The following is a 57,671-nucleotide window of genomic DNA, read 5'->3' as shown; positions in this document are numbered from 1 at the left end:
AGCATAGAGGAAATATCAAAGTTTTAGTTCATCCAGAGTGCAATCCCCAGGTAGTGAAAAAAGCAGATTTCGTGGGCAGTATATCTGAAATAACTGAATATGTTAAGGGCAGTAATGAAAAGAAATTTATAATAGGTATAGAAATGGGAATACTTCATAGTCTCAGAAAGCAGAATCCCCACAAGAAATTTTATTTACTGTCCCCCTCATTAGTATGCTATAACATGAAGAAAACATCCTTAGAGGATGTATATAAAGCATTGAGGGATGGAAAAAATGAAATAAATATTGATAAGAAAGCTATGGATAAAGCACGTGAGTCCCTTGAAAGGATGTTGAGGGTTTCCTAAGGAAGCTAATACTATGATAAAGAGATATTTATTAGATATAAGAGGAATAATAAAGTAAATAAAGAGGTGATTAAAATGAAGGAGAAGGGTTTTAGGGAGTATATAACAAAGGCTTTAAATGGAATGGCATTAGGGTTATTTGCTTCTTTAATTATAGGACTCATTCTTAAACAAATCGGTGACTTTACAGGTATAGATCAGCTTATAACCTTTGGTAAGGTGGCACAATTTATGATGGGGCCAGCCATTGGAGCTGCTGTTGCTTATAGTGTAGGAGCTTCTCCATTAGGAATATTTGCATCGGTGGTTGCTGGAGCTATAGGGGCAGGAACTATAGCTGTAGGTGAAGGTGGAATATTTATAGCTAAAATAGGAGAACCCGTGGGTTCATTTATAGCAGCATTAACCTCAGCAGAGTTCTCAAAGCTGATATCAGGAAAGACCAAAGTAGATATAGTCTTGGTTCCCGCAGCAACTATCATTGTAGGTGGTTTAGTTGGAATATTTGTAAGTCCAGCTATAGCACAGCTTATGAAGGGATTAGGAGGAATAATAAACAGAGCAACTGAGCTTCAGCCAATTCCTATGGGAATAGTTATAGCTGTCTTAATGGGTATGATACTTACCCTTCCAATAAGTAGTGCGGCCTTAGCTATATCTCTACAATTAAGTGGATTGGCTGCAGGTGCATCGGTTGTTGGTTGTTCGGCTCAAATGATAGGCTTTGCCATAGCAAGCTACAGGGAAAATGGGTTTGGAGGTTTCATAGCCCAAGGACTTGGTACATCAATGCTGCAAGTACCTAATATAATAAAAAATCCACTCATCTGGATACCTCCAACCTTAGCCAGTGCTATTATTGGACCATTATCTACTTATGTATTTGGCATGGAAAATAACAGCATAGGGGCAGGTATGGGAACTAGCGGCTTGGTAGGTCAATTTGGAACTATAGCTGTAATGTCGGATAAGATGTCTATGGGTAAAATAATTATGAATATGGGATTACTTCACTTTATATTACCCGCCATACTTACCCTAGTTATTTCTGAATATATGAGAAAAAAAGGGTTCATAAAGCTTGGGGATATGAAGATAAATCAGTAAACTATTAAGAATATATTTTATTATTATCAAGGGCTGTCTATTTTTTAAGACAGCCCTATTTTATTTATAAATGTTAAATAGTTAGAATATTAATAATTTTATGGCAAATTACATCTTAGAATGATAAAATTAAATTGTAAAATAAAGCTGTCTTTATTTTTGATACTAGGTAGGGGGATAGATATGGAAGATTATTTGAAGTTAGCTAATAGCAGCATAGTTTTTATATTAGCAATATTATTGATCTCATTTGTCTTGATTCAATCAATAATATTTCTGATAGTCGCATGGAGGAGGGGGAAAGAAATAGGCATATCTAGGCATAAGATGATGAATACTGTAAAATCCAGTGCCATATTTTCTATAGTTCCTTCAATTCCAATAGTTATTTCTTTAATAGCTATAATACCCATTTTGGGAATACCCTTTTCGTGGCTAAGACTATCCATTATTGGATCTGCACCCTATGAGCTTATTTCTGCCGATATTGGAGCTAAAAGTATGGGAATAGAAAGACTGGGGGCAGAGGGATATACCTCTGAGGTATTTATAAATTCTATGTGGGTAATGTCCATAGGAATAATATGGGGACTTCTGATGTGTATTTTTTTCTTGAGAAAATATGAGTCTAAGATGAAAAGTATAAAAAATAAGGATTCTAAATGGATGACCATACTTATTAATTCATTATTCTTCGGAATGCTATCGGTTTTCTTAGGATCACCAATAGTAAAGGGAGGAGTATCCCTTTTGGTATTAGTAAGTAGTGGTATTATTATGTGGTTTATAACATATATAGGTAAAAGGATAAAAAAAGAATGGATAAATAACTTTTCTCTGGCCATCAGTATGGTAGGTGGAATGACTTTAGCTATTTTATTTACAAGAATTATATAGTATATAGGAGGTTAAATCGGTGGAAAAGATAATTAATTATAATGATAAAATCCATAGAATGGGAAGAATATCGGGAAGTATTGTACTTTTTCTAATTGTTTTAGCCCCTGCTTCGGTATGTATATACTTTAATATTTTTCCACCTATAGCAGGCTTGTTAAAGGGTACAGCAATGGTTTGTATAATATATATACCTATATGTATAGCAGAATTTGCTACATATACACCTATGTTAGGAAGTAATGCATCCTATTTAGTATTTGTTACGGGAAATTTAACAAATCTTAAAATACCCTGTGCTTTAATGGCAATGGATAATGCAGATGTGAAGCCTCAATCCGATGAAGGAGAAGTTATTGCGGCAATAGCAGTGGCGGTTTCTTCCATTGTAACGATAATTATAGTATTTATAGGTATGCTATTAGTAGTACCACTCAGACCCTTGTTAAATTCACCTGAATTAAAACCTGCCTTTGATAATATTCTACCTGCATTATTTGGTGCTTTAGGAGTCTACTGGATTCAAAAGCAATGGAAATTGGCCATAGTACCTATAATAATTGTTATACTGATTTATTTAATCTTCAATCTTCCATCGGGAGTTGAAGGTGTATTGATACCTATTATGGGCGTAATATCTGTAATTTCAGCTAGGATAATGTATAAAAAAGGGTTTGTTAAGGATATTGATTGATGTATGCATCGAAAGCTATATTAAAGAAACATCATTCCGACAAGAATTTTGAGAAAATCAAATTTCGATCTTTCTAAAAAATCTCTCAATAGAGCAAATTGCATAATTACTTTCTATAAAAACCATCTACTATATGTAGTTTTAAAATCCTTAAATCTATACCATCAAATATGCTTATATCTTAAGTAATTAAATTAAGGATGATATTCGCATATGCAATTGTGCCAAGTAAGAGTTATGCAATTTCCTCAATAGATTTTCTCACAAAATTCTTGTAAGTCGTTCTTTATTCTTTAATATATCTTTCTGGTATAGTGTTTCTAGTTACGTATAGTCATCATTAAAGTGAAAAGGCTTAATAAATAACTTGTAGGGAGGGGATAATGTGTGTTTATTAATAATAATTATACTGTTTTTAGCTATTATTATATTTAGGACTATTAGTTTCAAAAACAATGATAATGACAATTTAAAAGAATTAAATTATGACGGTGTAGATTTTACTGAGCTTGAGGTACATAAGAAACTGTCAGAAGCAGTTAAAGTTAAGACCATATCTAATAGCGATTATTCAAAGACAGATTGGAATGAATTTGTAAGATACCATGAATTATTAGAGAAGTTATTTCCCCGTGTACATTCAAATTTAGATAAAAATATAGTTAATGATTATAGTTTAGTATATCATTGGAGGGGAAAAAATACTGATAGAAAACCAATATTGATAACTGCCCATATGGACGTCGTACCTATTGAAGTAGGAACTGAAGGGGACTGGGATCATGAACCCTTCAGCGGAGATATAGCCGATGGATATGTATGGGGAAGGGGAACTATCGATACTAAGGAACACATGATAGCGTCATTGGAGGCGGCTGAAAGACTTCTTGAGGAAGACTATGTTCCCAATAGAGATATATACTTTGCCTTTGGTCATGACGAAGAAGTAGGTGGAAGGAAGGGTGCAGCTAAAATAGTAGAATATTTTATAGAAAATAATATAGAATTTGAATATTTAGTAGATGAAGGGGGCTGTGTTACAGAGGAGACCATAAAGGAAGTATCTAAACCCATAGCTTTAATTGGGATAGGAGAAAAAGGATATGCAAATATAAAGGTCAGTGTCTCAGATGATGGCGGCCATGGGTCAATGCCCCCTAAACATACTGCTTTAGGAAAGGTGGCTAAGGCTATAAATAATTTGGAAGAGAATCAGTGTCCCTTAAAGCTCACCAAGCCCGTTAAAGAATTTTTATTGAAAATTGGTCCAGAAATGGGTTTTACAAATAAATTGATTTTATCAAACCTATGGTTGTTTAAGAATATATTCCTGAGGATTTTTTCAAAAACAAAAACAGGAAATGCAATGCTTAGAACCACTACAGCTGCTACAATGGCTGAGGCAAGCATGGAACCAAATGTATTACCCCAAAGGTCCTTTGCCATATTTAATTTTAGAATTAGGCCTGAAGAGAACGGCAAAGATTTGTTAAAGCATATAAAAAGGGTAAATAAGGATATTCCTATAGAGGTGGATGTGTTGAGGTTAGAGGAACCATCTATGATATCTGATTCCAATTCCCAAGGCTTTAAAAATATTGAAGCCATAACAAAGTATTTATATAAGGACGTCATAGTTGCACCCTATTTAGTCATGGCAGGGACCGATGCTAGAAAATATGAGCCAGTTTGTAAAAATATATATAGATTTACTCCATTTAAGATTCATAATGATGAAATGAGTAAGATACATGGTACAAATGAAAATCTATCAATAGAAAATATAAATAACTGTTTAAAGTTTTTTTACATATTATTTAGAGAATGTTAAAAAATAAGTTTTGAAAAGATAGTTTAAAAGTAAAAGATAGGGGAATAATTCCCTATCTTTCTAACTATAGAGCAAATTGCATAATTACTTTCTATAAAAACCATCTACTGCATGTAGTTTTAAAATCCTAAAAGATATACCATCAAATATGCTTATATCTTAAGCAATTAAATCAAGGATGATATTCCCATATGCAATTGTGCCAAGTAAGAGTTATACAGTTTGCTTTATATAGAAACTCTACATTTTGATTTTTTTGAAGGTTTTTTCTATTTAGTATAGAAATATATGGGTAATGAAAAAAATAATTAATATGGCAAGCCCTATTGAAATTGCACTGATGTACCCTTTTAAGGCTAAGCTTACTAAAAAATTTTTTCTTAACCTCTATTGAATACATTTATAGGTGAGTTTCTGATAATCCGTTGAAGGAGAGAAGAAAAAGTGGAGAAAGTTTTTAAGCGGGTAATACAAATAATGAAATTAAGGGTTAAGGATTTGGATACAGTTCCAGAATCCTATAGCTCTAAGGTATGCAGTTTGGTTTTAGAGAATGATAAAAAGGTTATACTAAAGATACCATATAATAAGGATAAATTGATTAAGGAATATAAAATGCTTCAACTCCTGCAAGGAAAACTTCCTACGCCTAAAGTATTGGATTTTTGGGAAGGAAATGATGAGATACCGGGAGCTTTACTTTTATCCTATATTGAGGGAAAACCCATTATATATAATATAAATGATACTATAGCCTATCAGATGGGTGAGCTTTTAGCGAGGCTTCACAATATTACCATAGAAAGAGATATGCTTGGAAGTGCATACCCATTAATATATACAGAAAAAAATGAATGGTGGCAGCTTATTAGACGATGGTTCAAAAATTGTGCAAAGGATTGCAAATATATTTTAGATGTAGAGCTGCTTAATAAATGTATTACATTATTTGATTTTTATTATGATGATTTACCTAAGCCCGATTATCCATCTATAGTTCATATGGATTATAGACCTGGAAATATACTCATAAAGGATTCAAAAATCACGGGGCTTTTGGATTTTGAAACTACAAGAATAGGCTCAGCCGATATAGACTTCTCAAAAATGAAGCTTTTCGTTTGGGATATATATCCTAATACTAGAGAAGAATTTTTAAGGGGATATAGCACAATAAGGAAGATACCACAGATTGAAAAAACCTTGCCATTTTATGTGTTGTTCAATACATTTACAGGCATCGGATGGTGTGTGAAGAGGGGAAAGACAGATAATAAATTTTTTGTTGAAAATATAGACAAGCTTAAGAAAATAGTTGAGAAAAGTAAGATATAATATAAGAAGGAGATTAAATAATGATAACAGATAGGGTTATTACAAAGAAAAAAAGATTGTATTTTGATAATGATTTTACAGCAGATAAATGGGAATATGTTGAGAAGGAATTAAAAGAAATAGAGAGTCAAGAAATAACTTCTAAAGAGGATCTACAAATACTGATAGAAAAGTATAGTGAGCTTACATATATAATTGAAGAGACCTATGCATGGAAGTATATTAAGATGACATGTAATGCTGATGACCCTCAGTATTCCAAAGCATTTAATGAATTTTTTTCCCAGGTTATATCTAAAAGTCAGCCCTACGACTTTAGATTTAAAAAGAAGATTTATGAAAGTCCATATAAATCAGAGCTGTGTAAGGAAAAATATGGGCACTTCATAAGGATAATATCAAAGGATATAGAAATTTTTAGGGAAGAGAATGTGCCACTTATGGTAAAGGAAAACGAGCTTGGAAATAAATATGGAGAAATCATATCAAAAATCACAATAGAGTTTGATGGAGAAGATAAAACTTTAAAACAAATGAGAAAATATTTAAAAGATCCCAATAGAGATAAAAGGGAGCAAGCATGGAAATTGATTTCTGAAAAAATGCTTGAGAAAAGTGATGAATTAAATAAGTTGTTTGATGAATTAAAGGAGATAAGAATACAGATTGCTAAAAATGCGGGCTTCGATAATTATAGAGATTATATGCATAGGGCAAAGGGAAGATTTGATTATACACCCGAGGATATATTTAGATTTCATAAATCCGTAGAAAAAATTGTAATACCCTATCTTAAAGAGCTGAGTGAAGAAAGAAAGCAAAAACTTAAGATCCAAAATTTAAGGCCGTGGGATACTGAAGTGGATATAGATGGTAAAGTATTAAAGCCCTTTGATGATATAGAGGAATTTGTAGATAAAGCCATAAGAATTTTAAATAGGGTTAAGCCACAGTTTGGTAAAAAGTTAGAAATGATGAAGGATAGTAAATTCCTTGATTTAGAAAATAGGAAGGGTAAAGCACCGGGGGGTTATAATTTTCCCCTTGCGGAACATGGAGCAGCTTTCATTTTTATGAATTCAGTAGGACTCAACTCCGATGTTAAAACCTTACTCCATGAGTCAGGCCATGCAATTCATTCCTTTGCTAAGGCAAATGAAAAAATAAGTCAATATAAAGATACACCTAGTGAACTTGCAGAGCTTGCTTCCATGGCAATGGAGCTGCTTACCCTAGAATATCTTGATGAATACTATGAAGACGAAGAGGATTTGAAAAAAGCTAAAAGGGAGCAGCTTGAAGGAACTATACAGTTTTTACCTTGGGCCATGATTGTAGACGCATTCCAACAGTGGATATATACAAACCCTAATCATACTGTAGAAGAGAGAACCGAATACTTTAAAACACTTATGGATAGATTTAATATCTCAGTAGATTGGTCGGGCTTTGATGCAGAAAAGGGAGCAAGATGGCTAAGGCAGCTGCATATCTTTGAAGTCCCTTTTTACTATATTGAATATGCTATATCCCAGCTTGGTGCCATAGCCATATATAAAAACTATAATGAAAATGGAGCTAAAGCCATTAAAGAATATGAAAATTTCTTGGAGCTTGGATACTCTAAATCCGTTAGGGAAATATATGCTGCTGCAGGTATTAAGTTCGACTTTTCCGAGGAGTACTTAAAGGAGATAGTAGAATTTATAAAAAATGAGCTGAAGGAAATTTAAAATTTGACAATAGACCCATGTGGGTATATATAATAATACTAATGGTTGCATTAAGTAAAATCAGTATATAAGTAGTAAATTTGAGAGGGTGGTGATTTATTTGGCAAATGCACGTAGATTTATCATCGGTATAGTAGTAGTACTTTTTATCATGATATCTACTTCCTTTAATGCCATAATAAACTTTATTACAGAGTACAAGTGGTTCGGGGAGCTTGGATTTGAAAAAGTATTTTTAACAAAACTAATGACACAGCTTAAAATAGGGATTCCTGTATTTATTATATTAACAATCCTTATTTACCTTTATTTATTATCTATAAAGAAGGATTATTATAAGAAAGTGAATGTGGTACATAGCGGTATATCTGAAAAGAGAGTGAATCAAATAGCTTTAGTTGGGGGGGCGTTCATTTCCTTTATAGCAAGTACTACTTTGGCCAGTAATCTTTGGTTCGATATTTTAAGATTTTTCAACTCAACTGACTTCAAAATATCTGAACCAATATTCAATAAGGATGTATCCTTTTACATATTTAAATATCCTGTATTCACAAAAATATACTATATGCTGATAAGCTTTATAGTGTTGTTAGCTATTGTTACTGTGATATTCTATGTAATAATGATGATGCTTAGAAGACCTACTCTTATTGAGGTGAATTCTGGAGAGGAATTTGGTCCCAGACAACTTAATCTAGACAATGGTAAAAAGATATTTGAAATTGCATTAAGGCAATTAGTAATCCTAGGAGTGGTGTTCTTTCTAGTATTAGGTTTAGGATATTATCTAAGGTCCTATGATCTTCTTTATTCCTTAAGGGGTGTAGTGTATGGTGCAAGCTATACCGATATAAAGATCACGCTTTTTAAATTTAGAGCTATTATGATCATAGCCTTTATTTCAGCCCTGCTTTTAGCTATTGGGGTTAAAAGAAAAAAATTAAGACTTGCCATAACGGGCCCCGTTATTATGATAATAATAAGCATAGTAGGCAACCTAATAGCACTAGGAGTACAAAACTATGTTGTATCTCCCGATGAAATATCTAAGGAAAGAGAATTTATTGAGTATAATATTAAGTATACTCAGAAGGCCTATGGACTTGAAAATGTAGAAGAGAAGGATTTTCAGGCAGAAAGGGCTTTGACACTTGAGGATTTAAATAAAAATGAAGAGACCATAACAAATATAAGGATAAACGACTATAGACCTACTAAGTTAGTCTATAACCAGAAACAAGGTATAAGACACTATTATAAATTTAATAATGTCGATGTAGATAGGTATTATATAGATGGAAAATACAGACAGGTATTTTTATCACCAAGAGAGCTTGACCAAGGAGAGATAAAAGAAGAAAGACAAACATTTATTAATAAGCATTTGATATATACCCATGGATACGGTATAGTAATGTCCCCTGTAAATAAAATAACATCTGAAGGACTTCCAGAAATGCTTATAAAAAATATACCTCCCACCACGGGAACTGAGGGATTCGAGGTGGAAAGACCGGAAATTTACTTTGGTGAATTGACTAACGATTATATCATAGTGAATACAAAGGAAAAGGAGTTTGATTATCCAAAGGGAAACTCCAATGTGGAAAGTACTTATGGAGGAAATGCAGGAATTAAATTGAGTGGTATAAATAAGCTTTTATATGCTTACAAGCAAGGAAGTTTAAAGATGCTTCTATCCGGTAATATTGATTCAGAAAGTAAGATAGTCTTAAATAGAAATATTCATGATAGAGTCAGAAAAATAATGCCCTATATAGAATATGATTCTGATCCATATATAGTAATGGATGAAGGAAAGCTTTACTGGATTATTGATGGTTATACAGTGAGCAGTAACTATCCATATTCAGAACCAATTTCCGATTCAAAAATGAATTATATTAGAAACTCTGTTAAGGTTGTTATTGATGCATATAATGGAGATACGACCTATTATTTAGCTGATGAAAATGATCCAATAGTAAAAACTTATTCTAAAATATTCCCACAGCTTTTTACTTCTATGGACAATATGCCAGCTGGACTTAAATCCCATATAAGGTATCCACAAATGCTATTTGATATACAGTCTGATGTATATAGAATATATCATATGGAAGATCCAAGGGTTTTCTATAATCAAGAGGATGAATGGTATATAGCGAATGAAAAATATCAGAATGAAAATCAACTTATAGAGTCAAATTACCTTATGATGAAGCTTCCAGATGAGGAAAAAGAAGAGTTTATATTATCTATTCCCTATACACCTAAGGAAAAACCAAATATGACAGCTCTTCTAATAGGTAGAAATGATGGAGAACACTATGGTAAATTGATAGTATATAAGCTTCCAAAAAGTAAGAATGTTTATGGACCTATGCAAATAGAAAATAGAATTGACTCTGAACCTACGATATCTAAAGAATTTACATTTTGGAATCAGCAGGGTTCCAGCGTTATTAGAGGAAATTTACTTACAATACCTATAGAAAATTCACTGCTTTATGTTGAACCTATATATTTGCAAGCAGATGCTAAGGATAGTCTACCAGAGGTTAAAAGAGTTATAGTAGCATATGGAGAAAAAATAGTTATGGAACCAACCTTGGAAGCGGCTTTAGAAAAGATATTTGGGAAGGAAGAGGAAAAGCCAAAACCAGATATACCTAAGCCTACTGAGCCTACACGACCAATTATACCCGATGATGATACTACGGATGTAAATGAATTGATAATAAGGGCCAACGATGTATTTGAAAGATCCACTGAGGCACAAAGACAAGGTGATTGGGCTGAATATGGAAGACTTATAGAGGAGCTAAAGGCTATACTTAATAGGTTAAATGAACTTAAGGATGTTCAAGGTACAGAATATTAAAGTGAAGAAGGATGGTATTTTATAGGGATTCCAGTCAAAAATCAACTTCATTTGTTGTCAAATACCTTGGGGCTGAACTCATGGGTTGTCCTTTGAGTCAGCCCTCAAATTATAATTTATGACTTTTGTAATTTGAGATGTGATATAATAGATAATAATTAATAGGCAGATTATTTTAAATCGGTGGTGTTTAAAAATGAGAGATGGCAAGGATCTTGCTATAGGGATATTTGATTCCGGTATGGGTGGTATAAGTGTCTTGGCAGATATTATTAGATATTTGCCAAATGAGAAGTATATATACTACGGCGACTCAGGAAATGCTCCCTACGGTATCAAGACTCCTGAAGAAGTAAAAAAGTTTTGTATAGACATATGTGATTTCTTTATTGATAAAGGAGTAAAGGCTATTGTTGTGGCGTGTAACACTGCAACTAGTGCTGCGATAAAGGAGCTTAGAGAAAAATATAGTATACCTGTTATAGGAATGGAGCCAGCTTTAAAGCCCGCAGTTACATTGCAGTCCAAGGGTAAGATAGTTGTTATGGCTACCTCTATGACATTAAAAGAAGAGAAATTTAAGGCTTTGATGAACAAATATGGTCAGGAAAGAGCTATTGTTAAGCTCCCATGTCCAAAGCTTGTGGAGCTTATTGAAAAGGGTAGCTTACAAAATGAAGAGGTTGAGGTCAGTATAAAAGAATGCTTTAATGGTATAAAAATAGATGAAGTTTCTTCAATTGTTTTAGGTTGTACCCACTATGTATTTTTAAAGGATGATATAAAGAAATTTGTTGGAGACAATATTAACATAATTGATGGAAATGAAGGAACTGCTAGACATCTTAGAAATGTATTGAAACAAAAGGAGCTATTGAAGGATACTGTGGAGGAAGAGATTGTACTTGATATATATAATTCTAAGGATGATCAAGGGATACTAGATCTCTCAAAACAACTGCTTTCCTTTAGTTTGAAAAAGCTAGAGTTGTAAATCTAAAAAATTACATTTTCTCAGATAATATTCATTGTACTAATCATAATAATATATATAGAAAGGTGCGTACCATGAAAAAAATATTATCATTTATTAAATCATTATTCTTCATAAAAAAAGTGAGGGAGCATAATTTGTCTTCTTATCTTATTCAATCCCATATTATGAAGACTACGTCAAAGAGGTACGGTAGATTAAGATAAGTATATGTTACTAAAAATCCAGTACATAAAGTCCATAAATCAGAGGTGTTTTTTCTTAAAAAAATGCCAAGTGAAGATACTTTGGGAGGTGAAATAATGGCAAGGATAAAACCTTTAGAGCCTAATGAAGTGGATAATGAAGCGAAGGAAATTTTTGAAGACTTCTTAAGGGACAGAGGAAATATTCCAAATATGTTTAGAACACTTGCATATAGACCCAAGCTTTTAAAAACTGCATTTGATCATTTTATGGCAGTGTTAAAAACTGGAACTGTAGATTTTAAGCTGAAGGAAATGATTGCTGTTAGAGTTTCTCAAATGAACGAATGTGGTTACTGACTTTCATCCCATACTGCCATTGCAAAAGGGGCAGGGGTATCGGACGATACTATAGAAGAAATGGCAAACAAGCTAAAAAATCCTGAGCTGTTTACAGAAAAAGAGCTTATTGCCTTAGAATTTGCAGAGGTAATGACCACGGATTCAAATAATATTTCAGATGAATTGTACAACGATATGAAAAAATATTTTGATGATGGACAAATAATAGAAATAGCCTGTGTAATAGGAACCTTTAATTATTTTAATAAATTTAATAATGCATTGAAAACTGACATTACAAAGTAAACTAAGAGGAGAAGAGTTATGGAAGGTATTACTCCAGAAGCCTTGGAGGCTATCAAAGAAAAAATTAACGAAATAATAAATAAAAGCTCAGACATAGATGAAAGAGAAGAAGAGATAATTAGACTCAGATTTGGTTTAGATGAAAAAGGACCAATAAAAATAAAGGACTTATCAAAAAAGTTTGATATTCCTCCTAGAAAAATGAAAAAAGAAATTGATGCTATAGAAAAGAAAATATTTAACAAACTAAAAAGAACAATATAAGTTATATGGAATCCTGATTTTATCAGGGTTTTATTTTTTATCTGAGCAAATTGCATAATTACTTTCTACAAAAACTATCTACCACATATAGTTTTAAAATCCTTAAGGCTGTACCATCAAATATGTTTATATCCTAAGTAATCAAATTAAGGATGATATTCGCATATTAGGTTTAGCCAAGTAAAAATTATGCAATTTCCTCATCTATTCAATGACCTTAGATCTTTCAGTTCAGCCGTGGACATGTTATCAAGAACATAGGATTTACGATAAAATTCTTGTCTAGTTATTATTCCTTTTTCAACTAAAAGTTCAATAAGAGTTGCTATGGCTAGGGTATTCCTATAATCTATATCCTTTAAATCTCCGATTTTTGCATAAATATCAATTTTGTCAAAGCTGTTCATATCATCGACTCCTTTATTATACCGGATTATAAATATCTTAAAATTTCTATGGATAATCTGGATTATCTATTTATATTTTAAGTATAGCCTAGAAATAAAAATGTATACGGATATTATGGAGGGGGCAATAAAAAACACAAAAAATTTTTGAAAATTTTTATATATTTCCCTTGAAAAATATGATTAATTATGCTAAAATTACGAAAACTATATTATTAATAATATATAAAAGACTATGAAGGGAAATAGTAAATAGAATAGTTTTTTTAGAGAGTCGGCGGTGGGTGAAAGTCGATATAACTATCTATTGAATCCGTCCTGGAGTTACTAAGCTGAATATATATAGATTTCCCAAAGTTAAACTTAATTTATATATATAAAAATATCCGATGTTTCTAGGGATTTTTGATGTGTATAAATTAACTGTTTAACTGGAATATCTATAAAGATAAAACAACTTTAAAGATTAATAAATTTCAGTGTTTTTTATCCATATTAGGCTTAATCGGTTAGCAACCGTTAATATGCTAAGAGCTGGACTATTTTAGTCAATCAGGGTGGCAACGCGGGAATATACCTCTCGTCCCTATATAAGGGATGAGGGGTTTTTAATTTTTTTGTAAGGAATACCTATAAGACAAGAAGGAGGTTTTAAAAATGTTAGATATTAAAAGAATTAGAAGTGATTTTGACGAGGTAAAAGAGCTTGTTGAGAAGAGAACAAAGGGTGATTTTGGACTAGGACAAATAATAAAGCTTGATGAAGACAGAAGAGGGATAATAGCAGAAGTTGAGCAAATGAAAAATAGACAAAAAACCGTTTCTAAGGAAATACCTAAACTAAAAAAGGAAGGCAAGGATGCATCAGAGATATTAAATGAAATGAAGGAGCTTTCAGGAAAAATAAAGGAGCTAGATGGTAAACTAAAGGATGTAGATGATGAAATTAAACAAACACTACTTGGTATACCAAACACACCACGTTATGATACACCTATGGGTAATAGTGATGATGATAATGAATTAGTTAGAACCCATGGAGAACCATCAAAATTTGATTTTGATAAAAAAGCACATTGGGATATAGGTTCTGACCTAGGAATACTTGACTTTGAAAGGGCATCAAAGATTACTGGGTCAAGATTTACAGTATATAAGGGATTAGGAGCAAGGCTAGAAAGGGCACTTATTAACTTTATGCTGGACCTTCATACAGAAAACCATGGATTTGAAGAAGTATTGCCGCCATTTATGGTAAATAGAGATAGTATGACAGGAACTGGTCAGCTTCCTAAATTTGAAGATGATATGTTCCATTTACCAAGTAAGGACTTTTTCTTAATACCTACAGCAGAGGTTCCCGTAACCAATCTATATATGAATGAAATATTAGATGTAGACAGACTTCCTATCTATCATACGGCTTATACACCATGCTTTAGAAAAGAAGCAGGGTCTGCCGGTAGAGATACAAGGGGACTTATACGTCAGCATCAATTTAACAAGGTGGAATTAGTTAAATTTGCTAAACCAGAGGATTCATACAAGGAATTGGAAAGCTTAGTTGCAGCGGCAGAGGAAGTTTTGAAAAGATTAGAACTTCCCTATAGAGTCGTAAGACTATGTGGTGGAGATTTAGGTTTTAGTGCAGCCATGACCTATGATATAGAAGTGTGGATGCCTAGCTACGATAGATACCTAGAGATCTCTTCTTGTAGTAACTTTGAGGACTATCAAGCAAGAAGAGCAAACATTAGATTTAGACCAGAGCCAAAGGGAAAGGCTCAGTTTGTCCATACATTAAATGGTTCAGGCTTGGCAGTGGGAAGAGCTTTTGCAGCCATACTTGAAAACTATCAGCAAGAAGACGGTTCATTAGTAATTCCAAAGGCCCTTAGACCATATATGGGTGGATTAGAGAAGATTACTAAATAGTATGAAAATAGAAAGGGATTGTAGCCTTTGTCTACAATCCCTTTAAATCTATTTAATATAATTATCAAAAACAATCTGAGACCAGCCCTCAAGGTATTCATAATATGCAGTCAATTCCTCTTGGGTTACCCATTCTCCCGTCATTTTCTCCTTCTCTAGGACTTCAAAATCCAAGGAGCTTGCTTCCAATATATATAGGAAGCCTACGTGAACCTTACCTACATCGCTTGTTTGATTATTTATTACACCTGCAAAAGTCAGCTCAAAGGGTTCTTTAATGGATATTTCCTCATTAAGCTCCCTATAAAGACCACTCATAATAACATTTTCATATTTATTCGATGGGTCAGGATTTATATGTCCACCCACACCCAAGGAGTATTTACCATGAAGTCTTTTTTCAGTTTGCTTGTTTAGTCTCTTTAAAAGTAAATAGGAATCTTCATTTTTGACTATGATATAGGGGATAATTTGTCTATAATCATAATCATATTCAGCTATATCTCTATCCAAGAAAGAGTGATTTTTTAAAGCTTTATCAAATATCAAGTCGGTATTATCCACTATCAGTCCATAGGATATATCTTTAAAATATTCTTTTAACAAGTCTTTATGAACAACTAACACCTTTTCTGCCATTTGATTTACTCCTTTATCAATAATTTATAAAGAAACTTCTCTTAATATAGCATTTGGATTACGTTCTGCTACACTTCTAACGGACCATTCATTTTGGAATAAAAGTACAGGTTCCTTCTTTTCATTTTCAACGATCATTGTATCCATTGTTATAGAGAATTTATTAGGATCAAAATTATCCATTTCAACCCAGCGAATATATCGATATGGTAATTTTTCATTTAGAATATCCACGCCATATTCATTTTTAAGACGATATTCTAGTACTTCAAATTGAAGTACTCCAACTACGCCAATGATTAATTCCTCAATACCAATGTTAGGGCGTTTATATACCTGTATAGTACCTTCTTCAGCTAACTGAGTAATGCCCTTTAAAAATTGTTTTCTCTTCAAGGAATTCTTTGTAGTTATTTTTGCAAAATGCTCAGGGGCAAATTGTGGTATACCATCGTACCTTAAATCCGATTGGTTTTGAGATAGGGTATCTCCAATATTAAAGATACCAGGATCATGGATTCCAATGATATCACCAGGGTAAGCATCATCTACTATGACACGATCTTGGGCTAAAAACTGCTGTGGCTGTGCTAATCGCACCTTTTTATTTTTCTGAACATGATTAACCGTCATTCCCTTTTCAAATTTACCGGAGCAAATCCTTAGAAACGCTATCCTATCCCTATGGGCAGGATTCATATTCGCTTGTATTTTAAAGATAAATCCAGAAAAATTATCGGATTCGGGATTTATTTCACCTAAATTACTGGTACGAGGCCTTGGAGGCATAGTGATATCTAAAAAGGATTCTAAAAATGGTTCTACACCAAAGTTAGTAAGGGCACTTCCAAAAAATACAGGGGTTAACTCACCAGCTAATATTTGATTTAAGTCAAAATCATCCCCTGCGATATCTAAAAGCTCGATTTCACTAAGGAGTTCCTGGTGTATATCTTCACCCAATAGATCACTGAATTTTTCATCGGATACATTGCCTCTTATTGCCTTAGCAATAGATTGTCCATGGTTACCATCATCAAAAAGCTCGATTTGTTTTTTCTGACGATTATAAACTCCTTTGAAGCTATTATCAGAACGGATTGGCCAATTCATGGGATAAGATCTAATACCCAATACCTTCTCAATATCTTCTAATAGATCAAAGGGATCTCTACCTGCACGGTCTAGCTTGTTGATAAAAGTGAAAATTGGAATTCCTCTCATTTTACAGACATGAAAAAGCTTCCTTGTCTGATCTTCAACACCCTTGGAGCAGTCAATAACCATCACAGCACTATCGGCTGCCATAAGGGTTCTGTAGGTATCTTCACTGAAGTCCTGATGACCCGGTGTATCAAGGATATTAATACAAAAATCGTTGTATTCAAACTGAAGTACACTTGAGGTAACGGAAATACCCCTTTGTTTTTCAATTTCCATCCAGTCAGACACTGCATGTTTATTTGATCTTCTTGATTTAACTGAACCAGCTGAACGAATGGCACCACCATATAGGAGAAACTTTTCTGTCAATGTGGTTTTTCCAGCATCGGGATGGGAAATGATTGCAAAGGTTCTTCTTCTTCTAACCTCATCAATAAAGCTTAAATTTTCTACCGCCATTTTAATCTTCCTTTATTTTAAATTTTATTAAAGATAAACAACTTCAAGGTTTAATACATTTCAAAGAAAAAATTTAGAAACGTTCATTATTTTCTTTGAAATATAGATTTCCCAAAGTTAAACTTAATTTATACATATCAAAATATCCGATGTTTCTAGGGATTTTTGATGTGTATAAATTAACTGTTTAACTGGAATATCTATATTTTAAGTCTTAATGTTGTTTATCTATATTTGAATTCCATATATAAAGTAGTATAACCTTTTTGATGTTATACTTTTATTACTAAATTGTCAATCATTATTGAGTTAAATTTAAAATTTAGTTGAAATTGGCAGTTATATAGGGTTTTCATAGTATAGGTTATATGAATGAAAGAAATAGGTCAGTTTATGAAGGGATTTGGATTGTTTTCTAGGTATAAAAAAATGAAAGGACTTTTGGCCCCTTCATTTCAGGCTGCCTAAAAACCCGAATTTCTTCGTTGTTGCTTCACCCAAGAACCCTTACGTATGTCTGTATACGCTACGGCCTCTCGGTTTCAGCACGCCTCGAACTTCGAATTGTTAGGCAGCCTGCCATCTTGTTGACTTTGTCAACAATCTGAAATGAAAGGACTTTTAGCCCTTTCATTTTTTATAGATCATTATAATACTGTTAAATCCCTTGGAAACTTATTTAAAATTTCATAGGAATCTTCTGTAATCAGTACGGTATCTTCAATCCTTAAGCCACCCCAACCGGGTATATAGATACCAGGTTCCACCGTTAAAACCACATTTTTTTCAAGTGTAAAAGTAGAGTCATGTGATAAATTTGGGTTTTCATGAATTTGTAATCCTACTCCGTGGCCTAAGCCCGGATAGTAGTAGTCAATATATTCCTGTGGGATGACTTCCCTTACCCTTTGATCAGGAACCTGCCCAGATATACCAGGTCGTAGGGACTTTATTCCCTCCATTTGAGCTTTTTGAATGATCTTATATACCTCTCTCTGCTTGTCACTAGCATTTCCAAGTACAAAGGTACGACTCATATCCGCATGGTATCCCTTATACAAAGCTCCGAAATCGAATAATATGTAATCGCCATTTTCTATTTGCTTACTATCTGCATGACCATGGAGCAGAGATGTTTTTGCTCCAGATAGAACCATAGTATCAAAGGATAAGCCCTCTGCACCATTAGATTTAAGATTATATTCAAGTCTTGCCACAATGTCCATCTCAGTTACTCCAGGCTTAATATATGGAATGGTAAGTGCAAGGGCCCTATCGGAGATTTCACAAGCAGTTCTAAGGGATTCTATTTCTTTGTTATCCTTTATCATTCTAATCTCTTCTATAATACCCTTAAGGGGAACAAGCTCTACTTCACTTAAACCTTTACTAAGTAATTCATATGTTGAATAGGGTATTTCTGTAGCTTCAAAGGCCAGTCTTTTTATTCCAAAGGCTTTAACTGCATGATTATAGGATTTAACATCGTTTCGTTTATTCTCTAACCATTTGAGTACTTCTATTCCTTCATGGCACTGGTTCTCGGCTTGCTCTGTATATCTACCATCTGTAAAAAAGGCACAGCCCTTGGGAGATACCACAAGATAAGAAGAGTCACCGGTAAAACCACTTAAATAGGTTACATTGGCTTCAGAGGACACTAAAAATCCATCAACTTCCTTTTCCTTCATGATTTTTAAAAGCTTTTCTACTCTTTCCATATATACACCCCCAAAAATATTATTCATATATATATAACTTTACATGAAATTTCCAAAATATCAATGAATTTTTTTACAATTATGAAAAAATTTATATTGCACAAAATATGTCATATAGGGATTTTAGTATGGGCTTTAACGTATACAAGTCTAAAATGCCAGAAACACTTAGTAGTTGTATATGTATAAATTAAGGATAATATTTCCATATTAAATCCAGTGGAGTTAGAGTAATAATATTTCCTCAGCTAAGGATTTATGGACTGTTGACTAATATTATTTACTATTATATAATTTGATTTAAAGAATTAGACGAATTTTGACAATAATTTCATATGGTAGATATTAAGTTTATATATAATTAAAAGGGAATTGAGTGAAAACCTCAAACGGTCCGGCCACTGTAAGTAGGGAGCTTTTCTACATTATGCCATTGGAAGAAATTCTGAGAAGGCGTGGAAAAAGCTATGATCTACAAGTCAGGAGACCTGCTTAATATTAGGGTGTATACTTCCGAGAAAAGTTGAGATGCCAAAGAAATGAAAACTATTACATTACTAGTTTATTATAGAGAGTTCCAAGTAAATCTCTATAGTTTACCGACTTGCTAGTTTTTATGCTGATATGGAGCTGAACTCAAGGAATTATATTTTGAGACGGCTCCTTTTTTATGCTTTACAAAATAAGATTAAATTAAAGGAGGAGTTTTAAGTGAAAAAATTTATTACCATTTGTTTAATTGCAACATTATTGCTAGGGCTTTCAATTAGCTCTGTAAGTGCAGCTCCAGAAAAAAGTGTAGAGGCCGCTAAAGTAATGATTGATGGGTCTTATTTAAAGACAGATGCCTTACCAATCATAGAGAATGAAAGAATCATGGTACCTATGAGAGGAATTTTTGAGGCTTTAGGTGCTGAAGTGAAATGGGATGACAAGACAAAAACAGCTGAAATAACAAAGGGAGAAAAGAAAATATCAATTACACTAGACAAAAAAGCAGCTACAGTTGATGGAAAAGAAGTTGCTTTAGATGTACCAGCTAAATTAATTGAAGGAAATGCTATGGTGTCAGCTAAATTTGTAGGAGAAGCATTAGCTTGTGAGGTTAAATGGGATGATAAGAGACAAGTTGTTTTAGTTAATTCACCATTTAAGCCCGTATCAATTTATACATATAATCATTACATAAGCTTTGATAAAATTCCTCAAAAGGTTGTAAGCATGAATTCACATACAACCGAGGTTATGCTTGCTTTAGAATTAGAAGAGAAAATGATAGGAACAGCCTATAATAATGCGGGAATTCTTCCTCAATATAAGGAGAAGTTTGATAAGATTCCTGCCTTAGCTGAAAAATATCCAAGCTTTGAGGTGCTATTAGATACAGAGGCTGACTTTGTTTATGGTAGAGGCAGTGTATTTACTAGTAGTTATAAATGTGCAACCATGGACGATATGATTGAAAATCAAATAAAACCATATGCTGCAAAGGCATCCTATACCAATAATGCTGATTTTAATGATGTATATGAAGATTTCTATAACCTAGGTAAAATATTCAATATTGAAAATAAAGCTGCTTTATTCGTTGAAGATATGAAGGCAAAAATCGCTAAGGTAGCGGGAGCGGTTAACGGCTCAACACCCGTTAAGGTATTTGTATATGACTTTGGAACAGATAAACCATATACAGCTGGTAAGAGCTTAGAAACATATATTATTCAAACAGCTGGTGGTAAAAATATATTTGATGATATAGATAAAACATGGTCATATGTTAACTGGGAAACAGTTGTAGACAGAAATCCCGACTATATTGTTATTAATGATTATGGAAAAACTACAGCTAAGGAAAAGATTGAATTTTTAAAGTCTAATCCTATGCTTCAAGATATAAATGCAATTAAGAATGATAATTTTATTACTGTTACCCTATCAAGTGTATTCCCTGGAATAAGGGTGGCACAGTCTGTAGAGGATATAGCTAAGGGTCTTCATCCTGAAGCATTTAAATAAAGGATATAGTTATGGTAGCTGACAAAAATAATATTAAAATGATAAATGAGGCTTTGGTGAAATCCAAAGCCGTATTTTCTATTCTAATTATTACTTTGAGCTTTCTTTTATTGGTGTCAATTATATGTGGTATTATACTTGGACCAGTGAAAATAGATATAAGTCATGTTTTTAAGATACTCACCAATCATATTTTAAAAAGGGATTACTTTGATCAAATATGGAAGCGTTCTACGGATACAATAGTATGGCAGATTAGATTTCCCAGAGTAATAATGGGAGCGATTGCCGGTGTGGGACTTTCAGTGGCAGGAATATGTATGCAGACACTGACAAAGAACTCTTTAGCAGGTCCCTATGTACTGGGGATATCTTCTGGTGCTTCTACCGGTGCAGTTGCAGCTATAATCATAGGTGCCTTGTCAGGTTTTGGTATGTATGCAGTTCCAATTGGGGCTTTTATTGGTGCTATTATAAGTTCATGTATAGTTTTTACAATCGCCCATACAAACGGAGAATTTACTGCAACTAAATTAGTATTGACAGGAATGGCAGTTTCAGCCATATTTTCATCATTTACTAATATATTAGTATTTAGTGTCAAGGATGAGCAACTTGTAAAATCTGCGTTATTTTGGATGACAGGTAGTGTTTCCGGTATAAAATGGATTCAGTTATTGCTTCCCCTTGTGGTGGTTCTTTTATCCGCTTGTATTCTTCAAATCCTTAGTAAGTCCTTAAATGGCATGCTTCTAGGAGATAATATTGCAATTACCATGGGAATTAGTGTAAAGAAAATGCGTAATATACTCCTTTTAGTCACCACTATATTAACAGGGGTTATTGTATCCCTTACAGGAGTTATAGGTTTTGTAGGATTAGTAATTCCCCATGCTGCTAGAACCATTGTTGGATCAGAACATTCAAAGGTCATACCAGTCTCCTGTTTCCTAGGTGCTATACTTCTTATTTGGGCTGATATTGGTGCCAGACTCATCTTTGCACCGGAAGAGATGCCCGTAGGTGTTATTACTTCACTTATAGGAGCCCCGTTCTTTTTATGGCTGCTTAAGCGTGGAAGCTATAGTTTTGGAGGTAGAAGATGATTACACTTGAGGTTAAGGAGCTATGTTTTGATATAGATAATAAGAAGCTATTAAAGGACATAAGCTTAGAAATTGAATCGGGAACCATGGTTGGTTTAATAGGGCCCAATGGATCGGGTAAATCAACATTACTGAAAAATATTTATAGGGTACTTAAGCCCACAGGTGGATGTATCTATATAGAAGATAAAAGGATACAAGAGCTGACCAATAAGGAAGTAGCTAAAAGGATGGCGGTTGTGTCCCAGGATGATATAGCAACTGGATTTGATTTTAAAGTCATAGATATAATACTTATGGGAAGATATGCCCATAAATCCCTTTTTGATTCTAATAATCACTCCGATATAGAAGTGGCATTGAAGGCACTCAGGCGGGTAGAAATGGAAGAGTATTACGATAGAAATTTTTTGAGTCTATCCGGTGGAGAGAAGCAGAGGGTGATGATTGCAAGAGCCATATGCCAGCAATCCAATATATTGATTATGGATGAACCGACCAATCATTTGGATATTAAGCATCAATTGAATATCATAGAATATATTAAAAGCCTTAAATTAACCACCTTTATTGCTATACATGATATAAATATAGCAGCGACATTTTGTGATAAATTGATTGTACTAAAGGATGGGATGGTCAGATATACAGGATATCCTGGAGAGATTGTAACCAGTTCCATGCTGAAAGAAGTTTTTGAAGTGGAAGCAGAAATAATACAAAATCCTAAAACAAAAAGAATAAATGTCCTATATACATCATCATATTAATTAATAAGATAATCCATCTAGATAATATAGATGGATTTTTTATTGATATGAGCAAATTGCATAATTACTTTCTATAAAAACCATCTACTACATGTAGTTTTAAAACTCTTAAAGCTATACCATATATATTATGCAATTCTGCCAAGTAAGAGTTATTCAATTTCCTCATATAATTATACAATTTATGTATTTTACATAATATTGATTGATTAAAAACAAAATAAAGTGTACTATTATAGAAGTGAAAAAATTGAAAGGATAGATATTATAATGGAAAAGAAAAAAATAATAAATATTGCAGTAATTGCCCATGTAGATGCAGGAAAATCTACCTTGGTTGATGCATTGCTTAGTCAAAGTGGAGTATTTAGAGAGAATCAAGAGGTAGTAGATTGTGTAATGGATAGCAATGACCTAGAGAGGGAACGTGGAATCACTATTTATTCTAAAAACTGTTCTATAGAATATAATGACGTAAAGATAAATATAGTTGATACCCCTGGCCATGCCGATTTTTCATCGGAGGTTGAGCGAATTATTAAAACAGTAGATACTGCTATTCTTTTAGTTGATTCTAGTGAAGGACCTATGCCTCAAACTAGATTTGTACTAAAAAAAGCCCTTGAAAGGGGATTAAAACCAATTCTATTTATAAATAAAATAGATAAAAAAGACCAAAGAGCAGAAGCCGTTGTAGATATGACCTTTGACCTTTTTGCTGATCTAGATGCAAATGATGAGCAGTTAGATTTTCCTATTGTATATGGAATTGCTAAGGAAGGAATAGCAAAAAGAGAAATGGATCAAGACAGTGACAGTCTTAAGCCCTTATTTGAATTGTTATTAGATCATGTTGAGGCTTATGATGACAAGGATGATGAAAATTTACAGCTTCAGATTTCTTCCCTTGGCTATGACGATTATATAGGAAGACTTGGAATAGGAAGAATAACAAAGGGTAAGATAAAATCCGGTCAGCAGGTAGCTATTTATAAAAGGGACGGTAATGTAGGAAATGGTAAAATATCTAAGATGTTTGTATATGAGGGCTTGAATAGAGTAGAGAAAAGTGATGCCTACAGCGGAGATATAGTTGTGGTAGCAGGGATAGCAGATTTATCCATAGGGGAAACAATCTGTGATGTTGATAAGTTAGATCCCCTTGAAATGATAGAGATTGAAGAGCCTACACTATCAATGAACTTTTTAGTTAATGATTCACCATTCTGCGGTAAAAGTGGAAAATATGTAACTACAAGACATATTAGAGCAAGGCTTGAGAAAGAATTAGAGGTCAATGTTGGTTTAAGAGTTGAGGAACTAGAAAATTCCGATGGATACAAGGTTTCGGGTAGAGGAGAGCTTCATCTATCAATTTTACTTGAGAACATGCGTAGAGAAGGATATGAGCTTTCTGTATCTAAACCAGAGGTATTGATGAGAAAAATAGATGGCATTTTACATGAGCCCGTTGAAAGAGTAATAGTATCTGTACCCGATGAATATTCGGGAACAGTAATATCAAGGCTAAATCTTAGAAAAGGTCTTATGGAATATATGGAAACAGAAAATGGATATACTAGAATAGAATTTTTAGTTCCTACTAGAGGCCTATTAGGGTATCGTAGTCAATTTATCAATGATACGAGGGGTGAAGGTACTCTTGTGAGATCCTTTGAAAGATATGAGCCCCATAAGGGTGAAATTCCACAAAGGAGTAATGGAGTATTGATTTCTCAAATAAAGGGCAGTACCATGGCATATTCACTATTTAACTTGAGCGAAAGAGCTTTGATGTTTGTAGAACCCGCTACAGAGGTATACGAGGGTATGATAATAGGTATGAATAGTAGAAAAGAGGATATGACCGTTAATCCATGTAAAAATAAAAAGCTTACAAATACAAGGGCTTCTGGTAGTGATGATGCAATAAAGCTTCTTTCTCCGAAGGTATTTACACTTGAAGAAGCACTTGAATTTATAGAAGACGATGAACTTGTGGAAGTAACGCCAGATTCAATAAGACTTAGGAAAAAAATATTAAATGAAAATGATAGAGTAAAAGCAATGAGAAGAATACAGTAATATAGAAGTGTAATTTTCTTTAGTAACATACCTATATAAGAATCATAGAAAAACTTTCTATGATTCAGGCCGTTGACAAACCCGAATTTCTTCGTTGTTGCTTCAACCAAGAAGCCTTACGTATGTCTATATACGCTGCAGCCTCTCGGTTTCAGCACGCCTCGAACTTCGAAATTCTCAACAGCCTGCCATCTTGTTGACTTTGTCAACAATCTGAATCATAGAAAAACTTTCTATGATTCTTTTTTTATTCTTTTTCAAATACTATAGACATAAAAAATATTCTAAACTAAGGGTGATAGTAGCTTATGAAGAGGATAGGGATATGTTTAATGAGCATATGTTTACTTATGGTTACAGGTTGTATGGAAAAAGAATGGATACAAAATATTGTTGTTAAAAGCGTTGATGATAAAAGCTACGTTATAAATATGAAAAGGGATATTTTATGTTTGATGATGGCTTATCCAGAGTATATTGTGGGTATAGAAAAGGATAAGGAGGGTAATGTATATGTGGGAATGAAATCTGGGGGGAAAATTCTTTATGATGATAAAAGGAAAAAGGGAACTAAAGAAAAACTTAATAATCCAGATATACAGGATATGATGGAGCAAATTTATCCTCTCACCCAGAGTACACACCTAATGGATGAGAGCTTTGATCCAGGACGTATTAGAGTATATCCTTTACTGAAGGAGGTTTATGGAAATTCCAGTCAGAAAATTCAATTAAATCTTGATAATGTAAGGATTGGTCAGAAGAATTATCCTTTTAATAGTAACAATAAAGCTGCGGATTCCTTAAAGATGGTTATGAAAGAGATTTCTAGCTTAGCAAAAAATAAACCACAAATTTATTCCTTTGTATATCCTGCAAGCGGAACCTTTAACTACCGATATATTGCGGGTACAAATAGATTGAGTGCCCATTCATTTGGGATAGCTGTTGATCTCAAAAGGGATAAAAAAGACTATTGGAAATGGGCATCTAGGGAAGCTGGTGAAAAAAGGCTGCGTTCCTATCCAAAGGAAATAGTTAGGGTATTTGAAAATAATAATTTTATTTGGGGAGGGAAATGGGGACATTTTGATATTCTTCACTTTGAATATAGACCGGAACTAATTCTAAAATCCAGATATTTTTCTAAAAAAGCTGCTTTAGGGAAGCCCTGGTACCATGGGATAGGTTCTATAGATGCTGTCACAAGTAGTTATATCGAGTTGATTGATAGACAAATAAATACAAAGTGATACGGGTATTGTGGATAGAAAAAAGAAGGGTGTCTTAGAATGACGAATCCATTCATTCTAAAATACCCCAGGTCTGAATAAAAGGGATTGTTTTTAAGCCCTTTTACAAAAATATGATTGTAAAACCTATAAAATATTCATAATATATATGGCCAACATTACTAAATAGGTTAATGGTAATATATATACATAATTTCTGTATAAATCCTTAATTTTAACATCAAAGTATTCTAATGTAAGAACCTGGCACATATGTAGGGGAGAGATATAGTAGAACATAAATCCGCTTATATAAATAAACATGGCATATAAAAGCTTTACATGGGGATTTGGGGCCAGGGGTAAAATCATTGGGTAAAGTATAGCAATACTTGGTTGTATAGATGCTAAGGGAAAAGATATTATGGCACAGGATATTATAATTAATAGCTCAATAGGTATGCCTTTATTTAATAGGCTATTAAGGAAAATAAATAGCGCATCAAAATCATTTACTACGTTTTTGAAAATCATGATTCCTATGATAGCTATTACCATAGCTGGCTTTACACCCTCATATATAGTTTTAAATACATTTTCATTGATATCGTATTTTCCGTCCTTGGATTTATCATATATGTTTATGGTTATGGATAATAAAATACCAAATACAAGGGATATATAAAAAGGTAAATCAAATAATAGAACACCACATAAACTAACTAATATGGGCGATGAATACAAAGTAAACTGGCTAATAGCTATAATATATTGCCTTGCTTCTATTTTTTCAAGCCTTGGATGAGGATATTTTTTAAGATAAAAAATGTACCCAAATATATACATTGCTACTGCGATTGGGAACTGTAGTTTAATAAAATCTAAAAGATTATAATCCCCTATTTCCGCAGCCAGTATGATTGTTGGGGATAAGGGAAAAAAGAAGTAAAGTGCGTGTCTAAAAATAAGGTTAATGGATGCCCTTCTATCATTTGGAATATCTAGTTTGTTTCCAAGATTATCTACAACAGGACAGGACATCAAAGCTCCACCGGTTACCAAAAGGGTTCCAATTATTGCGGGTGCTATTAGTATGGTAGCCTTTGCACTTCTCAGCATTTGTTCTAGGGCTGTAATCATTCTATCTAAGATTAAATATTTTTCCATAAGATGGCCTAGGACTGTTATTAATGCTATAGTAAGAGCCAAGGTTATTGTTGTAGATTCAGAGAAGGTGCGTAAAAATACATTTAAAATATAGGCAAAGCTTCTACCATTTAATAGGGATAGAATTACTGCTCCTGTCATTAGGGAATAACCTATATTTACTTTTTTGCTGACTAAAAATAATGTTACGGCCATTGAAATAATTAAAGTTATTATTACCATTTTGATCTCCTTTTTAAGTTTCATTTAAATTCATATTCTATAGGTGTTCATTTATATTTATACCATATATTTATATTTTACAAAACACATATTTATAGGGAGTTTAGGGTAAATCTTAATTTATACATCTCAAAATATCCTATGCTTCTAGGGAGTTTTGATGTGTATAAATTAATTGTTTAACTGGAATATCTATATTAAAGAATTAATATTAAAGATGAAAAATAGGGGAGTTTTAAGCCATAAATAAGGAGGAGCGTATGGAATATGAGAATTTATCCAGAGAAGATTTGCTGGATCAAATAAAGATGTTAGAAAATAGAATAGAGCTTTTACAAGAAGAGAAAGACAGTAAAGAGCTTCTTGAATTTCCTTGGATTGGAAATTTAGGTCAATGGCATTGGATAGTTGAGGGTAATAGGGTTTTATATAATGAGAAAAAAGTAACAACATTAGGATATTCTATTGATGAAATCAATGATGATATTGGATATGAATTTTTTACTGAGAAATTGCATCCTGAAGATTATAACTATGTCATGAAAAATATGATGGACCATCTTACTGGAGTGACTGATTCATATGAAGTGGAATACCGCATTCAAAGGAAAGATGGAAGCTATATATGGTATTATGACCGAGGCAAGGTGGTAAAAAGAAACGAGGAGGGGGAACCATTAGTTGTTTCAGGAATTGTTTTTGATATTTCAAAAAATAAAGAAATGGAAATGAAATTAGCTGAATTAGCAATGAAAGATGACTTGACCGGTTTATATAATAGACGTTATTTTCTTAAAGTATTAAATGATGAAATCAATCGTTATAATAGAAATGAACTTTCATTTTCCATAGTTATAAGCGATATAGATGATTTTAAAAGGGTAAATGATGTATATGGACATTCTATTGGGGATAGGATTCTGATAGAATTTGTGGATATCATAAATCAGAATGTCAGAAAATCCGATGTTTTTGCAAGATGGGGTGGTGAAGAATTTATCTTCCTACTTACTAATACCTCGTCAGAACAAGCTTGTCATTTTATTGAGAAAATAAGAAGTATCGTTGAATACCATCAGTTCACAAATGATATTAGGCTAACATCCAGTTTTGGCTTAATGGAATATCATAGGGGTATGGAAATAGATGAACTTATACAGGCGGTGGATATGGCAATGTATTATGCAAAAGAAAATGGAAAAAATCAATTGATTAAGGGCAATATCAGAAAATGTACGTAAAGGAAGCTAAAAGGAAATCTCAGAGGCTACTTTCGTTTCTCAACTAAAAAAGAAGCTGTCTCAGAATAATAAACTTTATTCTAGAACAGCTTTTTTTAGTTGAGAAAATTGCATAACTCTAAGAATTTTTATATGTTCTTGCAGATAGTTTTCTTACTATTTTCTTGAAGTCATTCTCTTTTCTTTTTATTAATTTTCTTAGTCACATATATAGATTTGCCAAAGTTAAACTTAATTTATACATCTCAAAATATCCGATGATTCTAGGGATTTTTGATGTGTATAAATTAACTGTTTAACTGGAATATCTATAGTAGATGGTTTTTATAGAAAGTAATTATGCAATTCCCTTGGTTAAATAAAATTAGTATTTTTTCAAATGACAGCCTTCCATTAGAAAATCTAAAACGAGTTTTTTTTCTTTCTCATCTTCAACTTCTACAACAATATTATCGGGATGCTCTTTAATAATATACATAGCTCCTATGATAGATTTGGCATTTACTTTGATTTCTCCTGATTCTAAATAGACCTTTCCCTTAAGCTTAGATACGAAATTGACAAACTCGTCTATTTCTTCTATTTTTGAAAAAGTTGCTTGCATCAATTTAAACAAACCTCCTATGTTTTTTAAAAATATATCACATTTACATATAGATGTACAAGCAGTATAACAATAATATAACACATAAGGATAAAAAGTTGCTCAGGTTTATAGGGTTTTAAGTTAGTTAATAAGTTTATTACTTTAAATTTTTTTGGATAAATATAACAAATGTATTGAAAAAAAATAACATATGTGATAATATTAAGAAAATTAAAAAATATTTAAAAAGGCGAAGATGTCTGCAATTAAGAGAATACTAATTCTTTTAATCTGTGGATGTCTTTTTTTGTATTTTTTTATATATGCATTATGACATTGTGGCTAGGCAAAATTATGGACTTTTCATAATATAAGCTAAAGTCTATACTAAAATCCCTATGATAGAAATTATGTACAGCTGGCATGATTCTAAATAAAAAAAGTTATAAAAAATAAGGAGGAGATTTATTATGGATCATTCTATGGCAATCGATACGATATGGGTTTTAATAGCTACTGCTTTTGTATTCTTTATGCAGGCAGGATTTGCTATGGTGGAAACAGGATTTACAAGGGCAAAAAACGCCGGTAATATTATAATGAAAAATTTAATGGATTTTTCTATAGGGTCTTTCATCTTTTGGATTCTAGGATTTAGCATTATGTTTGGAGTTGATACAGGAGGTTTTATCGGAAAACTAGATTTACTATCCCTTGGAAGCTTTGGGCATTTAGAATTAGGTATACCCAAGGAAGCATTTTTAATTTTTCAGACGGTTTTCTGTGCTACGGCAGCAACCATAGTATCCGGTGCTATGGCCGAGAGAACCAAATTTATATCATATCTTGTTTATAGCTTTGTGATTAGTGCAATTATTTATCCTATCGTAGGACACTGGATATGGGGTGGTGGTTGGTTAGCGCAGATGGGCTTCCACGATTTTGCTGGCTCCACCGTGGTACATTCATTGGGAGGATGGGCAGCCCTTATTGGAGCATGGATACTTGGACCAAGAATAGGAAAGTATACGAAGGAAGGTAAACCCAATGTGATCAAGGGTCACAGTCTTACACTTGGGGCTTTAGGGGTGTTCATATTGTGGTTTGGTTGGTTTGGATTTAATCCCGGGTCAACATTATCCGGCACAGATTTTACGAGTATCGCACATATATTTGTAACCACAAATTTATCCGCAGCAGTTGCAGCATTTACGGCCATGATTATCTCATGGATCAGATATGGAAAACCCGATGTAAGTATGACATTAAATGGTGCATTAGCAGGTTTGGTAGCTATTACAGCCGGATGTGATATGGTTTCTCCATTAGGTGCAGGTATTATTGGTATAATAGCCGGCGTAGTCATTATATTCAGCGTGGAATTTATTGATAAGATTTTAAAAATAGATGATCCCGTTGGAGCTGTAGGTGTCCACGGTATTTGTGGTGCAGTTGGAACAATACTTGTAGGTATATTTGCTGTGGATGGAGGGCTTTTTTATGGTGGAGGTTTACAGTTATTAGGAGTTCAGCTTCTGGGAGTTGGAGCTGTAGCACTGTGGACCATAGGCACATCCTTTGTATTATTCAAGACCATAAGTATAACCATCGGATTAAGAGTGACTAAGGAAGAGGAAGAAATTGGATTAGATAAAGAAGAGCATGGAACTGAAAGCTATGCAGATTTTGAACCTAGATCCATATTTATCACCACTAATCAAAATGCATAAAAAAGCTGTTTTTGAAGTATAAATTACAAAACCAAACAGTACAGATATGTAAATGCTAAGGAGGGAGAAATGGGTGAATCCTAAGATCACAAAAATTGAGATCATAACAAGATCCAATAAATTTAGTGAATTAAAACAAGCTTTAAATGATATCGGGGTACAGGGTATGACGGTAACTCAAGTTTCGGGATGTGGAGTTCAAAAAGGAGCCACAAAGAAATACAGAGGTGTTCCTTATACTCCCGAATTATTACCTAAGATAAAAATAGAAACAGTTGTATGTGAGGTTCCGGTTGAAAGCGTAGTTCAAGCTGCTAAAGAGGCTTGCCATACTGGAGAAATTGGAGATGGAAAAATATTTATATATGATGTATCAAATGTCATAAGAATTAGAAATGGGGATGAGGGGAAAATTGCACTGGATAATGAAAGGTAAAATGAACTAGATTTTCATATATGCAATTTGCTCATTATATAAAAAATAAAAAATAGCCTTGACATAAAATGTAAAATAAAATATAATATGTTACAATAAATTAATATTTTAAAAACTATGACGAGAAGAGTAAATACAAGATGGAGTTAGGTATATTTAGGAAATATCCCTAGAGCGAGCTGGTGACGGTGAGAGACCAGTACAAAGTTTGTATTGAAGAACATCTCTGAGTTTCTAACCGAAATCAAATTTGAGAGTAGGCTTGGACGGAGCCAAACCGTTATCCATTGGACAGTATCGAGTAAAGCCGAGATTTTATTCTGTACTGCTAAAGTGAGCCATTTAGCTAACAAGGGTGGTACCGCGGAAGTTAACCTTTCGTCCCTATATTTTAGATATAGAGACGAAAGGTTTTTTTATTGTATAGGGATTCAAAGGGTTGAAAATTCTATTAAAAATTGATATGGAAAGGAGTAATATGAATGAAGAGAGTATTTGTATCGGAAATTAAGGAAGTAGGAGAAAAGGATGTTTTAATAAAGGGTTGGGTATATAAAATAAAAAGCTTTGGTAAAATTGCATTTGTTCTATTAAGGGATAAAACCGGTATAATACAATTGGTTTTAGATGATGAAGAGATGATCAATCGTGTTAAACTCGAGATAGCCGTAGAAGTGGAAGGAACTATTTCAATAAATGAAAAGGCTCCAGGAGGAATAGAACTACAGGTAAAAAGAATTGAAATAATTGGTAAAACATATTATGATTTATTACCCTTTAGTATAAATCAAAGGAATATAAATGCTTCCTTAGAAACACAACTTGATCATAGATATATAAGTCTTAGAATACCCCATAAAAGGGCTGTATTTAAGATACAGGAGGAAATTGGGGAAGCCTTTAGAAGTTATCTAAGAAGTCGTGGTTTTTCTGAGATTCATACACCTAAGATTATTGCTTCTGGCACTGAAGGGGGATCGGAAGTATTTACTGTAAATTATTTTGACAGAAGAGCTTTTTTAGCACAAAGTCCTCAATTTTACAAACAGATGATGGTAGGAGCAGGATTTGAAGCTGTATTTGAAATAGGCCATGCATATAGAGCGGAGCTTCATAACACATGGAGGCATTTAAATGAATATGTGAGCTTGGATGTAGAAATGGGATTTATAGAGGATGAAAATGATTTAATGAACTTAGAAGAGGATTTTATGAAATTTCTATTTGAACACCTAAATAGAACTTGCCAAGGGCATCTACAAATGTTAGGAGTACAGCTGTGTGAGATAAAAGCAATACCTAGAATACCCTTGTCCGAGGTACAAAAAATATTACTGGAGCAATATGGGAAGAAATCGCCAATAGGTAATATAGATGCTGAAGGAGAAGCTTTATTTTCTAAGTATATTAAGGAGAAATATGATAGTGATTTTGTATTTTTGACGAAATATCCAGCTTCAAAACGACCAATGTATACAATGCCTGATGATGAAAATGAGGGAATGACAAAAAGCTTTGATTTGATTTATAAAGGGTTGGAAATAACCACTGGGGGACAAAGAATACATGATTATGGTATGCTAAGGGAAAATATGACTAAGTTTGGTGTCAATCCCGATGATTTTGGATTTTATATAGAAAGCTTTAAATACGGAATGCCACCCCATGGGGGATTTGCAATAGGCCTTGAGAGATTGACCATGAAGATTCTTGATCTAGAAAATATAAGGGAAGCTACATTATTGCCGAGAGATATGAATAGAATAATGCCTTAGGAGGGAAAGTATGAAAATCAATATTGAGATAATAGATCATATAGCAAAACTTGCAAAGCTAAAATTTACAGAAAAGGAAGCAGAAAAATTTGCAAATGAGTTTGAGGAGATTTTAACTCATTTTCAGAACATTGATAGTGAGGATTTATCAGATATGGATCTAGATGTGTTTGAGGAAGCTAAATCAGTTCTTAGAAAAGATGAAATGAAAAACTTTGATAATAAAAGTGAACTATTCCAAAATGCAAAGCAATTGAGGGAAAACTATATTCCGATTTCAAAGGTCATAGAATAGGAGGGATTTGATGGAAATAAAGAAGATGACAATAGACGAAATCCAGAGGGGCTATATAGAAAAAAAGTTTACAGCAAGGGAAATTATAAGGGCCTATATGGATAGAATAAAAAGGCTAGATAAAAATATCAATTCATTTATAACCCTTTGTGAAGAAGAGGCTTTAAGGGAAGCAGAAATAATCGATGAAAAGCTTAATAAGGGTGAAAATATTGGCTTGCTTGGAGGTATACCAGTAGCAATAAAGGATAATATGTGTACTAGGGGAATAAAAACCACCTGTGCTTCAAAAATCTTGGAGGATTTTATACCTCCATATGATGCCACCGTGGTTAAAAGATTAAAGGATGATGGAGCTATTATCATTGGAAAAACAAATATGGACGAATTTGCAATGGGCTCTTCCACAGAAAACTCCGCATTTAAAGTTACTAAAAATCCTTGGGATTTAAGCAAAGTTCCTGGAGGATCATCGGGTGGATCGGCTGCTGCATTGGCATCGGGCTTTGCTCCACTTACACTTGGTTCCGATACTGGCGGTTCCATAAGGCAGCCAGCTGCATTTTGTTCGGCTGTTGGTTTGAAACCTACCTATGGATTGATCTCAAGGTATGGACTTATTGCCTTTGCATCCTCCCTAGATCAAATTGGAACATTCACAAAAACCGTAAAGGACTGTGCTTTAAGTCTTGGGGTGATACAAGGAAATGATCCCTTGGATGGAACTAGTATTCAAAGTGAGCCAGTAAAGGACTATTTAGCAGATTTAGATAGGGGCGTAGAAGGGTTAAAAGTAGGTGTACCAAAGGAATTTTTTCAAAAAGGATTGGATACGGAAATCTATGGAGCCATAAGAGGATCTATTAAGGTATTAGAGGGAATGGGAGCTATTGTTGAAGAAATTTCCCTACCAATTGCTGAGTCAGGACTTTCAGCCTATTACATCATATCCTCTGCCGAGGCAAGTTCTAATCTTGCAAGATATGACGGTATTAGATATGGATATAGGGCAGAGAAATTTGAAGGATTAGAGGAACTCATTGTAAATTCAAGGACAGAAGCCTTTGGGGAAGAGGTTAAAAGAAGAATTATGTTAGGTACCTATGTACTTTCTTCAGGATATTATGACGCTTATTATAAAAAGGCCATGAAATTCAGAAAAAAAATAAGAAATAAATTTAAGGAAACCTTTAAGAACTATGATATTATATTGAGCCCTACATCTCCCGTTTTACCATTCAATATTGGAGAAAGGACACAGCAGCCCTTAGAGATGTATTTAGCAGATATATACACAGTAAATATAAATATTGCAGGGCTGCCAGCCATTTCAATACCATGTGGATTTAGTAAAGATAAGTTACCCATAGGGCTACAACTCATTGGAGATCATTATACGGAAAAGAAATTATTACAGACCGCATATAGTTTAGAACAAGCCCTTGGAATCCATAATAATATTCCAGAACTAAAGGAGGTTAAATGATGGCGTTTGAAACGATCATAGGACTTGAAATACATGTTGAATTAGCTACAAAGTCAAAAATATTCTGTTCTTGTTCTACTGAATTTGGAGCAAAGCCCAATGAGAATACTTGTCCCATATGTATAGGGCTTCCAGGGACACTGCCTGTTTTAAATGAAGAAGTGGTGAACCTTGCCATAGGAGCTGGGAATGCATTGAATTGCGATATTAATATGATCAACAAATTTGATAGGAAGAATTATTTCTATCCTGACCTTCCTAAGGCCTATCAGATTTCACAATTTGATTTACCCATCTGCGAAAATGGATTTATAGATATCTCCGTAGATGGGAATAGAAAAAGAATAAAGCTTACGAGAATACATTTGGAAGAGGATGCAGGAAAGCTTGTCCATCTTGAAGATGAACCTGTTACTTTGATAGATTATAACAGAACAGGAGTGCCATTAATTGAAATAGTCACAGAGCCGGATTTAAGATCCCCAGAGGAAGCAATAGCATTTTTAAAATCCTTAAAGTCCATATTAGAGTATGCCGAGGTTTCTGATTGTAAAATGGAGCAAGGCTCATTAAGATGTGATGCAAATATATCACTGAGAGAGGTAGGTCAAGAAGCCCTCAATACAAAGGTTGAAATTAAAAATATGAACTCCTTCAAAGAAATTCTAAGGGCCCTTCAAAAGGAGCAAAAGAGGCAAATAGAACTATATACTTATGGAGAAGGACATAAGATAAAACAAGAGACTAGAAAATGGGACAGTGCTAAGGGAAGGACAGTTACCATGAGATCTAAGGAGGATTCCCATGATTATAGATACTTTCCTGAACCGGATTTAGCTCCTGTGATTATTGAGGATGTAGTAATCGAGAAAATAAAAAGCGGACTTCCAGAGCTTCCTGCACAAAAGAGGGAAAGATTTTCAAAGGAATATAAACTTGGGACTAAGGAAATAAATATACTTATTGGAAAAAAAGAGCTGGCCAATTATTTTGAAGAGGTTGTTTCCCTAGGGGCAAGTCCAAAGGAGGTCTCAAACTGGATTGTTGTAGAGCTTTTGAGGGTTTTGAAGGAAAGGGAAAAGGAAGAAATTCCCATAAGAAGTCAATACCTTGCACGGCTGATAGAAATAATTGATAAAGGCAAGATTAGTCGTACCGCTGGTAAGGAGGTTTTTAAGGAATTAGTTATTACAGATAAAGATCCCGATGAAATTGTTGAAGAAAAGGGATTAAGTCAGATCAGTGGAAACAATGAACTTGAAAAAATAATCATAGACACTATTTCTAAGAATCCTCAGGCCGTAGATGACTTTAAAAATGGTAAGACAAAGGCTGTAGGATTTTTAATGGGACAAATAATGAAGGCTACTAAGGGAAAAGCTAATCCTAGCTTGGCAAAGGAGATTATTATATGTAAGTTAAAAGCCTAAGGAGAGATTATAAGTGAATAATTATGGTTTCGTAAAATGTGCTGCTGCTTCTCCAAAACTGAAAATTGCCAATCCAGAGTATAACGCAAAGGAAATGTTGAAGCTAATTTTAGAAGCTAAAAATAAAAAAACTCAAGTTCTTGTATTTCCAGAGTTGAGTTTAACAGCATATACCTGTGGTGATCTATTTAATCAAAAACTACTGATAGATAAAGCCCTAGAGGAATTGGGAAAACTGATGGAACAAACTAAAGAAATCGATACTTTAGTTTTTATAGGTATGCCAATTCTTATTGATGGAAATTTATATAATTGTGCCGTTGCATTACAATATGGAGATATAAAGGGGATTGTACCTAAGGTATGTTTAGCTAATTATAATGAATTCTATGAAAAAAGATGGTTTTCATCGGGAAAACATATTATGGGAAAAGTAGAGGAAATAGAACTGTTGAGCAAAAAATATCCCTTTGGCAATTTAATTTTCGAGAATAATATATTGAATTATAGGATAGGTGTTGAGATATGTGAGGATTTATGGTCGCCTATACCTCAAAGTGCATACCTTGCATTGAATAGTGCAAATATTATAGTTAATTTATCAGCTAGTAATGAATTAGTGGCAAAGTCAGACTATAGAAATGGGCTAGTTAATCATCACAGTGCGGCCACTATATGTGGATATGTATATAGCTCAGCGGGGGTATATGAGTCGACCACAGATGTTGTGTTCGGCGGAGATTGTATAATATGTGAAAATGGCAATTTTTTAAATAAATCCCATCGTTTTAAAAGAGAAAATCAAATTATTTATGCAGATATAGATGTGGATAGGATTACCCATGAAAGAAGGGTAAATAGAACCTTCTTTGATCAGATGGATTATGAAAACCACCAAAATTATAAATTCATAAAAATAGATAGTCAAAGCTATGGATATGACATAAGGGATTTAGATAGAGATATTTTGCCGAGGCCATTTGTTCCAATCAATTCAGTATTAGTAAATGAAAGATGTGAGGAAATCTTTAATATACAGGTTGCAGGGCTTGCTAAAAGGTTAGAACATACAGGAATTGAACATGCGGTTATAGGAGTTTCAGGTGGACTTGACTCTACATTGGCATTATTGGTTACGGTTCAGACCTTTAAGCTGTTGGGAATACCCTCAAAAAATATTTTAGGAGTGACAATGCCTGGTTTTGGCACAACAAATCACACCTATAATAGTGCTGTGGATTTAATGAAAACTATGAATATAGATATTAAAGAAATCGATATTAAGGATGCTTGTATTCATCATTTTAAAGATATAGGACATAGCATAGAAAACCATGATGTTATATATGAAAATGTGCAAGCAAGGGAACGCACACAAATCTTGATGGATTTGGCTAATAAAATCAATGGACTCGTTATAGGTACAGGAGATTTATCGGAATTGGCATTGGGATGGTCTACATATAATGGTGATCACATGTCCATGTATGCAGTTAATTGTAGTGTACCTAAAACCCTTGTTAAATTCTTGGTAGAGTGGGTTGCAGACAATAAAGTATCCCATGAAGCAAAGAATATACTTTATAACATTATTTGTACCCCCATTAGTCCTGAATTACTTCCACCCGATAAAAATGGTGAAATAGTTCAAAAAACTGAAGATATTATTGGGCCCTATGAATTACATGATTTTTTCCTATATTATATGATCAGATATGGCATAAAGCCAAAAAAGATGTTGTTTATATCCCAAAAAGCATTTGGAGGAGATTATTCCAAGGAGCAAATAAAGAAGTATCTTAAAATATTTTACAAAAGATTTTTTACCCAACAGTTTAAGAGATCCTGTATTCCCGATGGACCTAAGGTTGGGTCTGTAAGTCTATCTCCAAGAGGGGATTGGCGTATGCCATCGGATGCAGATTTTCAAATTTGGATAAAAGAATTATAGAAAATACTAAAAAACTATTGAAAATTTCCATAAAATGCTATATAATATATACAATAATTTAATAAAAAATATTGGGCAATGGCGTCCACAGCTAAGGGTTATATACCCCTTGTTTGTGGTCGTTTTTTTATTTGAGAAAATTAAAAATGAATAATATAAGGAGGACTTTATTATGAGCAATAAAGGAGAAATTTTAAAAAAAGCTAAGGAATTGGAAGTGGAGTTTATTCATTTGCAGTTTACTGACATCATGGGAGTAATGAAGAATGTGTCAATAACCATTGAGCAATTGGAAAAAGCATTAGATAATGAAATAATGTTTGATGGGTCTTCAATCGATGGTTTTGTAAGAATAGAAGAATCCGATATGTATCTAAGACCTGATTTATCAACCTTTGTAGTATTACCATGGGCTAGTCATCCCAAAGAAGCTAGATTAATATGTGATGTATATAAGTCTGACGGTACACCATTTGATGGTTGCCCAAGAAACGTATTGAAAAAAGTATTAAAGGAGGCAGCTGATCTTGGGTATATTCTTAATGTTGGTCCGGAATGTGAGTTTTTCCTATTCCATACCGACGAGAAGGGTGAACCATCCCTTGAAACCCATGACAATGCTGGATATTTTGATTTAGCACCTGTAGATTTAGGGGGAAATGCCAGAAAGGATATGACCATAGTTCTAAAACAAATGGGATATGAGATAGAAGCATCCCATCATGAAGTAGCACCAGGGCAACATGAAATTGACTTCAAATATGCAGATGCACTAGCTACAGCAGATAATGTTATGACATTTAAAATGGTTGTAAGAATTATTGCTCAAAGACATGGACTTCATGCTACCTTCATGCCAAAACCCAAATTTGGAATAAATGGTTCCGGAATGCATATAAATATGTCACTTGCAACATTAGATGGAAAGAATGCTTTCTATGATGAAAATAATAATCTCAAGCTATCTGAGACAGCATATAACTTCTTAGGAGGAGTAATAAAGCATGCAAAGGGATTTGCCGCAGTAACAAACCCAACGGTAAACTCATATAAGAGACTTGTTCCAGGATATGAAGCACCTGTACTTATTGCTTGGTCAGCAAGTAACAGAAGCCCATTAATCAGGGTACCTGCTAAGAGAGGAAACTCAACTAGAATAGAACTCAGAAACCCAGACCCATCGGCTAATCCATATCTGGCATTGGCAGCTATACTAAAGTCAGGGTTAGATGGCATTAAAAATAAAATTGAAGCACCCAAGCCAGTTATTAGCAATGTTTATCATATGGATGCACTGGAGATGAAGGAAAAAGGTATTGAAAGCCTTCCAGCAAACCTATATGAGGCTGTACAGGAGCTTTCTAAGGATGAAGTTGTTAAGGAAGCACTTGGAGGCCATGTATCTAAAAAGTTTGTTAATGCCGCATTATATGAGTGGAATGAATATTCAAAATATGTTTCCCAGTGGGAGTTAGACAGATATTTAAGAAAATTCTAAAAAATAGATATATTATGAAGTGAAATATTCTATAATAGAAGTAGGCTAAGTAATACATGGGACGTATATAATATAATAAAAAACTAGTAAGAGTGCCTTAATAGGTACTCTTACTAGTTATTGGGGCTAAAAAAGAAGATTTCAAGTGGGATTTGGAGTGGTGTAATGAATAAGTATAATATTTTAGTTGCAGATAGTAGTGAAACATCTAGGAAAAAAATCTGTAATTTATTGATTAAAAAAGGATATAAAATATTTCAAGCTACTGATGGTGCAGGAGCTATAAGAATGTGCAGAAGCGTTTTTCCAAATCTGGTCATAATGGACATGAATCTATGGGGAATGTCAGCCTATGAAGTGGCTCATATAATAGAAGATAATAAACTTTCCAATGTTATTTTTATTACCAATAGTCCAAATAAAGCTTTCTATGAAAAATTAAGAGAAATGAATATATTTGCTTATATTATGAAACCAATTAATCCAGATCAGTTTTATCAAATGATAGAGTTTTCGATTATGAATTCAAATAAGATTAATTCCCTAAAGAAAAAGGTGGAAAAACTTGAAGAAACTTTAGAAAGTAGAAAAAAACTTGATAGAGCAAAGGGGATTTTAATGAAGCAATTTAACGTCAATGAAGATGAGGCCTATAAAATGTTAAGAAAAAAAAGCATGGACACATGTAGAGCCATGTCGGAAACAGCTAAAGAAATTATTGATAATTATAAATTGAGCAAATTGCATAATTACTTTCTATAAAAACCATCTACTACATGTAGTTTTAAAATCCCTAAAGTTATACCATCAAATATGCTTGTATCTTAAATAATTAAATTAAGGATGATATTCTCATATTAGGTTTAGCCAAGTAAGAGTTATGCAATTTCCTCAATGTTAAAAAGGATTTGAATTAGAATAGAAATTCGGCACTTAATGCTCCGAATTTTTATTTTTAATAAAGGGCTTTTTAGGATAATATAGAATATAATTGACTATATAATTATTAAACCCTGGAGGAAAATCATGATAATAAAAACCGAATTGTTTTGGGGATTAATATTTCTTACTATAATTATTCATCTTGTAGACACTATGTCATACTCCGTAAGATTAAATTCTGTAAAAAGTGGCAACTTTGCTTTGTCCCTTTCATTGTTTAACTTGATAGTTCTAGTTTCAAGAACTGCAAATACCTTTCAGGGGCCATTGATTGGCAAAATGATTGATAATAGTATCAAGATGAGCTATGATCCTATTGTACATGTTAGACAGGTTGTTTTTGCTACTACCCTAGGAACTGTATTAGGTATTGTACTTATACCAACATTCTTAAAGATATTTGCTAAAGCTGTATCAAAGCTTGAGGCTACGGGGTCAGTACCGGGATTAGTTGTTCAATCCCTTAGTAGAGGAAATATTAAGCGTATAGCTAAAAGTGTAACTAGACCAAAAAAAGGAATGTTAAAGGGCTTGGGATTTAAGGATATACCCAAAGGATTATTGTTACTGAACGTTCTTATAACGGGAGTATATACCATTGGGGTATTGTCGGCATATTATTCTGCTATCTATGTTCCTGAAAATAGACTTGCAGCTTCTGCATCCTCTGGGATGATTAATGGTATTGCAAGTATTTTATTAACATTATTTATAGATCCAAAGGCAGCCTTAATAACCGATGAAGCATACAGAGGGAAAAGAGAGTATAAGGATGTAAAGGCCTTAGTTGTGATGCTAATAGGAACCAAGCTAATAGGTACTTTATTAGGGCAGATATTACTTGTGCCAGCTGCAAAACTTATAGCATTTTTTTATAGTTAGACATAGATAAATAAACATATATATCAGTTCAAGTCAAAATTTAGTAGTGGAGAAGTCACATATATTTTCTTCCAGTTCCTCCTATAAACCAGTTTCTCATCTAAATATAGAAAGGACAAAACTGCTTTATAAAGGGAACTTCCATAAAATACATGTGTCTTCTCTAGCGAGATGTGTTTTTAGAGGATTCGTATATTTAAGGATTGTCTTTTTCTTTTTTGGAATACTTGAAAATTTATAGGATTTTCGTAGTAGGAGTATTATGGTAAAATATAGAATTAGGAAGGTTGTTGTTTTTAACACAGAAAATGGGGGGACTATATAGTATGTATGAATGCATTGTTTTTGACGTAGATGGTACATTATTAAACACTGAAAAGGCAGTAATAGGATCGTTACAAAGGATGTTAAGGGTTGACTTCGGTAAGGAGTTTGATGAAGATGCACTAGCATTTACCTTTGGAATACCTGGAGAAAGGGCATTAAACCAATTGGGAATAGTTGATATAGATAGGGCTATGGAAAGATGGGCTATTCATATAAGCGACTTCTTAAAGTGTATAGAGCCCTTTAGTGGAATAGAAGAAACTATCCAGACCTTAGATGAAATAGAGGTCAAGCTGGGTATAGTTACATCTAGGAATAGTAAAGAAATTGAAAATGATTTAGCATTATGTAAGTTAATTAATCATTTTCCATGGGTTATTAGTGCTGATGATACCATAAAACATAAACCCGATCCACAGCCTTTATTAAAATTTTTAGAAATAACCGATACAGACCCATCAAAGACTATTTATATAGGGGATACAACCTATGATTATAGATGTGCTGAAGGTGCCGGAATAGATTTTGGGCTGGCACTATGGGGAGCTAAGGATTCTGAAGGAATAAAGGCTAAATATGAATTTAAGCATCCGAGTGATATCCTTAGTATTCTAAGTTCAGCACAAACAATTTAAAGGTCATTCTATAACAAAAAATGCTCAGAACTGGTCAAATAAATATAAGCACCATAAAATTCCTTAAAGGATTGATTTAAAATGATAAGTAAATTTAAAAATATGCTTTTAGTTTTTGTAGTTTTTTTATTGATGCTTACGGGGTGCCTAGCAGAAGAAAAGAAAAACAATCAATCTCTGGATAAAGTAAATGACAGGGCTCAAAAAAAGGTTTTGAATGATATTAATCAATATGATATTGATGTTGACTTCAATCCCGAAGAAAAGATTATCAAAGGGAACCAAAGAGTTACATATATAAACAATGAAGAGGCTTCAATAGATAAGGTTTATTTTCACTTGTACCCCAATGCCTTTAGGAAAAAGGAAACGGCACCCTTTTTATTTGACGATTTTATAAATGCATATCCTAGGGGTTTTGCTGAAGGATATATAGATATTGAAGAAGTATATATAGATGGGAAAAATGCATCATATAGTATTGGAAAAGCTGGAGATACCATAATGGAAGTAAACTTACCCCATGGATTAAGTGCAGGAAAGAAGATATCCATAGATATGAAGTATACCATAAAGCTTCCTCCTGCCAGTGAAAGATTTGGATATGGAAATGATACCTTTAATTTAGGTAATTAGTATCCTGTAGCCGCTGTATATGACGATTCTGGATGGAATATTGATCCCTATTATCCCATTGGAGATCCTTTCTACTCAGATATCAGCAATTACAGTGTTACTATTAAGGCACCCAAGGACTTTGTCATAGCGTCTACTGGAAATATCTTAGACTCTAAAATAATAGGTGATGTCAGACAGTGGGAAATAGAAGCAGATGCCTTTAGAGATTTCGCATGGGTAGCAAGTAAAAAATTTAAAATTTTAGAAAAAGAAATAGATGAAACGATTATAAAGATGTACTTTATCGATGATGGTATGTTAAATGAAGACATAAAGAATAGTGCCTTGAAATTCGCCGAAAATTCAATTGGAACCTTCAATAAGGTTTTCGGTAAGTATCCCTATAAAGAATACTGTGTAGTTCAGACTGATTTTCCAAGCGGTATGGAGTATCCAGGAATAGTATTTATAGGAAGCCAATATTATGATAGAGCCTTCATTAAATATCTTGAAATCCTTATCGCCCACGAAACTGCCCATCAATGGTGGTATGGAGTAGTCGGAAATGATCAAATAGATCAAGCTTGGCTCGATGAAAGCTTTGCTTCATATTCCGAGGTCATATATTTTTCAGAGAATTATGGACGGGGGTCGGGAGAAAAATATCATAAATCCCAAAATCAAGAAGTCTTTGATAAGGCTAATTTTTTAGACGATGAGGTAATATTAAAAAATCTAAATAATTTTAGGGATTGGAATGAATACAGTTTGTTAGTATATACAAAGGGAGCTATATTTTTGGATGATATTAAGAATAGGTATGGAAAAGAAGTATTTTATAAAATTTTAAAAATATATTATAATAGATATAAATTTAAGATTGCAAATACTGACGACTTTCTAAATGTATGTGAAGAAGTTACCGGTGAAGAGCTAGATAGTTATTTTGAAAAATGGCTTGAATAAATGCAGTAAAGGATAGGTACTTTAATCATAAGGCTATTAAGAGGGGGCAAGTCAATATGGATGTAAAAATAGATGACAAGGTTAAGGATTATCTAAAAAGCAAGAATAAAGATGTCATAAAAATAGATTCCAGTGTGCAAGGATGTTGAGTCAAAGTACCAGTTCCATACGTGACTATGGAGTATCCCCAGAATAATGATAATTATATAATGCTTGAAAATGATGGAATAAAAGTATATATAAATAAGAATATTAAAGCTAAGAATAATCTGTTAACCCTAAGACTTTCAGGGTTTTTGATGTTTAAATCAATAGAAGCATATGGAATAGATATGGATTTTTAGGAGGACTTAAGGGCTAAAGCCCATGAAAAAATGAATAAAAAAGACTTTGTATTGCATAATATTAACATATATTGAAAAAAATATATTTGCAATGAAGGGTTTTTTGTGATATTATATTCTCTGCTGATAGTTTTACACATCAAATTTATGCACCTGTAGCTCAGTAGGATAGAGCAGTGGTTTCCTAAACCGCGTGCCGGGGGTTCGAATCCTCTCAGGTGCACCATTTTATTCAGATAAAGGTGAAAAATGAAAGAGTTTTTTATGCAGGAAGCCTTGAAAGAGGCGAGAAAAGCCTTTGAACTTAAAGAAATCCCCATAGGAGCAGTAATTGTCAGAGATAATGAAATAATCTCAAGGGCACATAATTTAAGGGAAAGTACAAAAGACCCCACTGCCCATGCAGAAATTATTGCTATTAGAAAAGCCTCACAGGTTCTAGGGGGATGGCGGTTGACAAACTGTGATTTATATGTTACCATAGAACCCTGTCCCATGTGTGCTGGGGCTATAGTTATGGCTAGAATTGATAGACTTTTCATTGGGTCTATGGATTCCAAGGGTGGAGCGGTCGGATCATTATTCAATATAGTTGATGATGATAGATTAAACCATAAAGCCGAAGTTGTATATGATGTTTTAAGGGATGAATGCTCAAGTATAATGAAAGAATTTTTTAGAAGCTTAAGAAATAAATAGCCTTGGAGAGATGTCCGAGTTGGCTAAGGGGCACGCCTGGAAAGCGTGTAAGGCCGCAAGGCCCCGCGGGTTCGAGTCCCGCTCTCTCCGCCAGTTAAGATAATTACTTTCTTCTTTAATTAAAAGAACGTAATTGTCTATTAAAAAGTTTATAAAGTTTGTCGTGCTAGATGGGGAGGTAGCGGTGCCCTGTAACCTGCAACCCGCTATAGCAGGATTGAATTCTTATCGGAGGCATGATGTTTGTAGAGTCTGCCCTAAGTAAGTGGTGAGGATAATTGGGTCCTACGCAACGAGAACTTATGAACCCCGCCAGGTCCGGAAGGAAGCAACGGTAAGTAAGCCCTTTCGTGTGCCGTGGGGGTGCCTGGTTTGAGCTAACTGCTTAGGTTACGTCTATGGTGTTATGTCGATGATAGGTGCACGACTTATAATATTTGCCAAAGGCAAATAAACCAACTTTTAATATATAAGCATGTGGTATATCCACATGCTTTTTTATATTTCAATTTTGAAAAAGGCTCAGAGCTATAGGGTTTTCATAATATAAGTTAAAGTCTATACTAAAAGCCTTATATGAAGTTTTATTAAACGATAAAGATAGATAAAATGATACATAATATGACAAACGTGATATAATAAGATAATCTTACTAAGCTTATTTGTTCCAGCCCATGGGCTTATATATCTTAGAATGAAGAATATGTAAGGATAAGCAACTTTAAGTTTTCTATAATAAAGTGGGTCTGGTATACATGGAGGGCTACGGATGTTTTTTAAGAGAAGCTTTAAAAATAGGATAACTATTATATTCTTGGTTGTTGTAATCATACCCTTGACTTTTTTGGGTTTAATTACTTATAGGAACATATACAAATATTTAATATCACAACAAAATCAAAAAACACTGGAACGCATTATTAATGATACTAATCTACTAAACTCATCATTTGACAGTAAAATCAATATACTACAATCCCTGTCATTGTCCCTCGGATATCAAATAATGGATTCCAAAGATGAAGTTTATATTAGCAGGTATTTAGAGCAACAAAAAAGAACCATAGGTCAAGGATTTTCAGTTATATATGTTACTGATGAAGCCGGAAAAATGTATGATGCTAATTTTTGGTATGAAAATTTTAGGCATATAGATTTTAGAGAAATGGAATGGTATCAAGGCCCAAAAACAACAAAGGGCATATATTTTTGTAATCCATATCAAGATATAGCTACAAACCATAACATTATAACTATATCTATGCCCATATATGATAAAAAAGGTGAGTTTTTAGGAGTACTAGGTGCAGATTATTTGATGGAAAATATAATACATCAGATTAATAATATAAATATGAGCCATGACACCTTCCACATAATAATAGATGATGATAATAATGTGGTTTATAGCCAGGATAGATTAAATAGCATAGATTATAAAAAATTTATTCAAGAGCCTCAAAAACTTGTGGAGATGGAATGTTCAGAAAAGAAAATTATAGGTACATATACAAGATTAGATAGTATAAATATGGGAGTTATAACCTTTCAAGATATACAGGATCATTATAAGTACATAAATGAGATTAAATATTTCTTTATTTTTATATACATAATGATGATAATGCTTATAGTCTTTTCTATAATGTATATATCTGAAAAACTTGCTAGACCTGTTATGCAATTAAAACAAGGGGTTAGAAGAATAGTAGATGGAGACTATGATACCAGTCTTCCCATTCCAAATGATGAGGATTTTGCAGAATTGGTAGAATCCTTTAACTCAATGGCTATAACCATAAAAGATAGCTATGAAAGCTTATCTACACAATCTATGGATTTAACTTTGAAAAATCAATTATTACAGGAAACATATACTGAACTAGAACAGTCCTACGGACGGCTTCAATCCACAACAGAGCAATTAAACTATTCTGAGATAAAATATAGAACTCTTATAGAGAATATATCGGATTTAATTTGGGTACTAGATGAAAATGGTAAAATTACATATATAAATCGAAGGGTCAAGGAAATATTAGGATATGAGCGAGAAGAAGTATTAGGAAAGCATATATCCACAATAATGTCTTCTGTCCATGAGTATGAGGATTATGAAGACATAATAAATCAATTTTATGAGAAGGATACTAAAAGTATAGATTTATGGTTATTAAAGGCCGATGGGGAAGAGAAAATAGTTCTTTCATCAAGCGTTAATAGGATATTTAATAATGATAAGATTGTGGCCATTCAAGGTATTGGTAGAGATGTCACAGAAAAAATAAGGCTGCAGGATAAAATTCTAAGAAAAAATAAAGAATTGGTAACTTTAAATAGTATTAGTAATATTCTTAATTCTAGAATAGAAATGGATGATTTGCTAAGAACCGTAGTAGATAAGATACATGAGCTACTTAAGACAGAAATATGTAGTATCAGATTATTAGATGGGGATTGGTTAAAGCTTAAAGCCATTTCTGGTAAATTGAAAAAGCATATATATAAAGATTCCATAAATATACATAAGGCTATTGTGGGAAGGGCAGTGCTAGAGAAAAAGAGCATCTTCCTAAGAAATGTGAAAGAAAGTGACGTGTATTATAATGATAAAATCTTTAAGCTAAATCAAAATTTAGCTAAGCTACTATTTATACCTCTTATACTAGATAATGAGACCATAGGTGTGTTAAGTGTGGGTTTTTTGCGGGAAGTGGATGAGGTAGAAATAGAGATATTAAAGGCTTTTTCCAATCATGCGGCCATTGCAATAGAAAAAGCAAAACTATATCAAGATCTAAAGGACTCGTATGTTAAAACCATAAGAACCTTAGCAACTGCTGTTGAAGCTAAGGACTCATATACGGAAGGTCATTCTACTAGAGTTGCTAGATATTCTACCCTTATTGCAACGCAGCTTGGATTAGAGCAAAAAGAAATAGAAGAAATATATATATCGGGAATACTTCATGATATAGGAAAAATAGGTATCGATGATGCCATATTGACTAAACCGGGAAGGTTAACGGAAGAAGAATACTTAGCCATTACTAAGCATCCTGCCATAGGCCAGAAAATACTTAGCCATATAGGGTTACCTGAAAGTATTTTAAATGGAGTACTGCTTCACCATAAAAGGTATGATTTACTAGGATATCCAAAGGATGTACAGGTTGACGTACTGCCTATAGAAGCTTGCATAATAGGAGCAGCTGATGCCTTTGATGCTATCACTACAAATAGGTCCTATAGTAGTGCTAGATCCATGGAAGATGCAATAAAAGAACTTCAAAATAATAAAGGAACTCAATTCTGTCCCAAGATAGTTGATGCTTTAGAACAGGTATATGTAAATAATAAAGAAGAAATCAAAGAAATTATTAATTCATCTAATATAGACTAGCCGGTGTTTTATTAAATTGCCGGTTATTTTATGGTATAATTAAAAGACATTATTTACAATTATAATTGAAGGTGATGAAATAAATGGGCTATACAGCGTTATATAGAAAATGGAGACCTATGGTTTTTGGAGATGTATATGGACAATCTCATATAACTATGACTTTAAAAAATCAAATCAAAAACGATAATATTGCCCATGCGTATCTTTTTTGTGGCACTAGGGGAACGGGTAAGACTTCTACGGCTAAAATCTTTGCTAGAGCCATAAATTGTTCTTCACCCAGGGATTTAGATCCATGTAATGAATGTGATGTTTGTAGGGGAATACTAAATGAAAGTATAATGGATGTTATTGAGATAGATGCAGCATCTAATAATGGAGTTGACAATATAAGAGAGCTTAGAGAGAATGTAAAATATCCACCATCTAAGGCAAAATACAAGGTATATATTATTGATGAGGTTCATATGCTATCTCAAGGTGCCTTTAATGCATTACTGAAGACCTTAGAGGAACCCCCAAGCTATGTGATATTTGTACTAGCTACCACAGAACCCCAGAAAATACCTTCAACCATTCTCTCGAGATGTCAAAGATTTGATTTTAAGCGGGTGGCCTTTGAAGAAATTTTTAAAAGAGCAAAATATATATGTACCGAGATGGATATTGAGATTGAAGACGAGGCCCTTAATCTTATAGTTAGAAATTCCGATGGAGCAGTAAGGGACGCACTGAGTATACTCGATCAATGTATATCCTTTTCAGAGGGAAAGCTTACCTATGAAAAAGCCATAGAAACTTTAGGAATAGTTACCGATGAATTCCTTTTTAAACTAGCTGACTCTATATATGAAGAAGATTCAAAAAAAGCAATGCAGTTAATAGACGAATTAGTTAATAGCGGAAAGGATATTAGTCAGTTTATAAAGGATTTCATAAATCATTTCAGAAATCTAATGATGACTAAAATGACTGAAAGTATAGAAGAAGTAATCGATATGTCAAAGGAGAATATCCAGCGGCTTCAAATACAAGGTGAAAAATTTCAATTAAATACTATAATAAGAGTAATAAATGTATTGTCTCAAACCGAAGCAGAAATAAAATGGTCTAGTCAGCCAAGGGTACTATTGGAGTTGGCTGTTGTTAAACTCATACAGCCAAGTCTTGATCATTCTATGGAGGGCTTGGTAGATAGAATAAGTAAATTAGAGAACAAGCTTAATAATTTTAGGTTTGAAAGCAATAAGGAAAACAACAGCTTGCCTATACAAAATAATATAAAACCTAAAGCAGTAAGTAAAAATAAAACAAATAGAAGTAGTGATGAAAGAAACAGTGGGCAAAGGGCAAGCAATAATAGGGATGAGAAGGTCAGCCCTCCTCCTATTTCTTATAATAGTAATGTAAATTTTAAAGAAATTCAAGGAAAATGGGATATAATATTAAAAGAAATTAAGAGAAGAAAAGTAGCCATACATGCTGTTTTAATGGAAGGAAAACCCATCAAAACAGAAGAAAATCAGCTAGTGATATCCTTTGGGGATGGATTTTGGTTTCATAAGGATGCTACAAGCAAAAAAGGCAATAGTGATCTTATAGAAAGAGTTATATCAGAAATAACTGGTCAAAAAGTACGATTGAAATGCGTTATGGAGGATGAAATAAAACATAATATAGAAGAAGTCCATGAAGTGGTGCAGGACTCTTCTGAAAAAGAAGAAGAAATTGAAATGGTAAAAGAGTATTTTTCAGATTTTAAGGATAAATTAGAGATAACATAGGAATGCAGTAATATAGTACATTTTTTATGTATGATATAATAAAAAAGAATATATATAATGGAGGTATTGTAATGGCAAAGGGAAGAAAAATGGGTATGCCCGGTAATATGAATAATATGTTAAAACAAGTTCAAAAAATGCAAAAGCAAATGGAGCAAATGCAATCTGAGGTTGAACAAAAAGAATTTGAAGTAACTGCCGGCGGAGGTGCCATAACCGTTAAAGTAAATGGTAAAAAAGAATTGTTGGATATTCAAATAAAGCCTGAAGTAGTAGATCCTGATGACGTAGAAATGCTTCAAGATTTAGTAGTAGCTGCTGTGAATGAGGCTTTAAGAAAAGCCGATGAAATAGTATCTAAAGAAATGGGTAAAGTCACAGGTGGAATGAATATACCAGGGTTATTTTAAAATAGAGCTGTCTCAAAGGACAAATTTGAGCTTAGTCACGGGGTGTTTCAGAATTCTGAGACACCCCTTTAGTCATAAATGCCCAATTGTAATACCATATTTGGAGGTGATTATATGGTCAATTTTGTTGCACCCGTAGCAAAGCTTATTGAAGAGTTTTCAAAATTGCCAGGGATAGGTAGAAAGACTGCACAAAGGTTAGCCTTTCATATATTGAATACTAGAGAAGATGATGCAATACATTTAGCACAAGCCATAATTGAAGCAAAAAGAAAAACTAAGTATTGTTCAATATGCTCCAATATTACCGATATAGATCCCTGCAATATATGTACGAACCCTAAAAGAGATAAAAGGGTCATTTGTGTAGTAGAAGATCCAAGAGACATTGCGGCGATGGAAAGAATACGGGAATATGATGGTCTTTATCATGTATTACATGGAGCGATATCTCCTATGGAGGGAATTGGACCAGAGGATATAAAGATAAAAGAATTACTCATGAGACTCCAGAATAATGATATAGATGAAATAATAATGGCTACCAATCCCAATATAGAAGGGGAAGCTACATCCATGTATATTTCAAAGCTGGTTAAACCTCTAGGGGTTAAGGTAACGAGAATAGCCCACGGTGTTCCTGTGGGTGGAGATCTAGAGTATGCAGATGAAGTGACCCTTGCAAAGGCTTTGGAAGGAAGACGTGAGCTATAAAGTAAATAAACTCCTATAACTGAAAACAAACTTTTATCAAAAACATGATCTTAAAGAACTCGAATATCTTTAAGACCATGTTTTTTCTATTAGAAAATCAAAGGAATACATGGAAGAAGATGTTTGCAGTTATGTTCAGGAACTAGGGTACAAATAAAAAAACAAGTAATTTTGTAATTAAAGAAGGATATATAAAAAAATTATAGAATATTAAAAATATAACAAAAATATGGTAAAAAAGTCCTAAATTCTACAAATTAATAGTTCTATGAACTTATATTTTATAGAGACTCCAGTCAAAACCTTAATTTATACATATCAAAAATTCCCACAAACATGGGATATGCTTGGAACTCTCTATGGAATAAATATAAATTTAAAACTGAATATAACAATCTAAGGAAAATGGCAAACTTGCTGAAAAGCAGGGACGCAAAGTCATGTGTCTAAGGGATTTATGTAGTTCTATGATCGACAGGCTGCCGAATGTTACATTTAATTAATTCATTAATACAAAACACAATGTATTATTATATATTTGGCATCTGTGAAGCCGCAGATGTCGTTTTTTATTGGGAGAGTTTAAAAGGGGATGGGCAAGTATGAAATTTGAAGAAGTCGTTAGGGGGAGTAGACTCTCTAGAGAAGTTGTTTTAGAGATGCAATTAGATGGTGTTATCATAAATAGCAGTTCCAATTGTTTTACGATTCTAGGCTATAAGAAAGAAGAAATGATGGGTCATAAAATTACCGAATTTATGAATGAGGAAATAGATTTAAATTTAATTGTTGGAGGATTAAACGAAGAAAGTCTTGAGATAGTTATAAATAATAAAAGTGGTAATTTGATGTACATGAATGTAAATGTGAATGCTCCACTTAATCAAAGTAAGAGAATAAGCAGCTTGTATTTATGTATGCATGATATTACAAAATATAAAAATATAGAACAAAAAACTAAAAGGTTAATAAAAATAATTGAAGGGTCTAATTATATAATATGTTCATTACAAATATTACCCCATATAAAGCTTAATTATATAAGCCCTGCTATTACCAAAAACCTAGGTTATAGTGTAGAAGAGATTGAGGAGGATCCCATGTTACTTGTTAAAATTGCTCATCCCGATGAGTATGAATTCCATATAAGTAAGGGTAAAGGGAACATAGATTACTATAAAGATTATGAAAAAAGATATAAGCATAAAAATGGAAAATACATATGGTTTGAAGAATATTCAATACCAATATATGATGAAGAAGGGAAATTGATAGGTTTAGAAGGGGTTATAAGAAATATTCAAGAGAGAAAAAAATTAGAAAAGAAGCTAGAGAGATTCAGTTATTATGACTCACTAACTGGAATCTATAATAAAAGATATTTTCATAGAGAAATAGAAAGGCTAAATAATGACATAGATGTGAAATTGGGTATAATCATATGTGATTTAGATAATTTAAAATATGTTAATGATACCTTTGGGCATGCTGAAGGGGATATTGTATTAAAACAAACGGCGCTTTTATTAAGTAAAGCCATTAATGAAAATATGCTAATCGCTAGAATAGGTGGAGATGAATTTGCAATTCTTATAAAGGATTTAAATGAAGAGGAATTTAAAGATATCTATAACAAAACCCAAGAATCAATACTAGATTATAATAAAGACAACTCTAGAATTCCAATACAAATTTCCATGGGGATTGCCTACAATGAAAGCTCAATAGGGTTTACAGAAGAGTTGTTCAGAACTGCAGACAAGAATATGTATCTAAATAAAAGGAATAAGAAAAAGTATAGGAAATTAATATAGATGAGGAAATTGCATAATATATATAGTATAATTTTAGGAATTTCAAAACTATATACAGTGGATAGTTTCCGTGGAAGGTAATTATGTAATTTGATAAGATAAATGATATTGCAAAATGGATAATCTATATGAGATGTTTACTATTTCCCCCTAGGTATATACAATCCAAAATATGGTTAAACTAATTAATAGAAAATATGATTAGGGGGAAGGTAGAATGCCACGGCAATTTAGACAAGATAAGAAAAAAAATAAAGAACAAAGTGGGTTCTTTAATAGCTTAACCAACGTATATGAAAAGTTCATGTACGGAGAAGTAAAAAGTGAAGATGACCAAATGCTTGAAAATATTCGTATGGCACATGATGATTGGAAAAATGCTGAAAAGTTTTTTCAAAATGTAACGGACCCTGATCTGATCGATCATGCCATATTTAGGATAGAAGCTGCAAAAACAAGATATACATACCTATTAAAGCTTGCTAGAGAAATGAATATACATGGAGATATGCATTAGATACTAGCCTTGATAGCTTATTGTTTAAATTAAACAATAAGCTATTTCTATTTAGGGGATTTTTAAAAAAGAGTAATAAGAGTAAGACAAACTTTATATAATATAATATTAATCTACAAAAATTATTAAGCTATAGGGATTTTATTATAGACTTTAACTTATACTATGAAAACCCTATATAGATATTCCAGTTAAACAATTGAGGAAATTGCATAATATATATGGTATAGTTCTTAAGGTTTTTTAACTATATATAGTAGATAGTTTTTGTAGAAGGTAATTATGCAATTTGCTCAATTAATTTATACACATCAAAAATCCCTAGAAACATCGGATATTTTGAGATGTATAAATTAAGTTTAACTTTGGGAAATCTATATAGAAAATTTAGGGTAAATCTTAATTTATACATATTTAGATATCCAATGTTTCTGGGGAGCTTTGCTGTGTATAAATCAAGGTTTTGACTGGAATCTCTATATGTTAATAAATATTGGAGGTCTATTATGGGTATGGGAATAGAGTTAAGTGTCATTTTTGCATATGCCTTGGGACTAATATTATTATATGTTATTGGATATTTATTATTATTTCCTTTTAAGTGGATACTTAAGTTAATATACAATGGAATAATTGGGGGAATTCTACTTGTGGTTGTAAACCTTATAGGAAAATTAATAGGATTTAGTATAGTTATAAATCCCATAACAGCACTTGTGGCCGGATTTTTAGGTTTGCCTGGAGTTATTATGTTAATATTCCTTGAAAAAATAATATAAAAATATAATTGATAGGTGAATTCACCTATTTTTTTTATACATTATCTCTCCATAAAAACTTACCGCTATTTCTTCATGTATTAAGGAGTATAAAACAAAGCGTAGTGGTAATAATGACTAATAAAGATCAACATAAATTTTGGAGGGATTATATGTTAAAGTCATCTATAAATAGTGAGATTAGAAATAGTGTAGGTTCTAATGCGTGTAATAAAGTGAGAGGTATTGGTCATATACCCGCAGTGGTGTATGGACACAATATGGAGCCAAAAACTATTGAATTAGATAGAAATGAAATTAACAATATCTTAAGAAGCTATGGAACAAATGTTTTAGTGGATTTAGAGGTAGGTGGTCAGGTTATAACAACTATGATAAAAGAAGTACAAAAAGATATAATAAACAAAGAAGTTATACACATTGATTTTCAAAGTGTATCATTTGATAAGCCTGTAAATGCTGTTGTTCCCATATCATTGGTTGATAAACAAGATGTAGAGGATATTTATGCTACCATACAGCATCAACTAAGAGAGATTAATATAGAATGCTTACCGCAAAATCTACCGGAGAGTATCGAAGTCAGTGTGAAAGACCTGGTTTTTGGACAGCCGTTGAAGATAGGAGATATAGAATTTGCCACAGAAATTACAGTGTTGAATGATCCAAATGAAGTCATAGTATCATTAGCTAAAGCAGGTAGGCTAGATGATGAAGAAGTTGAAGGACCGCTAATTACAGAAAATACTTTTGAACCTATTGAAGAATAGCAAAAGCATATGCCATCATATACAGTAAATCACCTATAAGAAAGGTCTTATGGGTGATTTACTATTAAGTCCATATTGTTGATAGGAAATTCAAAATTCCCATAGATAATTTAGGTTAAATTATAATGATTGGACAAATTTTGCTAGCCTTTTTATCCCTTCTTCTACATCGTTAATGTCAGCACAATATACAAATCGTACATAATCGTCTATTCCAAAGGCTATTCCTGGTACAATAGCAACCTTATAATCTTCTAAGAATTTCTTGCAAAATTCAACTGAATAACTTCCCTCATATTTTAATTTATCCTTAAAAGCCGAAATGTCTATAAATATATAAAATGCACCTTGGGGATTTATAAAGGAGATGTTATCTATTTTAGAAAGTAAGGAGGTCGATTTATCTCTACGCCCTTTATATATATCAACCATTTTCTTCATTTCATCTTCACAGAGGGTCAAGGCACCATAGGCAGCCCATTGTGAAATAGTAGATGGATGAGAAACTAAATGACCTTGAATAGTAGAAATTGCTTTAGCTATTTCCTTTGAAGAAGCTGAATAACCAATTCTCCAACCTGTCATAGCAGCGGATTTTGATAGTCCATTAATAGTGATGGTAATATCCTTGGCTTCTTTAGATAAAGACGCAATGCTTGTAAATTCATTTGTATAACATATTCTTTCATAAATCTCATCGGCTAATATATAGATATTGTTGTCTAAACAAACCTTTACGATGGCTTTTAACTCATCCTCCGTATATATGGCACCCGTTGGATTAGATGGATTGTTTATTAACAAGAGTTTAGTTTTAGCAGAAATAATATTCCTTAATTCTCCGGCTGTTAATTTAAAATCATTTCTTTTATCAGTATCTACAAGAACTGGAATTCCCCCAGTCATCTTAACCATTTCTGAGTAGCTTACCCAAAAAGGTTTAGGGATTATTACTTCATCTCCTGGATCTAGAAGTGCTATTAATGTATTGGTTATAGAGTGTTTAGCTCCACTTGAAACCACTATTTCATCTAATTCATAGTTTATATTGTTTTCTTTTTCAAGTTTACCTCGAATAGCTTCCCTTAGCTCTTTTAAACCAGGGGCAGCATCGTATTTGGTTTTATTATTATCAATAGCCTCAATCCCCTTGTTTTTAGCTTCCTTTGGAGTGAAAAAATCTGGTTCGCCTATGCTTAAGTTAATTATATTCATACCTTGACTTTTTAACTCACTGACCTTAGTACTTATTTCTATAGTATAAGAAGGGGTTACTTGTTTTAGCTTATTTGACAACATTACAAAATCACTCCTCTGTATAGACATATATGGATTTGAGTAAACCATATATTTAATTTATATTAAAGTAGGTAACTTTGCAATATAACAAAAATTTTTTATGGCTGTAATTAGAGTTATAATAGTTCAAAGTAATAAATATGGATATCTTGCAATAAAACTTGAGTAGGTTAAAGTTCATGAGCGCGTATATAAGAGGAGCTAGAACCCATTGATATTTTAGAACTAATCCTATATAGAAAATAAGAATATATTGGTATTTGACACTACCTATGATTTATGATAAGATAACTATTGTCGCTAACAAAGAGCAGCGAAAAAAATGTCGAAAAAAGTATTGACAAACTTAAACAAAAATGATATTATATTTAAGCGTCGTTGGTGAGAAACGAAGCGAAAAAACTTTGGACATTGAAAACTAAACAGTGTAAGGAATTAAACCTTAGTTTGATAATCAATTCAAACTATAAAGAAACGCCAGTTTTATTT

At 33.0% G+C, this 57,671-nt stretch carries 49 protein-coding genes, 2 tRNA genes, 1 other RNA gene, 2 riboswitches and 1 other annotated feature (1 of these 55 running past the window's edge); of the genes, 45 read left to right on the top strand and 7 right to left on the bottom strand.

Annotated elements, in window-relative coordinates:
* The 12 genes from nadA to N4A68_03100 all read left to right on the top strand — a co-directional run.
* A protein-coding gene (gene nadA, locus N4A68_03155) for a quinolinate synthase NadA (protein MCT4563313.1) crosses the window boundary here: on the top strand, positions 1–350 show its 3' end. The gene continues 562 nt to the left of window position 1, outside the view; only the last 350 of its 912 coding nucleotides appear in the window; the start codon falls outside the window, past its left edge; its stop codon occupies positions 348–350.
* 75 nt (positions 351–425) lie between these two features.
* Positions 426–1,457, top strand: coding sequence for a PTS sugar transporter subunit IIC (locus N4A68_03150; protein MCT4563312.1), 1,032 nt, complete (start codon positions 426–428; stop codon positions 1,455–1,457).
* A gap of 183 nt (positions 1,458–1,640) precedes the next feature.
* On the top strand, positions 1,641–2,354 hold the full coding sequence (locus tag N4A68_03145) for a DUF5058 family protein (GenBank protein MCT4563311.1): 714 nt from the start codon (positions 1,641–1,643) through the stop codon (positions 2,352–2,354).
* 19 nt (positions 2,355–2,373) lie between these two features.
* A complete protein-coding gene (locus N4A68_03140; GenBank protein ID MCT4563310.1) occupies positions 2,374–3,048 on the top strand; it encodes a hypothetical protein in 675 nt (224 codons plus the stop codon).
* A gap of 385 nt (positions 3,049–3,433) precedes the next feature.
* Positions 3,434–4,879 (top strand): M20/M25/M40 family metallo-hydrolase, encoded by a 1,446-nt coding sequence (locus tag N4A68_03135; protein MCT4563309.1) that lies wholly within the window; start codon positions 3,434–3,436, stop codon positions 4,877–4,879.
* Positions 4,880–5,323: 444 nt separating this feature from the next.
* Complete coding sequence (locus N4A68_03130; GenBank protein ID MCT4563308.1) at positions 5,324–6,214, top strand: aminoglycoside phosphotransferase family protein; 891 nt, start codon at positions 5,324–5,326, stop codon at positions 6,212–6,214.
* Between the two features lie 20 nt (positions 6,215–6,234).
* The gene (locus N4A68_03125; protein MCT4563307.1) at positions 6,235–7,947 is read left to right on the top strand and encodes a M3 family oligoendopeptidase; all 1,713 of its coding nucleotides are present in this window, start codon (positions 6,235–6,237) and stop codon (positions 7,945–7,947) included.
* Positions 7,948–8,047: 100 nt separating this feature from the next.
* Complete coding sequence (locus tag N4A68_03120) at positions 8,048–10,834, top strand: UPF0182 family protein (GenBank protein MCT4563306.1); 2,787 nt, start codon at positions 8,048–8,050, stop codon at positions 10,832–10,834.
* Between the two features lie 196 nt (positions 10,835–11,030).
* Positions 11,031–11,828: a glutamate racemase gene (gene murI, locus N4A68_03115; protein MCT4563305.1), complete on the top strand. Its 798-nt coding sequence runs from the start codon at positions 11,031–11,033 to the stop codon at positions 11,826–11,828.
* Between the two features lie 302 nt (positions 11,829–12,130).
* Positions 12,131–12,373: a carboxymuconolactone decarboxylase family protein gene (locus tag N4A68_03110; protein MCT4563304.1), complete on the top strand. Its 243-nt coding sequence runs from the start codon at positions 12,131–12,133 to the stop codon at positions 12,371–12,373.
* Positions 12,374–12,433: 60 nt separating this feature from the next.
* The gene (locus N4A68_03105; GenBank protein ID MCT4563303.1) at positions 12,434–12,661 is read left to right on the top strand and encodes a hypothetical protein; all 228 of its coding nucleotides are present in this window, start codon (positions 12,434–12,436) and stop codon (positions 12,659–12,661) included.
* 18 nt (positions 12,662–12,679) lie between these two features.
* Positions 12,680–12,925: a hypothetical protein gene (locus N4A68_03100; GenBank protein ID MCT4563302.1), complete on the top strand. Its 246-nt coding sequence runs from the start codon at positions 12,680–12,682 to the stop codon at positions 12,923–12,925.
* A gap of 200 nt (positions 12,926–13,125) precedes the next feature.
* Here N4A68_03100 and N4A68_03095 read toward each other — a convergent pair whose 3' ends face one another.
* Entirely contained in the window at positions 13,126–13,332 is a 207-nt protein-coding gene (locus tag N4A68_03095; GenBank protein ID MCT4563301.1) for a hypothetical protein, read from the bottom strand.
* Between the two features lie 657 nt (positions 13,333–13,989).
* Here N4A68_03095 and serS point away from each other — a divergent pair.
* Positions 13,990–15,267 (top strand): serine--tRNA ligase, encoded by a 1,278-nt coding sequence (serS, locus tag N4A68_03090; GenBank protein ID MCT4563300.1) that lies wholly within the window; start codon positions 13,990–13,992, stop codon positions 15,265–15,267.
* 48 nt (positions 15,268–15,315) lie between these two features.
* Here the strand turns inward: serS and N4A68_03085 are convergent, their stop codons facing one another.
* The 3 genes from N4A68_03085 to N4A68_03075 all read right to left on the bottom strand — a co-directional run bounded on the left by N4A68_03085 (position 15,316) and on the right by N4A68_03075 (position 19,250).
* Positions 15,316–15,906 (bottom strand): NUDIX domain-containing protein, encoded by a 591-nt coding sequence (locus N4A68_03085; GenBank protein ID MCT4563299.1) that lies wholly within the window; start codon positions 15,904–15,906, stop codon positions 15,316–15,318.
* Positions 15,907–15,930: 24 nt separating this feature from the next.
* Complete coding sequence (locus tag N4A68_03080; protein MCT4563298.1) at positions 15,931–17,529, bottom strand: peptide chain release factor 3; 1,599 nt, start codon at positions 17,527–17,529, stop codon at positions 15,931–15,933.
* Positions 17,530–18,176: 647 nt separating this feature from the next.
* Positions 18,177–19,250 (bottom strand): Xaa-Pro peptidase family protein, encoded by a 1,074-nt coding sequence (locus N4A68_03075; protein MCT4563297.1) that lies wholly within the window; start codon positions 19,248–19,250, stop codon positions 18,177–18,179.
* 330 nt (positions 19,251–19,580) lie between these two features.
* Positions 19,581–19,761: riboswitch (cobalamin riboswitch) on the top strand.
* Between the two features lie 200 nt (positions 19,762–19,961).
* Between N4A68_03075 and N4A68_03070 the strand changes: the two genes are divergently transcribed.
* From N4A68_03070 to N4A68_03050, 5 genes are all read left to right on the top strand, one after another.
* Positions 19,962–21,266, top strand: coding sequence for an ABC transporter substrate-binding protein (locus N4A68_03070; protein ID MCT4563296.1), 1,305 nt, complete (start codon positions 19,962–19,964; stop codon positions 21,264–21,266).
* Positions 21,267–21,277: 11 nt separating this feature from the next.
* A complete protein-coding gene (locus N4A68_03065) occupies positions 21,278–22,372 on the top strand; it encodes an iron ABC transporter permease (GenBank protein MCT4563295.1) in 1,095 nt (364 codons plus the stop codon).
* Entirely contained in the window at positions 22,369–23,142 is a 774-nt protein-coding gene (locus tag N4A68_03060) for an ABC transporter ATP-binding protein (GenBank protein ID MCT4563294.1), read from the top strand. The genes N4A68_03065 and N4A68_03060 overlap by 4 nt, the downstream gene beginning before the upstream one ends.
* Positions 23,143–23,409: 267 nt before the next feature.
* Entirely contained in the window at positions 23,410–25,227 is a 1,818-nt protein-coding gene (gene typA, locus N4A68_03055; GenBank protein MCT4563293.1) for a translational GTPase TypA, read from the top strand.
* A 308-nt stretch (positions 25,228–25,535) separates the two neighbouring features.
* Positions 25,536–26,480 carry a M15 family metallopeptidase gene (locus N4A68_03050; protein MCT4563292.1) on the top strand — a complete coding sequence of 315 codons (945 nt, stop codon included), beginning with the start codon at positions 25,536–25,538 and terminating at the stop codon, positions 26,478–26,480.
* A 126-nt stretch (positions 26,481–26,606) separates the two neighbouring features.
* Here N4A68_03050 and N4A68_03045 read toward each other — a convergent pair whose 3' ends face one another.
* Entirely contained in the window at positions 26,607–27,848 is a 1,242-nt protein-coding gene (locus N4A68_03045) for a DUF401 family protein (GenBank protein ID MCT4563291.1), read from the bottom strand.
* A 260-nt stretch (positions 27,849–28,108) separates the two neighbouring features.
* On the opposite strand from N4A68_03045, the gene N4A68_03040 reads away from it, so the two are divergent.
* A complete protein-coding gene (locus N4A68_03040; GenBank protein MCT4563290.1) occupies positions 28,109–29,089 on the top strand; it encodes a sensor domain-containing diguanylate cyclase in 981 nt (326 codons plus the stop codon).
* Between the two features lie 364 nt (positions 29,090–29,453).
* Here the strand turns inward: N4A68_03040 and N4A68_03035 are convergent, their stop codons facing one another.
* The gene (locus tag N4A68_03035) at positions 29,454–29,693 is read right to left on the bottom strand and encodes an HPr family phosphocarrier protein (protein ID MCT4563289.1); all 240 of its coding nucleotides are present in this window, start codon (positions 29,691–29,693) and stop codon (positions 29,454–29,456) included.
* 452 nt (positions 29,694–30,145) lie between these two features.
* Between N4A68_03035 and N4A68_03030 the strand changes: the two genes are divergently transcribed.
* From N4A68_03030 to N4A68_02905, 26 genes are all read left to right on the top strand, one after another.
* Positions 30,146–31,405 carry an ammonium transporter gene (locus N4A68_03030; GenBank protein ID MCT4563288.1) on the top strand — a complete coding sequence of 420 codons (1,260 nt, stop codon included), beginning with the start codon at positions 30,146–30,148 and terminating at the stop codon, positions 31,403–31,405.
* Between the two features lie 85 nt (positions 31,406–31,490).
* Positions 31,491–31,841: a P-II family nitrogen regulator gene (locus tag N4A68_03025; protein ID MCT4563287.1), complete on the top strand. Its 351-nt coding sequence runs from the start codon at positions 31,491–31,493 to the stop codon at positions 31,839–31,841.
* A 108-nt stretch (positions 31,842–31,949) separates the two neighbouring features.
* Positions 31,950–32,230: a binding site (T-box leader), on the top strand.
* A 93-nt stretch (positions 32,231–32,323) separates the two neighbouring features.
* The gene (gene aspS, locus N4A68_03020) at positions 32,324–33,616 is read left to right on the top strand and encodes an aspartate--tRNA(Asn) ligase (GenBank protein MCT4563286.1); all 1,293 of its coding nucleotides are present in this window, start codon (positions 32,324–32,326) and stop codon (positions 33,614–33,616) included.
* Positions 33,617–33,626: 10 nt separating this feature from the next.
* The gene (gene gatC / locus N4A68_03015; protein ID MCT4563285.1) at positions 33,627–33,911 is read left to right on the top strand and encodes an Asp-tRNA(Asn)/Glu-tRNA(Gln) amidotransferase subunit GatC; all 285 of its coding nucleotides are present in this window, start codon (positions 33,627–33,629) and stop codon (positions 33,909–33,911) included.
* Positions 33,912–33,921: 10 nt separating this feature from the next.
* On the top strand, positions 33,922–35,397 hold the full coding sequence (gene gatA / locus N4A68_03010) for an Asp-tRNA(Asn)/Glu-tRNA(Gln) amidotransferase subunit GatA (GenBank protein ID MCT4563284.1): 1,476 nt from the start codon (positions 33,922–33,924) through the stop codon (positions 35,395–35,397).
* A complete protein-coding gene (gene gatB, locus N4A68_03005; protein MCT4563283.1) occupies positions 35,397–36,827 on the top strand; it encodes an Asp-tRNA(Asn)/Glu-tRNA(Gln) amidotransferase subunit GatB in 1,431 nt (476 codons plus the stop codon). Before gatA ends, gatB begins: the two co-directional genes overlap by 1 nt.
* A gap of 13 nt (positions 36,828–36,840) precedes the next feature.
* Positions 36,841–38,778, top strand: a complete 1,938-nt coding sequence (locus tag N4A68_03000) for an NAD(+) synthase (GenBank protein ID MCT4563282.1) — start codon at positions 36,841–36,843, stop codon at positions 38,776–38,778.
* Positions 38,779–38,950: 172 nt separating this feature from the next.
* Complete coding sequence (glnA, locus tag N4A68_02995) at positions 38,951–40,276, top strand: type I glutamate--ammonia ligase (protein ID MCT4563281.1); 1,326 nt, start codon at positions 38,951–38,953, stop codon at positions 40,274–40,276.
* 165 nt (positions 40,277–40,441) lie between these two features.
* On the top strand, positions 40,442–41,038 hold the full coding sequence (locus N4A68_02990; protein ID MCT4563280.1) for an ANTAR domain-containing protein: 597 nt from the start codon (positions 40,442–40,444) through the stop codon (positions 41,036–41,038).
* Positions 41,039–41,302: 264 nt separating this feature from the next.
* On the top strand, positions 41,303–42,100 hold the full coding sequence (locus N4A68_02985) for a lipid II flippase Amj family protein (GenBank protein MCT4563279.1): 798 nt from the start codon (positions 41,303–41,305) through the stop codon (positions 42,098–42,100).
* Positions 42,101–42,426: 326 nt separating this feature from the next.
* A complete protein-coding gene (locus N4A68_02980) occupies positions 42,427–43,062 on the top strand; it encodes an HAD family hydrolase (protein ID MCT4563278.1) in 636 nt (211 codons plus the stop codon).
* Positions 43,063–43,143: 81 nt separating this feature from the next.
* Complete coding sequence (locus tag N4A68_02975) at positions 43,144–43,698, top strand: hypothetical protein (GenBank protein MCT4563277.1); 555 nt, start codon at positions 43,144–43,146, stop codon at positions 43,696–43,698.
* A 276-nt stretch (positions 43,699–43,974) separates the two neighbouring features.
* Complete coding sequence (locus N4A68_02970) at positions 43,975–44,646, top strand: M1 family aminopeptidase (GenBank protein MCT4563276.1); 672 nt, start codon at positions 43,975–43,977, stop codon at positions 44,644–44,646.
* Between the two features lie 209 nt (positions 44,647–44,855).
* Complete coding sequence (locus N4A68_02965) at positions 44,856–44,990, top strand: hypothetical protein (protein MCT4563275.1); 135 nt, start codon at positions 44,856–44,858, stop codon at positions 44,988–44,990.
* 149 nt (positions 44,991–45,139) lie between these two features.
* Positions 45,140–45,216: transfer RNA gene (locus tag N4A68_02960), tRNA-Arg, on the top strand.
* A gap of 23 nt (positions 45,217–45,239) precedes the next feature.
* Positions 45,240–45,689, top strand: a complete 450-nt coding sequence (gene tadA, locus N4A68_02955; protein ID MCT4563274.1) for a tRNA adenosine(34) deaminase TadA — start codon at positions 45,240–45,242, stop codon at positions 45,687–45,689.
* Positions 45,690–45,693: 4 nt separating this feature from the next.
* Positions 45,694–45,782 (top strand) — tRNA-Ser (locus N4A68_02950).
* A 68-nt stretch (positions 45,783–45,850) separates the two neighbouring features.
* Positions 45,851–46,116, top strand: an RNA gene (gene ffs / locus N4A68_02945) — signal recognition particle sRNA large type.
* A 342-nt stretch (positions 46,117–46,458) separates the two neighbouring features.
* Positions 46,459–49,092: a PAS domain S-box protein gene (locus N4A68_02940; GenBank protein ID MCT4563273.1), complete on the top strand. Its 2,634-nt coding sequence runs from the start codon at positions 46,459–46,461 to the stop codon at positions 49,090–49,092.
* Positions 49,093–49,175: 83 nt separating this feature from the next.
* Entirely contained in the window at positions 49,176–50,879 is a 1,704-nt protein-coding gene (gene dnaX, locus N4A68_02935; GenBank protein ID MCT4563272.1) for a DNA polymerase III subunit gamma/tau, read from the top strand.
* Positions 50,880–50,950: 71 nt separating this feature from the next.
* A complete protein-coding gene (locus N4A68_02930; protein ID MCT4563271.1) occupies positions 50,951–51,289 on the top strand; it encodes a YbaB/EbfC family nucleoid-associated protein in 339 nt (112 codons plus the stop codon).
* A gap of 114 nt (positions 51,290–51,403) precedes the next feature.
* Positions 51,404–52,003, top strand: coding sequence for a recombination mediator RecR (gene recR / locus N4A68_02925; GenBank protein MCT4563270.1), 600 nt, complete (start codon positions 51,404–51,406; stop codon positions 52,001–52,003).
* Positions 52,004–52,400: 397 nt separating this feature from the next.
* A riboswitch (cyclic di-GMP riboswitch) is annotated at positions 52,401–52,490 on the top strand.
* Between the two features lie 115 nt (positions 52,491–52,605).
* Positions 52,606–53,817 carry a diguanylate cyclase gene (locus N4A68_02920; protein ID MCT4563269.1) on the top strand — a complete coding sequence of 404 codons (1,212 nt, stop codon included), beginning with the start codon at positions 52,606–52,608 and terminating at the stop codon, positions 53,815–53,817.
* 217 nt (positions 53,818–54,034) lie between these two features.
* A complete protein-coding gene (locus N4A68_02915; protein ID MCT4563268.1) occupies positions 54,035–54,334 on the top strand; it encodes a YaaL family protein in 300 nt (99 codons plus the stop codon).
* 512 nt (positions 54,335–54,846) lie between these two features.
* Positions 54,847–55,113 carry a pro-sigmaK processing inhibitor BofA family protein gene (locus N4A68_02910; protein ID MCT4563267.1) on the top strand — a complete coding sequence of 89 codons (267 nt, stop codon included), beginning with the start codon at positions 54,847–54,849 and terminating at the stop codon, positions 55,111–55,113.
* A gap of 152 nt (positions 55,114–55,265) precedes the next feature.
* Positions 55,266–55,883: a 50S ribosomal protein L25 gene (locus N4A68_02905; GenBank protein ID MCT4563266.1), complete on the top strand. Its 618-nt coding sequence runs from the start codon at positions 55,266–55,268 to the stop codon at positions 55,881–55,883.
* Between the two features lie 120 nt (positions 55,884–56,003).
* On the opposite strand, the gene N4A68_02900 is transcribed toward N4A68_02905, so the two are convergent.
* Positions 56,004–57,182 carry a pyridoxal phosphate-dependent aminotransferase gene (locus tag N4A68_02900; protein MCT4563265.1) on the bottom strand — a complete coding sequence of 393 codons (1,179 nt, stop codon included), beginning with the start codon at positions 57,180–57,182 and terminating at the stop codon, positions 56,004–56,006.
* Between the last annotated feature and the right edge of the window lie 489 nt (positions 57,183–57,671).

Origin of the sequence: Maledivibacter sp., from assembly GCA_025210375.1 — a bacterium.
Lineage (GTDB): Bacteria > Bacillota > Clostridia > Peptostreptococcales > Caminicellaceae > JAOASB01.
The sequence above is the reverse complement of the archived record's forward strand: the minus strand, read 5'-3'. Positions and strand labels throughout refer to the sequence as shown.

Excerpts from the sequence above, each read along its gene's own strand:
- N4A68_02910 (MCT4563267.1), top strand. The coding sequence starts at position 54,847 with ATGGGAATAGAGTTAAGTGTCATTTTTGCATATGCCTTGGGACTAATA.
- N4A68_03110 (MCT4563304.1), top strand. The coding sequence starts at position 12,131 with ATGGCAAGGATAAAACCTTTAGAGCCTAATGAAGTGGATAATGAAGCG.
- N4A68_03035 (MCT4563289.1), bottom strand. The coding sequence starts at position 29,693 with ATGCAAGCAACTTTTTCAAAAATAGAAGAAATAGACGAGTTTGTCAAT.
- N4A68_03100 (MCT4563302.1), top strand. The coding sequence starts at position 12,680 with ATGGAAGGTATTACTCCAGAAGCCTTGGAGGCTATCAAAGAAAAAATT.
- tadA (MCT4563274.1), top strand. The coding sequence starts at position 45,240 with ATGAAAGAGTTTTTTATGCAGGAAGCCTTGAAAGAGGCGAGAAAAGCC.
- recR (MCT4563270.1), top strand. The coding sequence starts at position 51,404 with ATGGTCAATTTTGTTGCACCCGTAGCAAAGCTTATTGAAGAGTTTTCA.
- aspS (MCT4563286.1), top strand. The coding sequence starts at position 32,324 with ATGAAGAGAGTATTTGTATCGGAAATTAAGGAAGTAGGAGAAAAGGAT.
- N4A68_03060 (MCT4563294.1), top strand. The coding sequence starts at position 22,369 with ATGATTACACTTGAGGTTAAGGAGCTATGTTTTGATATAGATAATAAG.
- N4A68_02985 (MCT4563279.1), top strand. The coding sequence starts at position 41,303 with ATGATAATAAAAACCGAATTGTTTTGGGGATTAATATTTCTTACTATA.
- N4A68_03150 (MCT4563312.1), top strand. The coding sequence starts at position 426 with ATGAAGGAGAAGGGTTTTAGGGAGTATATAACAAAGGCTTTAAATGGA.
- N4A68_02915 (MCT4563268.1), top strand. The coding sequence starts at position 54,035 with ATGCCACGGCAATTTAGACAAGATAAGAAAAAAAATAAAGAACAAAGT.
- N4A68_02920 (MCT4563269.1), top strand. The coding sequence starts at position 52,606 with ATGAAATTTGAAGAAGTCGTTAGGGGGAGTAGACTCTCTAGAGAAGTT.
- N4A68_02975 (MCT4563277.1), top strand. The coding sequence starts at position 43,144 with ATGATAAGTAAATTTAAAAATATGCTTTTAGTTTTTGTAGTTTTTTTA.
- N4A68_03105 (MCT4563303.1), top strand. The coding sequence starts at position 12,434 with ATGGCAAACAAGCTAAAAAATCCTGAGCTGTTTACAGAAAAAGAGCTT.
- N4A68_03045 (MCT4563291.1), bottom strand. The coding sequence starts at position 27,848 with ATGGTAATAATAACTTTAATTATTTCAATGGCCGTAACATTATTTTTA.
- N4A68_03030 (MCT4563288.1), top strand. The coding sequence starts at position 30,146 with ATGGATCATTCTATGGCAATCGATACGATATGGGTTTTAATAGCTACT.
- N4A68_03125 (MCT4563307.1), top strand. The coding sequence starts at position 6,235 with ATGATAACAGATAGGGTTATTACAAAGAAAAAAAGATTGTATTTTGAT.
- gatB (MCT4563283.1), top strand. The coding sequence starts at position 35,397 with ATGGCGTTTGAAACGATCATAGGACTTGAAATACATGTTGAATTAGCT.
- N4A68_02900 (MCT4563265.1), bottom strand. The coding sequence starts at position 57,182 with ATGTTGTCAAATAAGCTAAAACAAGTAACCCCTTCTTATACTATAGAA.
- N4A68_03065 (MCT4563295.1), top strand. The coding sequence starts at position 21,278 with ATGGTAGCTGACAAAAATAATATTAAAATGATAAATGAGGCTTTGGTG.
- N4A68_03080 (MCT4563298.1), bottom strand. The coding sequence starts at position 17,529 with ATGGCGGTAGAAAATTTAAGCTTTATTGATGAGGTTAGAAGAAGAAGA.
- N4A68_03040 (MCT4563290.1), top strand. The coding sequence starts at position 28,109 with ATGGAATATGAGAATTTATCCAGAGAAGATTTGCTGGATCAAATAAAG.
- serS (MCT4563300.1), top strand. The coding sequence starts at position 13,990 with ATGTTAGATATTAAAAGAATTAGAAGTGATTTTGACGAGGTAAAAGAG.
- N4A68_03050 (MCT4563292.1), top strand. The coding sequence starts at position 25,536 with ATGAAGAGGATAGGGATATGTTTAATGAGCATATGTTTACTTATGGTT.
- N4A68_02970 (MCT4563276.1), top strand. The coding sequence starts at position 43,975 with ATGTACTTTATCGATGATGGTATGTTAAATGAAGACATAAAGAATAGT.
- N4A68_02905 (MCT4563266.1), top strand. The coding sequence starts at position 55,266 with ATGTTAAAGTCATCTATAAATAGTGAGATTAGAAATAGTGTAGGTTCT.
- N4A68_02930 (MCT4563271.1), top strand. The coding sequence starts at position 50,951 with ATGGCAAAGGGAAGAAAAATGGGTATGCCCGGTAATATGAATAATATG.
- N4A68_02980 (MCT4563278.1), top strand. The coding sequence starts at position 42,427 with ATGTATGAATGCATTGTTTTTGACGTAGATGGTACATTATTAAACACT.
- N4A68_02990 (MCT4563280.1), top strand. The coding sequence starts at position 40,442 with ATGAATAAGTATAATATTTTAGTTGCAGATAGTAGTGAAACATCTAGG.
- glnA (MCT4563281.1), top strand. The coding sequence starts at position 38,951 with ATGAGCAATAAAGGAGAAATTTTAAAAAAAGCTAAGGAATTGGAAGTG.
- N4A68_02940 (MCT4563273.1), top strand. The coding sequence starts at position 46,459 with ATGTTTTTTAAGAGAAGCTTTAAAAATAGGATAACTATTATATTCTTG.
- N4A68_02965 (MCT4563275.1), top strand. The coding sequence starts at position 44,856 with ATGCTTGAAAATGATGGAATAAAAGTATATATAAATAAGAATATTAAA.
- gatC (MCT4563285.1), top strand. The coding sequence starts at position 33,627 with ATGAAAATCAATATTGAGATAATAGATCATATAGCAAAACTTGCAAAG.
- N4A68_03145 (MCT4563311.1), top strand. The coding sequence starts at position 1,641 with ATGGAAGATTATTTGAAGTTAGCTAATAGCAGCATAGTTTTTATATTA.
- gatA (MCT4563284.1), top strand. The coding sequence starts at position 33,922 with ATGGAAATAAAGAAGATGACAATAGACGAAATCCAGAGGGGCTATATA.
- murI (MCT4563305.1), top strand. The coding sequence starts at position 11,031 with ATGAGAGATGGCAAGGATCTTGCTATAGGGATATTTGATTCCGGTATG.
- N4A68_03095 (MCT4563301.1), bottom strand. The coding sequence starts at position 13,332 with ATGAACAGCTTTGACAAAATTGATATTTATGCAAAAATCGGAGATTTA.
- N4A68_03075 (MCT4563297.1), bottom strand. The coding sequence starts at position 19,250 with ATGGAAAGAGTAGAAAAGCTTTTAAAAATCATGAAGGAAAAGGAAGTT.
- N4A68_03085 (MCT4563299.1), bottom strand. The coding sequence starts at position 15,906 with ATGGCAGAAAAGGTGTTAGTTGTTCATAAAGACTTGTTAAAAGAATAT.
- dnaX (MCT4563272.1), top strand. The coding sequence starts at position 49,176 with ATGGGCTATACAGCGTTATATAGAAAATGGAGACCTATGGTTTTTGGA.